Here is a 57,671-nt window from a genome sequence, read left to right as displayed (position 1 = left end):
GTCTGCCGGCGCCTGGTCACCGGATAGCAGGAAGTTTGCCTTTAGTATTTTCAGCCATGGGCGCAACCGGCTGCTGGTAGTAAGTGTGCCCGACGGCCGTGTACTGGATGACATTTCTATGGGGAAGGCCGAACAATTCAGTAACGTAACCTGGTCGCCCGATGGGTCTAATATCGTATTCCAGGGCCTGGCCGACGGGCAGGGCGATCTATATATGTATAATTTTGGTACCAAAAAGGTAACACAGCTTACCAACGATAAGTATTCGGATTATCAGCCATCCTATTCGCACGATGGGAAGAAAATAATATTTACCAGCGACCGCACCACTTACGACAAATCATTATCACAAACGATCACCTTTAACCTGGCAGAGCTCGATCTTGCAACCGGTAAAGTAACCGACATCATGGTATTTGACGGCGCCAACAACCTCGACCCACAATATTCAGCAGATGATAAGCAGGTTTATTTCCTGTCGAACAGGGATGGCTTCCGCAATATGTACCGGTATACTTTGGCTGACGGCAAAGTGGAACAAATGACCGACCTGTTTACCGGTATTTGTGGTATTACAGAATATTCGCCTGCGCTGAGCATATCCAACAGCGACGATATCGTTTACTCGTATTACAACAAGCAAAAATATTTCCTTTACAACGCAAAGGCTTCCGAGTTTACGCCGAAGGTGGTTAACGGCGAATCGACAAATTACGATGCCGCAATGCTTCCGCCAACACGTTCAGTTGGTGTCGATTTGATCAATTCCAACCTCAATAATTTCCTGGCTTACAAAAAAATTCCTGCCGATTCGATCAAATCAATGCCATACAAACCGCAATTCAAGTTGGATTATTTGGCAAGCAGTGGTGTAGGCGCCTCTGTCAGCCAGTTTGGCGCGGGTATTTCAAGTGGCGTGCAGGGCGTTTTCAGTGACATTTTGGGACGCAATCTGATCTATGCAGGGCTGGATGTAAACGGGCAGGTGTACGATTTTGGCGGGCAATTTATCTATATCAACCAGCAGGGGCGGTGGAACTGGGGTGGCGGTATATCGCATATCCCGTATCAGTTTGCCAACTATAGTATTATCTCGACCAATTACCAGGTTAACAGTACCACTTCGGTGCCTGCAATACAGGAACGTTATGACATCATCCGGATATTTTCCGACCAGGCAAATATTTTCACCTCCTACCCTTTCTCAAAACTGGCTCGTATCGAATTTGGGACCGGGCTGTCGCACTACTATTACCGTGTGGACAGATATAATAGCTTTTACCAGGTGGACAATGGCGGCAACATTACCGGTTACCTGGGCAGCGATCATCAGCATGTCCCCAATACCGAGTATAATGCCGACCCATCCAATGGTGCGCAACTGATACCATTCACCATATATAATGTAAGCACTGCGCTTATCGGCGATAATTCTTACTTTGGTGTGGCTTCGCCATTAAATGGTTTCCGTTACCGCGTACAGGCCGAATACGACTTTGGCACCTTCCATTTCTTCGCTCCTACTATCGACCTTCGGAAGTACATACGCGTCGCCCCCGTGACATTGGCGGGAAGGCTGTACGGTTATGGCCGCTTTGGAGGCCAGGATGGGTTATACCCTTTGTATCTTGGCTATCCGTTTTATATCCGCGGGTATGAGGCACAAACTTTTTACAACAGTAACAATAAAACGCCAACCAATAACTTTACTATCGATAACCTTTCCGGCGACCGGATAGCGCTGGCCAACTTCGAAGTTAGGTTGCCCTTTACAGGCCCCGAAAAGCTTTCAGCAATTAAATCGAAATTCTTCTTCAGCGAATTGAACTTTTTTGCGGATGCGGGCCTGGCCTGGAGCGCCGGCGACAAAATTGAGTTTAAAACCAACCCAACCCACTTGCGTGATGTGCCGGTACTTGACCGAAATGGCAACCCTGTTTTGGACAACACAACCGGTCAGCCGCTGACCAGCCCTGTTTATTCAAAGGTGCCTTCTTTAAGTTTTGGCGTTTCACTAAGGGTCAACCTGTTCGGTTACTTTATACTCGAACCTTACCTGGCATACCCGATAAATCGCACAGATATCAGCAAACCGGTATTCGGCTTAGGGTTTACACCTGGATGGTAAGCGTATGAAAAGTTTGTGGATCATTATAACGCTGCTTATTAATACTATTTTTGCGGTGGCCCAAAAGCCTGATTCAGCTGTTGCCAGGGCCGTAAAGACAAGGAATGTTGATGGCGTTGTAATGAGTTCTGCGAATGACCTGGTATCGAACATGATACTTTCACCCGAACTTTCAACGCTTTCAAATGCTATAAAGTCATCGGGGCTAACCGATACATTAAAATCGGGGACAATAACTTTCTTCGCTCCGGTTAATACTGCATTCGCAAAGCTTCAGGCAGGTATGCTTGATACACTACTGCTACCGGGCCATCAGGCGGAATTAATAAACCTGCTAAAAAATCATGCAGTATCCGGAAAGATATCCTCAAAGGATATTGAACGAGAAGTAAAAGCGGGTAATGGCAAAGCCAGTTTCACAACCTTATGTGGCGGAACAATAACCGCACGCATAAACGAAAACCGGAACATTGTGCTGACCGATGAGAACGGCAATCAAAGTATCGTAACCCGGCTTGATATTGAGCAAAGCAACGGCATGCTTTTTATAGTGAACGCCGTAATACTCCCGAAAGCTAAAGAATAAGACAAATCCATGGCAAACCATTGCCGCAACGCTTCCGTAATTTGTAGTATGAAAAGGATAGTATTATTGATTACTGTTTGCTGCACCATCATTACATTAGGTGCACAACATAGCAGCGCGCAATCAAAGAAAAGATCGGCGGCCGAATGGAAAAAAGTATTAACTCCGGATCAGTATGAAATACTGGTTGAAAAGGGAACGGAACCCGCTTATCACAACGCCTATTGGAACAATCACGAAAAAGGCGTTTATGTAAGCGCCGCTACAGGTGATGTTCTGTTCACTTCGGATGACAAGTATGACAGCCATACGGGCTGGCCAAGTTTTGTAAAATCCGTCGATCCATCTAAGATCGCTATCGTGCAGGACAACAGCTATGGCATGGTACGCGATGAAGTGATCGAGAAAAGCACCGGTTTGCACCTGGGCCATGTGTTTGACGACGGCCCGGCTAACCGGGGCGGTAAACGATATTGCATGAATTCAGGCGCATTAAAATTCATTAAAAAGTAACAAGCTTGCGCGCGGCACTGATAGATGGCCTTAACATTGGCCTGGTGCGGGCGCCGCTGTTCTCATAGTTCAATCCAATGGTCAGGTCAACCCAGTCAGGGTTTACAGACCTGATCATTTTCTCCTTCTGCGGGCGGGTAAATGTGCTCACAAATTTAAAACGCTCCATCGCCTGGTCTTCATTATTGATCTCCTCGAAATATACCAGCCTGTTTAGCTGTTGCGCGCTGTCGAAAAAAAGAGTAGGCATCTGGTGGTAAAATTGCAGGGTTTTTAGCAAGTCCGAGCACAATCCAACATGTAAATTATTCCGGTTTCTGTCAGTTATGATATAGATAAAACGTTTCATTTTTAAATAAAATTTGCTGGTTAAAAAACATTTACTAACTTTATGAGCATAAAATTACTAATAATTTTAGCAATTCCAAATTTTATGTCAATTATTTCATCAAATATTAAATTCCTGCGGAAACGAAAAGGCCTTACGCAACAGCAATTTGCTGACCAGATAGGCATTAAAAGATCATTGGTTGGCGCTTATGAAGAAGAGCGTGCCGAACCTAAATACGAATTGCTAAAAAACATAGCATCGTTTTTCGAGATCACCGTAGACGATTTTATTAATGAGACCATCAACGAGAAGTGGGCTCCAAAACCCAAAGGCGATCCTGCCAACTTGCGCATCCTTACCATTTCTGTCGACAAGGAGGACAACGAGAATATCGAAATGGTACCTTTAAAGGCCAGCGCAGGTTATTTGAATGGTTATGCTGATCCGGAATACGTATCGCAACTTCCCAAATTTTACCTGCCGATGTTTAAGAATGGCACCTTCCGCGCCTTCGAGATCAAAGGCGACTCGATGTTGCCCTTACCTTCCGGTTCTATTATTATAGGTGAATACCTGGAAAACTGGGGCGACCTGAAATCGGGCGATACCTATGTGGTGGTATCCAAAAGCGATGGTGTGGTGTACAAACGCGTAACCGGCAAATTTAAGGAGCAGAAAAAACTAAAATTAATATCGGATAACCCTGTTTATGAACCTTACGAAATAAGCGGTGAGGATATACTGGAGCTATGGAAAGCCAGGGGATATATTTCGACACAGTTACCGGAGCCGGCTCCTGAACCTACGATGGAAAGCCTGACAGCCATGATGGCGCAGATGCAGCGATCCATCTCCAAGTTGGGTCAAGGCAACAATTAAGTTACACGGATGCAATTAAACTAATAGGATTTAACTTTATCAAAAGATCAAAAACATCTAAAATTGAAAATGATGAAGAAATTTCTGTTAGTATGCTGTATCCTGCTTGGTATATCAGCAGTTAGCCGTGCACAAGGTGGCGGCGGAAGAATGAGCCCCGAGGACAGGGCAAAAAATTTGCAGACCCAGTTGAAGCTAAATGACGATCAGACAGCCAAAATAACAGCTATTTACAAGGCGCAGGCCGTAAAAAGGGATAGCATAAGGACGGCGGCTAATGGCGACAGGGATGCAATGAGGTCGGCGATGATGCCTTTGATGAAAGAGACAAATGACAAGGTTAAAGCTATTTTGACGCCAGAACAGCAAACTGCTTACCAAAAAATGATGGAAGAAATGCGCGCCCGTATGCAGGGTGGTGGTGGCGGTGGTAACTAAACCATCCGTAAAATTTGACATTAAAGAAAGCGGCTCTGCGCCGCTTTTTCTATTTTAGCAGAAATTTCATTACTTGAAGCCTGCTGAAAAATTCATTAAGGACAAACTTGACCAGCGAAGAACTGACGGTTCATACCGGATACTCAAGCCGGACAACAGCCTGGTGGATTTTTGTTCGAATGATTACCTGGGCTTCGCACGGTCGTCTGCTCTCAAAGCGCTGATTAATAGGGAACTGGAGGAGAATAATGACAAGTTTATCGGCTCAACAGGCTCAAGGCTGATCTCCGGAAATTCTTCCTATATCGAAGACATCGAACGACAAATAGCAAAATTCCATAACGCGGAGGCAGGATTGATCTATAATTCCGGTTACGACGCCAACCTGGGCTTGTTTTCTTCCCTGCCCCAAAAAGGTGATACCATTATTATGGATGAACTGGCTCATGCCTCCATCATTGACGGCGCAAGGCTGAGCTTCGCGAACCGCTATAGTTTTCGCCACAATGATCCTACCAGCCTTGAAGAGAAGTTAAAACATGCGAAAGGTAGCTGTTATGTGGTTGCCGAAAGTGTGTACTCGATGGATGGTGATACGCCGCCTTTAAAAGATATAGCAAACCTGATTGAAAAGTATAGTGCGCATTTGATTGTGGATGAGGCCCACGCCGTAGGCTTATACAAAAAGGGGCTGATCTGTGAACTTGGTTTGGAGGATAAAGTTTTTGCCAGAATTGTCACCTTCGGTAAGGCGTTGGGCTGCCATGGCGCAATTATATTGGGGGGTAATTTGCTGCGCGAATACCTTATCAATTTCTCACGGTCGTTCATATATACCACAGCGGCATCTTTCCACCAGTTCGCCGCGATAAAAATGGCATACCGTTTATTGGCCGGATCAACTGACGAGAGGGAAAGACTTAGAAATAATATTAGCTATTTCAGGGAATTGATGTTTGATAGCAAGTTAACATTAATTGATAGCGAAAGCGCAATACAATGCCTTATTGTGGGAAACAACGATAACACAAAAGCATTGGCAAATGCACTGCAAGCTTCGGCGCTTGATGTCCGGCCAATTCTAAGCCCAACGGTTCCGAAGGAATCAGAAAGGTTGCGCATTTGTCTTCATGCGTTTAATACCGCCGATGAAGTAACTTTACTGGCGAACACCATTAATAACTATACTTATGCCGGATAAAAACAGCTTTTTTGTAACAGGAATAGGGACCGAGATCGGTAAAACTGTTGTGTCTGCTGTATTGGTAGAAAAACTGAGGGCCGATTACTGGAAACCAGTTCAGTCGGGCGACCTGGATAATAGTGATTCGATCAAAGTAAAAAATCTTATTTCAAATACAGTTACAAAAATATTCCCTGAAGCATACCAGCTAACTCAACCATTTTCGCCGCATAAATCAGCCGACCTGGATGGAATTGTTATTGATCCTCATAAATTCATTTTGCCCGAAACCTGTAATGCGCTTATTGTCGAAGGCGCCGGAGGCTTGATGGTACCCTTGAATAACCAGTTCCTGATGATAGACCTGATCAAAGAACTTAACATCGAAGTTATTCTTGTTTCTAAAAACTACCTGGGCAGTATTAACCATACCCTGTTATCTATAAAAGCCTTAAAACAATACAATATCCCGATAAAGGGTATCATCTTTAATGGCCCGGAGGATAGTTACACCAAAGATTTTATTTTGCAATATACCGGCATCAATTTATTAGGCCATATCCCCGACTACCCGGTTTTAGACAAAAAAATGATAGTGAATGCCGGTGCTCATATCAGCCTATAATTATTTTGCGAAATAAAGAATTTGCCCCACCTTCGTGTATTCAGTTATTTAAACCATTTCATGAAGAATATTACAGTAATTGGCTCCGGCACAATGGGAAACGGCATAGCGCATACCTTTGCCCAATATGGATTTAAGGTATCATTAGTCGATATAAGCGAGGACGCATTAAAAAAAGCCTTACAAACCATTGCTAATAATCTCGACCGGCAAGTGAATAAAGGCACTATAGATGAAGCTGCAAAATCGGCCACGCTTGCCAACATTACTACTCATACCGATCTTGAAACCGGCGCCGCCAGTGCCGACCTGGTTGTTGAGGCCGCGACTGAGAATCGCGAGATCAAGCTGAAACTATTTAAAGACCTGAGCAGCATTTGCAAATCGGAAGCTATATTGGCATCCAATACTTCATCTATATCCATCACCCAAATCGCTGCGGTTACTAAAGACCCGTCGCGGGTTATAGGCATGCACTTTATGAACCCGGTACCGGTGATGAAACTGGTGGAAGTAATACGCGGCTACGCCACCAGCGATGAGGTTACCAACACAATTATGGAATTATCCCGCCAGTTAGGAAAGGCCCCGGTTGAGGTAAATGATTATCCCGGCTTTGTGGCTAACCGTATCCTGATGCCGATGATAAATGAAGCTGTTCATACTTTATTTGAAGGTGTGGCCGGCGTACACGAAATAGATACCGTGATGAAATTGGGAATGGCCCACCCCATGGGCCCACTGCAACTGGCCGACTTTATCGGCCTGGATGTTTGCCTGGCTGTTTTGCGGGTACTTTATGACGGTTTCGGCAATCAGAAGTATGCACCGTGCCCGCTGCTGGTAAATATGGTTACAGCCGGGCATTGGGGTGTAAAATCGGGCAGTGGTTTCTATAAATATACCCAGGGCAGTAAGGATATACTGGTTGCTGATAAGTTCAGGCATTAAGAAATATTAAACTTTTCAGGTTCTCATTTGTCAAAGTTCTAATACTTATAAAAACATAATACAAATGAAAACACTATCAAAACTGGGGGTGCTTGCGGCTTTAGGCGGCGCCCTTGCCCTGTCGTCATGTGCAGGGGAATATTACGTATCCGACCAACCGGCGGATGTTGTTTATGAAAGACCCGCCCCGCCTTATGCCGGGGCCGTATGGATAGAAGGCGATTGGGTGTATAGCGGCGGCCATTATGTGCACTCGCGGGGTCACTGGGCAAGGGCCCGTTCAGGGCGCACCTACGTAGCCGGTACTTGGGAACATACCAACCGTGGTTACAGGTGGCACCGCGGCCATTGGCATAGATAAATTATTGAATGTGCAGATTAAGAAAATGTGCGAATGTGCAGATGATTTGAATTTGAAATCTGCATATCCGCACATTTGCACGTTAAGACTACATTCTCTCCGGTACTTCTATCCCTAATAATCCCATTCCTTTTTTGATCACCTTGGCTGATGCCGCTGAAAGTTGCAAACGGAATTGTTTAGTCAATTGATCTTCAGCCTGCAATATTGATCGTTCGTGATAAAATTTGTTGAATGCTTTTGCTACTTCGTACACGTAATTAGCAATTGCAGCAGGGTTATGGCCCCTGGCGGCAGCCCCGATAATTTCTGGAAATTGATCCAGTATCAATATCAGCTCTCTTTCTTCCGTGAACAATGCATTGGCAGATTTTGCCGTACTCAGCTCTCCCGCCCTGCTCAACACAGAGCGTATCCTGGCATGGGTATATTGTATGAAAGGGCCTGTATGTCCCTGGAAATCAACAGACTCATTAGGATCGAACAAAAGGCGCTTTTTAGGGTCCACTTTCAGCAGGAAATATTTTAAGGCGCCTATACCGATGGTATGATAAAGTTCCGATTTTTCGGCTTCGCCGAAACCCTCCACTTTACCTAATGCCTCGGTTTGCTCTTTAGCGGTAGTTTCCATCTCATCAATCAGGTCATCTGCATCAACCACCGTCCCTTCGCGCGATTTCATTTTCCCCGAAGGCAGGTCGACCATACCATAGGACAAATGGTATAACCCTTTGGCCCAGCTTTTACCTAATTTTTCGAGAATGAGGAACAGGACTTTAAAATGATAATCTTGCTCATTACCAACAACATAGATGGATTCATCCATACCGAAATCATCGTATTTAAGCTGTGCGGTCCCCAGATCCTGTGTCATATAAACCGACGTGCCGTCCGAACGCAATAGCAGCTTTTGATCGAGCCCATCAGCGGTCAGGTCTATCCAGACCGAACCGTCTTCCTTTTTAAATAATACGCCTTTGGCTAACCCTTCGTCAACTATATCTTTCCCTAATAAATAGGTGTTGGATTCGTAATAGAATTTGTCGAACTCCACCCCAAGCCGTTTATAGGTTTCGCCAAAGCCGGCGTACACCCAGTTGTTCATGGTTTTCCAAAGACTGATGACTTCTGTATCCCCTGCCTCCCATTGTTGAAGCATTTGCTGGGCTTCCTTTATTATTGGGGCATTCTTTTTGGCATCTTCTTCGGTTTGCCCGGTAGTTTTTAGCTCGTCAATTTGTTTTTTGTATTCTTTGTCGAACAACACATAGTATTTACCCACCAGGTGGTCGCCCTTCAATCCGGACGATTCCGGCGTTTCGCCATTCCCATATTTTTGCCATGCCAGCATGGATTTGCAGATATGGATACCCCTGTCGTTAACCAGGTTGGCCTTGATCACCTCGTAACCGGCGGCTTCCAATATTTTTGCAACCGAATAACCCAGCAAATTATTACGCACATGGCCCAAATGCAATGGCTTATTGGTGTTGGGGGAAGAGTATTCCACCATTACCTTTTGGCCGTTAGGTTTGAAACTGGCAAAATCGTCGGTCAGTATTTCGGTATAAAATTTATTGAGCCAAAAAGAGTCCGCCAAAGAAATATTCAGAAACCCTTTGATAACGTTAAAGGCTGATATTTCAGAAACTTCGCTTTTGAGAAACTCCCCTATTTCCATCCCGGTTTGCTCGGGCGATTTACGCGACACTTTGGTAAATGGAAAAGTAACTAAGGTAACCTGCCCTTCAAACTCCTTCCGGGTTTCCTGCAGGTTTATTTCAGCAGGGTTTACATCAGTTTGGTAGAGTGTTTTTACAGCTTTAACAACGGCTTCGGTAATAAAATTCATCGCGCAAAATTAGTTAATTGAATCAAGAGTCAAGAAACAAGAGTTAAGTAAACAAAAAAAGTCGGTTTAAATCGTTTAAACCCATTTCAGGTTCATCTTGGCCCCTGATTCTTTGCTCTTGACACTAAATAAGGTAGCTTTGTAGCCGATTATTACCTTTATGACCAAAAGCAAAAACGAATTTAAGATCGATGTAACATCCGAAATTGGCGATCTGCGCTGCCTGCTGATCCATAGCCCCGACAGCGGCCTGGGAAAAGTTGTACCCTCTAAAGCCCAGGACTGGCTGTTTGAAGATATTGTACACCTGGATACCATGCGCCGCAACGAATATGATTATTATGTGAAGCTGCTGATGTATTTTCTCGACCCGGAAAAGATAAAAGGTAAGCTTTCTCAAATTAATTCGAAGGAAAGCGACCGCTCTTTTTTCAAACCTGACAATGCGGATTTTCACGCCTCAAATAAAGTAGTCGAGATACAGTCATTGCTTGCTGATATTTTAAAGGAAGATGATATCCGTAAAAAATTGGTTGCATCCGTGTGCGCTATCGAGGCCTGTACCTACCGTTTGCAGTTAAAACTGATCGATACCGATCCGGTTGAATTAGCCAAAATATTTATATCCGGCTCGTTAGGAAACGACGAAATGATCTTTGCCCCCATCCCTAACCTGATCTTTTCGCGAGACATCGGCATCGCCATTAATAACTTTATGCTGCTGAATAAACCTGCTAAAAAGGCTCGTTCACGGGAGACTTTGCTGGCCCGGTATATTTTCTTTAATCATCCGCTGTTTGCAAACTATCGTAATAATATATTGGAGATACCAGAGACCGTGCACCATTTCCTGCGCCCTGGCGAGGAGCAGGATGAAAAAACAACGCTGGAAGGAGGCGACGTAATGATGGTTAGCCCAAATCATGTGATCATCGGCTGCAGTGAGCGTACCTCGTTCAGCGGGGCAAATGAGGCGATGAAGTTGTTGTTTGAAAATGACGTAGTGAAGAAAGTGACCATCGTCAAGATACCGCATAAGCGCGATTACATGCATATCGATACCATTTTCACCCAGGTAAAACGGAATGTGTGGGTAATGCTGGGCTCGCTTTCCGCGCTGGAGGGCGAAGAACCGGAAGCCGATGTAGTGAAATGGTTTGCCGAAAAGAAATCAAAGGATAAAACCGAGATAGCCCAATTTGAAAAAGGCAAAACCAAACCCAGGGTATTTAAAACGCTTGAGGCGTTGTTAAGCGACATCAGCGAAAACGACCTGCAAAGTGGCAAAAAAACAAAGTTCATCTATTCGGGTAATGATAAGTTCCCGTTCGATGCGCGCGAGCAATGGACTGATTCCTGCAACCTGCTGGCGTTAAAAGAAGGCGTGGTTTTAGGATACGACCGCAATGACAAAACCGTAGAGGCTTTTAAAAAGAAAGGCTTTGAAGCGATAAAGGTTACCGACCTGTTGCAAAAATTTGAGAACGGCGAGCTTGAGCCAAAAGATATGAAGGATACCCTGATACTGATGCCTTCGGCAGAATTGTCACGCGCACGCGGCGGTTTTCATTGTATGAGCATGCCGCTTTTGAGAGACAAAGTATTATAGGCATTGGACATTGGGTCATTGAAATATACCTGATGAATTAAAAGTGCCGAATGATCAATGCCAAATAGCCAATGACCTGATGACAAATGACCAATGACTAACAAACAAACCATTTCCACCATATTAATGATCCGCCCGGTGAATTTCGGCTTTAACGAGCAAACTGCCGGTAGTAATGCTTTTCAGAGCCGTAACGCCGAGCAGCAACAGGTACAGGATAAAGCATTAAAGGAATTTGATGCTTTTGTTAGTATTCTTTGCGAGAATGGCGTGAATGTTACCGTAGTTGACGATACGCACGAACCCCATACACCGGATTCTATCTTTCCCAATAATTGGGTTTCTTTCCATAGCGACGGCAATGTGTTCCTGTACCCCATGATGGCCGAAAACCGCCGGCTGGAGCGCCGGGAAGATATTATTATGCGGCTGGAAGATAAATTTACAGTAAAGCATGTGCTAGACCTGAGCCGCTTTGAGCATGAACATAAATTTTTAGAAGGCACCGGCAGCATGGTGCTCGACCGTGAGCATAAGATCGCCTATGCCTGCCTGTCGCCGCGTACCGATAAGGAAGTACTGGACCTGTTTTGTAAGGAAAGCGGCTACAAACCAGTCCTCTTTCACGCTGTTGATGAGAATGGCATGGACATTTACCATACCAACGTGCTGATGTGTGTTGGCAGCAGCTATGCGGTGATTTGCATGGATAGCATTAAAGATGCAACTGAAAAAGCTACTGTTTTAGATTCATTCAGATCAACCCAAAAACAGGTTATTACTATCACTTTTGACCAGATGAACCACTTTGCAGGCAACATGCTGGAGGTGGAAAACAAAGCTGGAGAAAGCTTGATAGTGATGTCAAAAAGCGCCTGGGACTCATTGAACTATGAGCAGCGGGCCATCCTAAGTTCCTTCAGTAAACCTGTTTATGCCGACATCAGCACTATCGAAAGCAATGGCGGCGGCAGCGCAAGATGCATGATGGCTGAGGTGCATTTACCCAAAATCTTATAGTAATTAATTCATTGTTCATAGTGAATATTCTATAGCCGCTATATCTCCACAAACAAATTACATTACAGAGATAAAAATTGTATCATTGGCCTCACTTATTTTCCATTAAAAAATTACATTTTTGCCACAAATTTTAACGAATGCAGAGTTACCAGGAATTTCTTGATCTGAGTGTTGGTTTTCCACAGGACGGGTTCGAGATCATTGACGATGAATTGTACTTCAACGACCTCAATTTGATGGAAATGATAGAAACCTACGGTACGCCGCTGCGTTTCACTTATTTGCCTATGGTGTCGAAAAAGATACAGCAGGCAAAATTGCTTTTTCAGCAGGCTATAGTAAAGAACAATTATCGCGGCAGCTACAAATATTGTTATTGCACCAAAAGTTCTCATTTTAAGCATATTGTTGAGGAAGCCTTAAAAAACGACATTCACCTGGAAACGTCCTCGGCTTTCGATATGCCAATGATCGACGCACTGGAAAAGAAGGGCGTGTTGAAAAAAGACATGACCGTTATATGCAACGGTTTTAAAACTTTTCAATACAAAACCTACATTATCGACATGTTGCACGATGGTTTCAAAAACATCATCCCGGTACTGGATAATAAAGAAGAGTTTAATATTTATGATGACGAGGTTGAAATGGACACGCCTTGCAACCTGGGCATACGCATAGCGGCGGAAGAGCAGCCAAATTCACAGTTCTACACCTCGCGTTTGGGAGTCCGTCTTGAGGATATCATCGATTTTTATCACAATAAGATAGAGGACAACCCCAACTTTAAGGTTAAGCTGCTCCATTTCTTTATAAATTCGGGTATCTCCGATACCCCCTACTATTGGAACGAGTTAGAGAAATACGTTACGCTTTATTGCAAATTCAAAAAGATCAACCCCGATCTGGATACGCTTGATATCGGCGGCGGTATGCCTTTCAAGGATTCGCTTGTATTTGATTTCGATTATGAATACATGATCAACGAGATCGTTAGCCGGATCAAAGAAATATGCGCGGAAAATGACACCGAAGAACCCGATATCATAACCGAATTTGGTAAATATACCGTAGCAGAGGCATCCGGCATATTATACAAAGTGCTGGGTCGCAAGCAGCAAAACGACCGCGAACGCTGGCTGATGCTGGATGGTTCGTTCATTACAAACCTACCCGATGTGTGGGCGCTGAACCAAAAATATATCTTATTACCGGTAAACAACTGGGATTCGGAATATGAGCGCGTTAACCTTGGCGGTATTACCTGCGACGGGCAGGATTATTATAACCAGGAAGCGCATATGAACAGCGTATTTATGCCCAAAACACGGAAGGTGCAATACTTGGGTTTTTTCAACACAGGGGCTTACCAGGAAGTACTAAGCGGCTATGGCGGCATACACCACTGCCTGTTGCCATCACCCAAGCACGTACTGATCCGCCGGAACCGGGATGAGACTTTTAATTTTGAAGTATTTGGCGAGGAACAGAACAGCAAACAGGTGCTAAAAATACTGGGCTACTAATGCCCTAAAAAAATAAACTTATTAAGCCGGTCGGTGTTAAGCAATTATGTTTATTCGTCCGGCTTTTTTATTGCTCCTGAATTTTGTGCTGGTGCCAACACCACGGCAGGACAGCGTTTACACGCACAAAACCCCGTCGGACGGTGGAACAGGCAAGGTTTATTTCAGCCGCGAAATAGCGCGGATCATGGATTTCAAGGGATCGGCCTGGCTCGAGCGGAATTCGCGGCAGACGGAAGAAAATTCCAATCTTACCATTGAAAAGCTACCCATCGACAAAAACAGCATAGTAGCCGACATTGGCGCGGGAACAGGTTATTATACTTTCAAAATAGCCCCCAAAGTGCCTCAAGGGCGCGTGTATGCTGTCGAAATACAGGATGATGCAGTTACTTATCTTAAAAACAAAGTCGGGCAACTGGACATCAAAAACGTGACTGTTGTAAAAGGCAGCGAACAGTCGCCTGAATTACCTGGGAACAGTATAGACCTGGCCATTATGGTAGATGTTTACCATGAATTAATATACCCCCATGAAATGCTGCAAAGTATATGCAAAGCTTTAAAACCCGGCGGCAAATTATTACTGATAGAATACAGGGCCGAGGATCCAAAAGTCGAGATCAGGGCACCGCATAAAATGAGTGTGGGACAGGTTAAAAAGGAGCTTGAGGCAAATGGTTTCAGGTTATCCGTGGACGGAGAATTTCTACCGATCCAGCATTTTCTTTTATTCGAAAAAAGCAAGTGAACATTTCTAAATTTGTGCATGAAACACGCGCAAAACTACCTGGAAAGCGTTCTGCATCAGTTTAATTACTACAGATCGGTTGCTGAAAAAACGTTTGCTCAATTGACTGATGAACAGCTTTTTTGGCAATATAACGCCGAAAGCAACAGCGTAGCGATGATCGTTCAGCACGTCAGCGGCAATATGCTTTCGCGGTGGACAGATTTTCTGACATCCGATGGAGAAAAAGAATGGCGCAACCGGGAAGCGGAATTTGATACTGTTATCAGAGATCGCCAGGAAATGATAGCTGAATGGGATAAAGGCTGGAAATGTTTGTTAAATGCCATCGCAGCCTTAACAGAAGCCGACCTTAGCAAAATCATTTATATCAGGGCCGAGGCACATTCTGTTGCCGAAGCTATCAATCGCCAAATGGCGCATTACCCTTATCATATCGGGCAGATCGTTTTCATCGGGAAGATGCTGACCGATGATCGTTGGAAATCAATGACCATACCGCGGGGAACATCCCAGGCCTTTAATGATAAAATGTTTGGGCGCTAAGCATCAAACTTTTCCAGCAGTTTCAGCAACGTCTCGAAATCCTTCGGGTATGGGGCATGAATGGTGATATCTTTTCCATCCATCAGCTTAAAAGTAACCTCGTAAGCGTGCAGGGCAAAGCGTTTCATGATGGGCTGCTCTTCCTGGTCCTTACCTAAATGATACTTGCGTTTGATCTCTGACAGGAACACGGGCTTGCCTTTATACATCTCATCCCCTGCAATAGACGCCCTTTGCGTGGCCAGGTGGATGCGTATCTGGTGCATACGCCCTGTAACCGGGCGGCACTCAACCAAAGTATAATGTTTGAAATACCGCAGCGACTGAAACCAGGTTTCGGCCAGCTTGCCATCCTGCCGGCTGATGGACACATTACCCTTGCCACTATTCAGGATAGGCAGGTCAACTTTCAAATCTTCAAAAACATGCGTACCCTCTATAATAGCATGATAAACCTTCTTCACTTTACGCTTTTCAAACTGCATAGATACATTGCGGTAAGCTTCGGGATTTTTGGCTATAATAAGCGCACCGGAGGTCTCCTTATCCAGGCGGTGGCATATCTGCGCATCGTCCCAATAAGCTTTTGCCAGGCGCAGCAAATTAACTTCACCGCCTTCCCTTTCGTCCAGCGAACTAAGGAAAGGCGGTTTATTTACTACTATCACATCATCATCTTCAAACAGTACCAGGTCGGCAAACTTCGGAAACTTCATAGCCGGCAAAGATACGGTTTATCAGCACAACGTTACCCGCCTATTGAAAAGGGATAGTGGTTGGTGTTGGATCCCATGTGGGGTCGACTGTAATGGTGAAATTACCACTATTGACAGTGCCATTCCCTCCAAATAGTTTACCGCTTACTATGGTCTGATGATTAGGCTGCACCGTTACGTTAGGCACAGTCGCTTCGGCTATCAGATCGCCCACAACACCTGTTCCGTTAAACTGATTAGCTGTTTGCAGCGTATTTGATGCCAATATATGAACCGTATATGGTCTCGCTGTATTCAACACCATTATAGCAAGTCTCGCATTTTTGACACCTGTCGTAACGGGGGTTGCAAACGGGGTGTTGGTATATAAAAACCCATCGTCGCCTATTGCTGCGTTTGTAGAGACCTTAAATTGGGGAATACCGCCGCCGGTGTTATCAGTTGCACTAAACGACCAGAATTTCACATTTGGCGGAATCGCATCTTCAATATTGACGATGATTTGCGATACAACCCTGGACAATGTCGCAGTCTGACTAAATCCGCTCGATCCGACGGTTACGTTCATTTTGCTATAAAAAGCATCCTGGAACCGGGTATCCGGTGGTGACACCTGGGTACTGTAGAAAAACACATCACTGCTTAACTGTCCGCCTGAAGCCGGGCTTGCGATAAGTCCGGTTTTTCCGGCCATGAAAGCAACTGTATAATTTCCTTGCGGAAGATTGATAGTGATCTTCCCAAAAACGGTGTCGGTAGACAATTGTTTAATTGTAAAAAAGCGCGTTCCGTCTGACTGATAAATTAGCGCATACAATACATCTGCATTGGCTTTAAGAGTTGAGTCGACCGCATTTACTGCAAGGCTATTGACATTGAGCTTACCTTGTTTTGCAACATCGAAGCCGCCGGATGATTGCTGATAACTAACGTTAAATGTTACAGGAGTGAGTTTTCCGCCTGTATTGACGGACTCTTTTTTGCAGGCGGAAAGGGCGATTAAAAACGCCGCTATCATATATATAAATTTTTTCATCTTCGTTTTCCTAAATTAGAGTGTGACTGTTAATAGTGTACGGTAATCGGCGCGCCCCAATTTGGGTCAAGTGAGACTGAGAAACCATTGTTATTATTATTAACTCCCTGGTTAGAAAAATTACCTGATAAAATAGTACGCTTGTTTACCTGGCAGCTAACGTTTGGTATCTCGTGAGTAGCTAAAAGATGATGAGCCGCGTCATAAGCTCTTAAAGTCACATTAAATTGTGTTGCAGTGTTCAAGACCAGTTGTGAGAAAGTATAGTTTGACGTTCCCTTTACTGAGTCAGGCACTGAAAAATGGGTTGTTATCGTATCTGCTATTATCGGCGATGCTGTACCGAGAGCGTATTGAAAGTTCTCTTTGCTCAAAAACAAATCAACTGACGCGGCATTTGACGGTATAACATCGTTGAAATCAACCTCGAGTTTGCTTACGATCCTGCTCAAATTGACCGTTTGATTTACCGGCCCGTTTGTAACCGTAAACTGAAATTTATTAAAAAATGTGTCGTTCCATGTCCCTTCAAAGTACCTGGTTGTAACGCCAACATTGGTTGCAGTAGGATCAAGGTAATAAAGAACTCCATCACTTAATGTAGTAAAACTTGGCTTTCCGCCGTTTGGCGAGCCGGCGTTCGATTTAAGTGCGCTCTGGCCGGCAGCAATTATTACTGTATATGTACCCGCCGCCAGCGAATCGGCAATTACCCCGTAATTCGGCACTGTGGACACCTGCTCAAGTCGCCGAACCATATTTCCGCTGGAGTTGTAAATTATCAGATACAATACCTTGGTGTAAGCAGCAATATTTGCTGTTGCTGCATCTGCCTTCAGGTTATTAACCTGTTGTTTGCCGCTAACGCTCGAAATTGTCTGTGTAAAGTCTGTCATGTTAAACGTAACCGGGTACTTTTTTTGAGCTGCGGAGCCCGGTGTGGAATGGTCCTTCTTACATCCAAAAAGGAATACGGCCGCCATGGCGGACAGTAGTAGGGTTTTTTTCATAAGATCAAATTATAGTTAATTACAGAAACAATGGTTTGCTGTAACAACAACGGGTAGCCATTAATTGTTACAACATAGTTATTGATTGTTAGTCAACAGAATAAACGGAGCAGTCGGGAATCAGAAAAGGGATACTCCTGTCTTTTTATACAACAATTTTTGTACCCATAATTTCTATGTAACCTATCTGTTACGATTAGGAATCAATTTTAGCTTTAATACATAATAAAATAATTATCAACACACTACAAGGTTTATCTATATACATTTCACATCCAAAGGGAATGTAGAATTGTGAGCAAATTGAACCACGAACAATATTTAATGCACATTAATAACAGCCTGGAGGAATTTGGCGGTCACAAAACAATCTTGAGCATTAATGAGTTATAGACGTTGAAAAACAACTAAAATATAACTATCAAAAACATGAATACAGACTCAACCAAACCTGAAGAAAAAGGATTTTTCGAGAAGGTAAAAGAAACGATCGAGCATCTTTGGGATGGCACCAAAGAAACAGCCGAAGAAGTAAAGGATAAGGCAGCCGATACAATAGACGATATAAAAGATAAGATCACATCAGAGAAAAAAGTTGTGACCAAAAAGGCCGTAACCGCTAAAAAAAGCGTTGCTGCAAAAACTACAAAAGCAGTAGCAGATGTGAAAGCTAAGGCTGAAACTAAGATCAAGGCCGTAAAAGCAAAAGCTGCTTCGACAGAATCAAAAGCTGAAAAGTCTGTAGCCAGGGCAAAAACAAAAGCTGCTGCTACTGTAAAAAATGAAAAAGCAAAAGCTCAAAAAACGGTAGCTGCCGTAAAAGCCAAATCTGATGATAAGATTAAAGCTGTAAAGGCAAAGGCCAAAACAGCGCCGGCAAAAACCGCGGCTAAAAAACCGGCCACTGCAAAATAAAACAAGGCCCCGGTGCCGGGGCCTTTACTTATGCTTCAAATTTGTATCCGACACCTTTGACGGTGGCAACAATATCATCGCCTAATTTCTCGCGCAATTTGCGGATGTGAACGTCAATGGTACGGTTGGTAACCACTACCGAATCTTCCCATATATTTTTAAGGATCACCTCGCGGGTGTATACCTTGCCGGGTTTAGAGGCCAGCAGGTAAAGCAACTCGAACTCTTTCTTCGCTAACACCACTTTCTCCCCTTTCTGAAAAACGAGATAAGCTTCGCGGTCTATCACCAATCCGCCAATTTCCAGTTTGTTGTCAGTTACTTCTTCAGCAGGCGCATTCCTGCGCAGGATGGCGTTAATGCGGCTTACCAGCGCCCTTGGCTTTATCGGCTTGGCAATGTAGTCGTCGGCACCCACGTTGAAACCCGCTATTTCGGAATATTCTTCGCTCCTGGCTGTCAGGAACACCATAAAAGTATTCTTGAACTCGGGCATGGTACGCATAATGCGGCAGGCCTCGATGCCGTCCATTTTTGGCATCATGATATCGAGGACGATCAGATCAGGCAATACCTTTTTTGCTTCAGAAACGGCCTCCTGGCCATTCCGGGCTGTATAAACCTGGTAACCTTCTTTTTTTAAATTGTACTCAATCAGCTCTAATATATCCGGCTCGTCATCAACAATCAAAATTTTTTGTTTAGCAGATGTGCTCATGGTTGAAATTTTGCATAAATGTATGAGCTTAAGAAAAGCAAATGGTTACCTAAATATTAACAAATTGTTAAGTGTTACCTTTTCTTAACTTACAATTGAGCCTTATTAAACGTTTTGTTTAAAAATTCTTCAAGATCTGCACCTGTAATGTTTTTTGCAATGATAGTTCCCTGCGGATCTATCATAAAGTTTGATGGAATAGCTTCGATATGGTACAACACTTCTGTAGGACCATTAAAATTCTTTAGGTCCGAAGCATGATTCCAGATCAATCCGTCTTTTTTGATAGCCTGTTCCCACTGTTTTTTGTCAACGTCGAGCGATATGCCCAGTATATTAAGCCCTTTTGACTTGTAGATATTATATTGCTTTACCACGTTAGGGTTTTCCTGGCGGCAAGGGGCGCACCACGAGGCCCAAAAATCAACAAGCACATATTTACCTTTGTAATCCGACAACTTAACAGGCTTTCCGTCCAGCCCGCTTGTTGTAAACTCGGGCGCCTTATGACCCACAGAAAGAGGCGCTATGTCTTTCATGTGGCGTAAAAAACGCTGCACGTCAGGGTTATCTTTAAAGTTGTCTTTTATTTTATCGGCGTAGGCCACCATCTGCTGTTCGTAGCGGATAGGTTCCAGGCCGGTCAGTGCGTAAAACCCAACGAGAGAATTCACATTTGCTTCCGCAAATTTCAGCACCTCTTCGCTTTGCTCGCCCACTTCTTTCATGATCATCGGCCGGTAAACATTTACAAGTGAATCTGATGCGCGCCCAAGTTTTTCCGATTTGCCGCGGTATTCGTTTACCAGCTTGCTGATGCGCTTATTGTAAACGTTGTTAATACGGTTGAACTCTTTCATTTTTTCTGCATCTTCCGAGCCCGCCGCATTATAAGTATGTGTGCTGTCCTGCAGGTTGGTAGAAAACTCGATGTCGTTCCCATTTTTTGCGATGAAGTCGAAGATGTTCTCACCAACCTTAATGTCATAAAGATTAGCATAAGGGGTTTGACGTTTAAACGTAAATTTCCCGTTTTCGCTCAAATTGGTTGAATCCACCATAGAAAGCCCCCCGCCTGCTGCGCCGGAACTATCGGCCTGGTACAGGTATACTTTTTTCAGGCTGCCCGGGTTTGTGATAGTCCCCGATATAGTAAAACTTTTGTTGTCCTTGCACGAGCTGATGATTACCACCGCCAGGGCAATAAAACAATTAATAACAATACTTTTCTTCATTTATTTAGATTCTAATTCTTTGATCAATAATTGGTTGGTCTTTTGAGGATCGATCTTGCCTCTCGACTGTTTCATGATCTCGCCCATGAACAAACCCAAAACGCCTTTTTTCCCTTTCTGGTATTCTTTTACCTTATCGGGGAATTTAGCAATAGCCTGGCTGATGAATTGCTGCACATCGTCTTCGCCCGCGGTTATCAGCAAATTCAATCCTTTCGCCAGTTCCTCCGCAGATTGCGATCGTTCCGTTATCATCGCCGGGAACAGCTTTTGGGCAGCGATAGAATTGTTAACCTTGCCGCTATCCACCAGACTAATAAGCGCAGCTAAATTAGCCGCTTCAATACCGAATTCAGTAATCTGTCTGCCATTTTCGTTCAAATACGATTTGACTGGGCCCATGAGCCAGTTTGCTGCAGATTTGTAATTATCCGTATGCGTTATCAATTCTTCAAAATACAGGGCTATTTCTCTATCAGCCGTAATTACTGTAGCATCGTACGCAGGCAGGCCCAATTCAACGGTGTATTTTTCGTAAAGCTCGTTCGGTAAAGCCGGGAGGCCTTTTTTTATGTTATTAACATATTCATTGGAGAGGAATAGGGGCTGCAGGTCCGGTTCGGGGAAATAGCGGTAATCGTTGGCCATTTCCTTGGAGCGTAATACAGATGTTTCGCCGGTATCAGCATCAAAATTCAGCGTATTTTGCTCGATATAGCCACCTTCTTCTAATACAGTCACCTGCCTTTCAAACTCGTGTTCTATTGCACGCTGCACATTACGTATCGAGTTCATGTTCTTTACCTCGCAACGGTTACCATACGCTGTATTGCCTTTTATCCGTACCGAAATATTGGCATCGCACCTCATACTGCCTTCTTCCATGTTCCCGTCACATATCTCCAGGTAGCGTAACAATTTGCGTACTTCGGTCAGGTATTGACCGGCCTCCTCCGCACTGCGTATGTCCGGTTCAGAAACGATCTCTATCAGGGGCACCCCCGCGCGGTTCAGGTCAATCAGCGAATCGGCATGGTGCTGGTCGTGCATACTTTTACCGGCATCTTCCTCCATATGCATGTGATGGATGGCTATATCCTTTTGCGAACCATCAGATAGCCTTACGCGTACAAATCCGCCCAAACAAATTGGTGCCTGGTCTTGGGTAGTCTGATATCCTTTGGGCAGGTCGGCATAAAAATAATTTTTGCGGGCAAATGTATTATTAAGGTTGATGGTAGAATTACAGGCCAAACCCATTTTTACGGCATATTCTACCATCGTTTTATTGATCATAGGTAAAGTTCCGGGATGCCCGAGCGAAACGACGCTGACATGCTGGTTTGGTGCGCCTCCAAACGCCGCTGAATCTGAAGAAAATGCCTTACTTAAAGTAGATAACTGAGCATGCACCTCCAAACCCACAACAAGCTCGTACTTATCTTTCATCATTTGCTGATAGAATTGTAATATCAAATATGCTCATAAGCAGGTGCCAAATATAAGCTAAAACTCATAAATACACAGGCTTTAAGCAGTTATGTTACAATTTAACCCAGATAATTACGTTTAAAAGCAACAATTACCCCGATTGTATTTTATTAACCTTTTTCACACAATTCAATCATGATTTATTTGATTTCGACAACCAATTACAAATCGACTAATATATTAGTTGATAATCTACCCTGCATTGTATAATTTCGAATAACTAAAAACTTAATTATAGCCCGCATGCAAACGATACAATACATCATATTCGCCAATGTATATATTGCCGTATTTCTTGGTTTTTATATGCTGTTTTTAAGGAAAGAGACCTTCTTTCAGATAAACAGGGCATATCTTATCGGCTCAATTTTCCTTTCATTTGTTCTCCCTGCTATCCAAACCAGTTGGGCGCAGCAGATGAGCCTGGCACACCAATTAAAGATCATCTATCTGAAACCGGTAACTGTACTGGCACAGCCCGTCTCAGCAACGCAGCATTGGACACTGATGGGGGTGATCTCATTTCTTTATATCGCCGGAATTTTGATCCTGTCAGCTCGACTGATAGCCAAACTCTTTATAGTCAGAAGAATTATAAACCAGGCAGATACATCAGCGCCATGGTCATTTTTCAGGAGGATAAACCTTGGCGGCTCATCCAACCCGTTGATCTGTGAGCACGAAAACATACATGCAGCGCAGTGGCACACGGTTGATGTATTGCTGATGGAGATCGTCGTTATTATTAACTGGTTTAACCCGGCAGTGTATTTTTTGCGGAAAGAGGTAAAAAACATACATGAGTTTATTGCAGATGAAGGGGCGTTGCGCAGGGCAAGCAGCAAAAAAGAATACGCCATGCTTCTATTCAGTCAAACATTTGAAACACCGCTTAATAACCTGGTTAATACATTTTTCAATCAGAACTTATTGAAGCAACGTATTATGATGATCCAAAGAAATAAGTCGCAAAAAAAGGCTCTTTTTAAATACGGTTTTTCGGCACCGCTGGTCGGTCTAATGTTGCTATTGTCATCGGCCGGCACAGGGCCTGTCGCAGAAACATTACGTGATAATAAATCTGCCTATTTGAAAGAACAGCAGTACGAGGAACCATTATTTACTGTGGTAGAACAACCGCCGACCTATCCGGGCGGACTTGATAAGTTTTATGACTTCCTGAGCAAGACAATCAAGTACCCGGCGCAAATGAAAGAGAAAAACGTACAGGGCAAAGTATTTGTGTCTTTTATAGTAGAGAAGGACGGTAAACTGAGTAATATCAAAGTGCTACGTGAGCCCGGTTACGGGTCTGGCAAAGAAGCCGCAAGGGCTATCTCACTTTGCCCGAAATGGAACTCGGGCGTTCAGAACGGGCGCAAAGTACGCGTAAAATATAACGTACCGATCAGCTTTACCTTAGAAAAGATTAAGGGGTAAAGGTTGAAAAATCATGTCATTTCGAACGAGGAACGAGGAGAAATCTTCCCGAAGATGCAAAACGGATAGACAGGGTTTGAGATTTCCCTCTATCGTTCGAAATGACATTGGATTTGGTTGTTATTCGATAAAACTCTTTGCTTTTTCCAGCGCCTTATCCAGACCGTTAACATCCTTACCACCAGCCGTAGCATAAAACGGCTGGCCGCCGCCGCCACCCTGTATCTCTTTAGCCAGTTCGCGAATGATATTACCTGCGTTAAGTCCTTTATCTTTTACCAGGTTTTCGGAGATCATCACTGTCAGGTTTGGTTTTCCCTCAATATCAGCGCCCAAAACCAGGAACAGGTTCGGAACGATATCCTTTAGCTGGTAAGCCAGGTTTTTTACCGCATCGGCGTTAGGCAGGGTTACCTTTTCGGCTATAAAGCTTATACCATTAATATCCTGAACTTTTTTAGCCAACTCGTTCTTTAAGCCGGATGATTTTTCCAATACCGATCTTTCTATCTCTTTCTTCAGCTTGCTGTTCTCCTCCAACAGGGTCTCGATACTTTTACCAATATCCTTCGGATTTTTAAGCAGTTCTTTTAACTGGTGCACCAGCTTACTTTGTTTGTTGATGTAGTTCTCGGCACCAATACCTGTTATGGCTTCGATGCGTCGAACACCGGCGGCTACAGCGCTTTCAGATACGATCTTGAAATAGCCTATTTGCCCGGTAGCCTTTACATGTGTACCACCGCAAAGCTCTTTAGAAAAAGCATCGTCGAAAGTTATGACCCGCACATACTCGCCATATTTTTCGCCGAACAAGGCGGTTACGCCGCTGGTGATAGCAACCTGATAAGCCACATTGCGTTCTTCCTTCAGCGGGATATTCTCGCGCACTTTTTCGTTAACGATAGCCTCTATTCTTGCCAGCTCCTCCTCGGTTACTTTGGCAAAGTGCGAAAAGTCGAACCGCAGGTACTCATCATTTACCAAGGAGCCTTTCTGATTCACATGGTTGCCCAAGACCTGTTTCAGTGCGGCATGCAGCAAATGCGTGGTGGAGTGGTTGCCTTGTATGCTGTTCCGTCTTTCCGGGTCGACAATCGCAGTCAGCGCATCGTTAATCGCTTTTTCAGATGGCATGTTGTCCACAAAATGGACGATAAGGGCATTTTCCTTTTTGGTATCCGTCACCTGTATGATCTCCCCATCCGGGAAAACCAACTGGCCGGTATCCCCTACCTGCCCGCCGCTTTCAGCATAGAAAGGTGTTTTATCCAGCACAATCTGATACTGCTCTTTACCTTTAGCCGTCACCTTGCGGTATTTTACTATATGGGCAATGGTCTCCGTTTCATCATAACCGGTAAACTCGACAGTGTCATCTTCTTTCAGGATGATCCAATCTCCGGTATCAATGGCAGTGGCGGCACGGGAGCGGGATTTTTGTTCGGCAAGGGCCTTATTGAAACCATCCATGTCAACACTTAATCCTCTTTCACGAGCCATTAATTCGGTTAGGTCTATTGGAAATCCATAAGTGTCTTGCAATTTGAACGCTATCTCTCCATTAAATAAATCTGGCTTTACCGACGGGTCATAAGGCTTATCTCCAAATTGGTAGGTCGCAAGCCGATACTCGCTTTCAAATAATGATATTCCTTTCTCTAAGGTTCTCAAGAAAGCCGTCTCTTCCTCCAAAACCACCTTTTGCACAAAGTCCTTTTGGTTATACAATTCATCAAATACTCCTTTAAATTGTTCAGCTAAAATTGGCACGAGCGTATTCAGGAAAGGTTCTTTAAATTCCAGGTATTGATATTGATATCTAACCGCCCTGCGCAGGATACGGCGTATCACATAGCCAGCCTTATTGTTAGACGGTAGCTGCCCGTCGGCAATAGTGAAGCTTACGGCACGTACATGGTCGGCCAGCACCCGCATGGCTACGGTCGTGTTCCAGTCGGCATCGCCGGGTTTGGCTGCGCTGTCGTATTCTTTTTTACTTTTTGCAGAGATATTTTGAATTAATTCCTGGAAAACATCCGTATCGTAATTGGAACTTTTCTCCTGCAGCACCCTTACCAACCGCTCAAAACCCATCCCGGTATCCACATGCTTAGCCGGCAGGGGTTGTAGTGAGCCATCCTTCAGCCTATTAAACTGCATAAACACATTGTTCCATATTTCTATCACCTGCGGGTCGTCCCGGTTAACAAGGCTTTCACCTTTCACCTTTAACCTTTCACCTTCTTCCCGGTTATCATAATGGATCTCAGAGCACGGTCCGCAGGGGCCGGTCTCGCCCATTTCCCAAAAGTTATCCTTTTTGTTGCCTAACAGGATATGGTCTTCGGGCACATATTGTTTCCAATAGTCAAACGCTTCCTGATCCTTTGGCAGACCTTCTTTTTCATCTCCTTCAAAAATGGTCACGTACAGGCGGTCCTTATCTATCTTATATACTTCGGTCAGCAGTTCCCAGCTCCATTCAATGGCTTCTTTTTTAAAGTAGTCGCCAAAGCTCCAGTTACCCAGCATCTCGAACATGGTATGATGGTAGGTATCTATACCCACTTCCTCCAGGTCGTTATGCTTGCCCGATACCCGCAGACAACGCTGCGTATCCACTACCCGCTTGTATTTTGCCGGCGCTTCGCCTAAAAAAATATCCTTAAACTGGTTCATACCGGCATTGGTGAACATCAGCGTGGGGTCGTTTTTAACAACAATAGGCGCAGAAGGCACGATCTGGTGCCCTTTGGAAGCAAAAAAATCAAGAAAAGCTTTGCGTATTTGGGAAGCGGTCATCATAGGGTGCAAAGATAGAATTATTGTCCGAACCGGAATTAATGACTAAATTTGTTATTGATGGAAACATTGAAAATTGACATTCAGAATGACCAGGAAAAAAAGGTGCTTTTGGCATTCCTGGATAGTTTAAGTTATCAATACCGTACAGAAAACGATGATTACACATTGTCAGATGCCGATGTGCAGGAAATGATAAAACGTAAAGGCGACTTTCTCAGCGGTAAAACAACATCACGCCCCTGGAGCCAAATAAAACAAGACTATAACGGTGTTTGAGGTTGAATTACTCGCCCAGGCCGAAGATGAATTGTCCGAAGCGTATGATTGGTATAACGAAAAGCAAGATGGGCTTGGTGATAAGTTATTCGACGAAGTCAATTACTATTTAACCCTAATTGAGACCAGCCCTTTTCATTTCCCTGCCAGGTATGACCAGGAGTTGCGGACAACAGCTTTAAAAATTTTCCCATACCTTATAATTTATTGGATTGATGAACCGAACAATAAAGTATTTGTGACATCTATTTTCCACACCAGTCGCAATCCGCTAAATCGCTGACAATTACCTGTCACAACAAGTTTTCCACATTTTAGTAATTTGCAGAACTTTAGGAACGTTACCTCGTATAAACGCGAAAGATAATTACATTTGAGACATGCCGTATAAAGAACACGAGATCAGCAAGATGTACTATACCATGGGTGAAGTTGCTGCGATTTTTGATGTAAATCAGTCGCTGATCAGGTTTTATGAGAAGGAATTTGATGTACTTCAGCCTAAGAAGAACAAAAAGGGAAACCGTTATTTTACCCCGGAAGATATTGAGCACCTGCGTATCATTTTTCATTTGATAAAGGAAAAAGGATATACTTTGAATGGCGCTAAGGACCATTTGAAAAAAAATATGGGTGATGCCAAAGAAAATCAGCGCGTAATTGACGCTTTGGAAAACATCAAAAAATTCCTGCTCGAAGTCCGCGAACAGCTATAACACGATTTCAGGATTTTGCAGATACTACAGATCCTGTTGTTACAAGTTTTCAAAGCTTCATCTTAAGCTATATCACAACCTGAAAAATCATATCTTTAACCGGTATGATAGCCGCTCATAAAGGCGAAATTCCGTTTGTCGTATTCCTTATCCCTTTTATTGCCGGCATTGCCTGCGGGCTAAACCTTTGCCCAAATCCTAATATATTATTTCCGGCCATCGCGTTTACCGTTGCCGCTCTCCTGTTTATTTGTTTAAATTTTTTGTTCCGGCCCCTCAATCTTTATAAATACAGGTGGTTGGGCGGGTTGTTGTTCCATATCGTGCTTTTTTTTGCCGGATGGATATGCTTTATCAACTATAACGAGCTCAATAAGAAAGACCATTTTTCAAAAAAACAGGCTGACCGGCTCATTATAAAGATCAGCAACGAGCCAAAAGTAAACAACGGCACTGCCAGGTTTACGGCCGTTGTTCAAAAAAGCGTAACCAAGGGCAGGCAGTCCGGTGCAAGCGGGAACCTGCTGATCTCGATCAAAGACAGTTTAGCCGGTACGCTGTACTATGGCGATGAGCTTATAATTCCGGCTGCATGCCGCGCGGTGGAGCCGCCTTTAAACCCTGCCGAGTTTAATTATCAAAAGTACCTTTCCAATCAGAATATCCATTACCAGGAATACTTATTCCCAGGGCAATATCGGGTACTCAAAAGGAACAGGGGTAACGCGGTCATCGCATTTTCTTTACGCCAGCGACGGCATTTGATCGAAAAATTCCGCCTGAATATGCACGACCCTGAAGCCGTCGCGGTAGCCTCTACCCTGATATTGGGATACAAAGCCGATCTGAGCAACGACGTTTTGCAAGCTTATTCCAAAACCGGCACCATCCATGTACTTTCTGTTTCGGGGGCACATGTTGCGTTACTATTTATTATGCTCGAATTCGTATTTGGTTTCTTAAACCGGTTTAAGTACGGCAGAGCGGTAAAAGCAACGCTGATCATCCTTATTATTTGGTATTATTCCATGCTCACCGGTTTTTCGCCGGCGGTGTGCCGCGCCGCCGTAATGATCTCGATGGTGATAATCGGTAAGACATATAGCCGAAATATTAATACCCTTAATATTTTGGCAGTATCTGCGTTTTTCCTGTTACTGTACGATCCGTTATTCATAGTGGACGTCGGTTTCCAGCTATCTTATCTTGCCGTGTTTGGGCTGGTCGTTCTTCAACCTATCGTTTACAAATGGTTTGATTTCAGTAATACGTGGGGAGATAAGTTATGGGGACTGTGTTCTATTTCGATAGCCGCGCAAGTGATCACATTCCCGTTAAGCGCGTTTTATTTTCACCAGTTCCCGGTTTACTTCCTTGTCAGCAACCTGTTCATTGTTATCCCGGTTGCTATAATTATGTATACGGGGTTCGCTTATATGATATTGGGCGCGGTTCCGTTTTTAGGAGGAGTTTTAGGTTTCGCGCTTGAAAAGTCGATCCTGATCATGGATAAAGGGCTCGCCTTAATTGAACACGCACCTTTCGCCACCGTCAACCGGATTTGGATAACACCATTGGAATATCTCGCGCTGTACATCATTATCGTCTCGCTATTCTATTATCTATATGACCGTAAAGTGTGGCTTTTAAAGCTGACATTAATATCGTTGTTAATTCTATCTGTCAGCAGTAGTTTGAAAAGATGGAAAAATGCTGCAACAAATGAGATCACATTTCTTGCGCTGCGAAAACACACCGGTATCGTTTTTAAAAAAGGCAATAATGCGCTTATTTTAACCGACCTTTCGGACACCGATAAAATTTACCGTTATTCAATTCAACCCTATTTGGATAGTTGCCAGGTTAGCGGCCGAAAAATAATGAACCCTGATTCTGATATCATAGTTCCGTTTCTGCGAAAGCGGGATAACTATGTTCAATTTGGAAACAGGCGCCTTATGATTTATAGTAAGCAATTTCAATATTCGCAACAGGCCGAAAAATTAAAGATCGACTACCTGTATTTGAAGGGCAACCCGTCAGCAGATGTTGCGTTGCTCAATAAAATTTTCGATTATAAAATATTGATCGTCGACGGCAGCAATTCTAACCAACTGACCAACAGGCTTGAGAATGAAGCCAAACTTATAAATAAAAATTACGCCACACCGGGCCGTAACAAATCAGTTACCTTCGTATCTAATTAGCGTGTTAAACAAACAGCAAAAAATATTTGCACCCTACTTATTAAAATGTCTAAATTGTAACAAACAAAATATAAACCAATGAAACTATCATGTGCTGCAAAAATTCACACTCGCTCATGGTTGTTTCATAATCATTTAAAAAACAGATAAAACCGATGAAAATTAAACTTTTTAGTGCCGCCCTTGGCATTGTCCTGTCAGCAACAGTTATTAGCGCCAGCGCACAAAAGAATTATACAGAAGGAACCGTTACCTACAGCACCGACATGAGGGGCCAACCGGTAACTATCACTGAGTATTTCAGGCCCGATTCCCAGGCAACCACTTTTGAAGCAGGCCCTGCGAAGATCAAATTGCTTGCCGATGCGGGTTACAAATACCTTGCGGTGGTAGTCGATGTATCTGCATTTAATGTAAAAAAGGCGGCCATTTATACGCCTGATGAAATAGACCAGTTAATGAGCGGCATGCCAACTTTTACGTTTGCACCAGCGGCCGACACTAAACAGATCTCGGGCTTTAACTGCAAAAAAGTTGTAGCTACTGATACCAAGAGCAAAAAGACCTACGATATTTGGGTAACTAACGATGTTACCATACCGGCATCCGCTATTCCTAAATATTATAACGCTATTGGCGGCACACCAATCCAGTATACAGCTTTCCAGCAGGGCCAGGAAGCATCTGTAACAGTTACTGCAATTACTGATGCAAAAGCGCCAAAAGGCACATTTGGTATCGATCCGTCATTTGACAAGATATCAAAAGACGACCTGGAAGCGATGTCCCGCGGTGGTCAATAATCAAATACTCTCTGAAATAACAGCAAGGCCCTGAAAAATTCAGGGCCTTGCTGTTTTAATTAAGTTCGGCTGCAAGCTGGCCGATCCATTGATTGAACAGCTTACTCTCCATTTCAACAGCTTTATCTGCATGAAACTGCCAGTCGGGCGAGAAAGTTTTCAGTTGATTTATCATTTCTTCCAAATGCCCCTCTTCTTCGAGGATAATGGATTTAACGTTTATTTTGCTTGACGCTTTTTCTAATGCTTCCTGGTAAACGGGGTAAAGTTCATCAGCGCGAACCTCGATGGCATAGGTTACCAGCAGGTAAGCCGCAAAACGCAATTCCTTCCCTTTCAGGTCAAGTTCTTTTTTAAGATAACGGCAAACATCCACGTCTAATTGATTCAGGTAGTGCCTGCTGCTGGCCGGGGCCAACAAATAACCAGGCGAATAAGTGGGGCAAACGGCGCCGGTTTTTTCTATTTGTTTTTTCAAATAAAAGGCATGCCGATGCTCCTCGGCGGCGTGTTTAAGAATAATATAGGTAACTGTGTCCGGGTCCTCGCAGGCCGATATTTTGCGGGCGCCTGTATTTTCCATCAGCGAAAGGGTATTTAGCCAGCGCGCGTGGATGGTATTATCATTTATAATTTTTGGCAGTAAGTGATCAAATTCCATACTCATAGTTCTTCAAGGGCGCTTTCGATTTTGCTGTAAATATAGCTGAGCTGATCGTCGGTGATGCAATATGGAGGTAAAATATACAGGATATTCCCCAGCGGCCGCAATATAATGCCGGCATCCAGGAAATAGTTGTACAGCTTATCGCGCAGTGTATTGAAATAGGAAGTATCTGCACCCGTCGCCCACTCCATTGCCAATATAGTACCGGTTTGCCGTGTAGCTTGTATTTTAGGATGGTCTTTGATGTTTAATGCAAACCGCCGGTGGCTATTTTCAATCCGGCGGATGTTCTCCTTTGTCGATTCGGCTACAAACAGGTCCATGCTTGCACGCGCAGCCGAACAAGTTACCGGGTTAGCGGTATAAGAATGCCCGTGAAAGAGTGTTTTCAGCTTATCATCCGACAGAAAAGCATCGTATATCTGCTGTGCACAGGTGGTTAAACCCATTGCCATGGTACCACCCGTAAGGCCTTTGGAAAAGCACATGATGTCGGGCTGCGCACTCAAATGATCACAGGCAAAAGGTTTTCCGGTGCGGCCAAAACCTGTGAATACTTCGTCCGCTATCATCAGCACGCCTTCGTCACCGCAATGGGCCATTAGCTGATCCAAATATTCCGCTTCGTACATCAGCATCCCGCCCGCCCCTTGTACCAATGGCTCGAAGATAAAACAAGCAAGTTCAGATTTGAGATTTGAGACTTGAGATTTGAGCTCAGCTATGTTCGACGCGTTTGGCAAGTCGATGAATTCAACCTCAAACAACAAGCTATCAAACGCCGCAGTAAACGCGCTGCGGCCGCTTACCGCCATCGCGCCGAAAGTATCACCATGATAAGCGTTTTTTAAGGCCAATATCTTAGTACGCTGAATGCCCTTGTTGTGCCAGTATTGCAGGCACATTTTGATGGCCACCTCAACAGCTGTCGAACCGTTATCCGAATAAAATACTTTGGTTTGATTATCCGGGAGTATTTTAAGCAAGCGCTCGGCCAGCTCTACGGCCGGCTCATGCGTAAAGCCTGCAAATATCACATGCTCCAGCTTATTTAACTGTTCGGCTACTTTTTGGGCGATGTAAGGGTGTGCATGGCCATGTATATTAACCCACCAGGAGGATACCGCATCGATATAACACTTACCATTTTCGTCATATAAACAAGCGCCTTCGCCCCGCATAATAGGTATTGGCGGCGCGGCAGTTTTCATTTGCGTATAAGGATGCCAAACTACACTCAGATCTCTCTCAACCAGGTTCATAAGTTATTTATAAGAAGTTTTACAACATATTTATCTGTCGGGAAAGTTACGTCCTCTTCCGACAGTTTATCCAGGCCGATCCAGCGGAACGACTGCAATATCTCGCCTTCCCCGTCAAAATCGAAACGGACATTTTTAAACATTAAATTTAACGGCGACAGGTTTTTTACCAAATAATATACACTAATGATCTGTGAATCGTTAAAGGCCGATTTGACAAAAAAATCGGTTGTATAGAAATGGCTGATTACATCTACTTCCACATTGCATTCTTCAACAAATTCTCGTTTTAACCCGTCAATAAGCCCCTCGCCAAATTCAAGCCCGCCACCCGGAAACTTGGTAAATTGCATCCCGTATTCCTGCTCATCGCTGATGAGTACCTGGTTTTGGTCATTCACCAGCAAGCCATATACACGTACATTGAATTGGTACATTATTCGAAATGTTTTTTATTGCGGGTAATATTTTCCATTGTCCAGGTGATATCCGTTGTTTTTGCCTCGAACCGGATGGGGCAGTTTGGCATGTTGCAATAATAACAGCATTGGGGCACACACGGATCGGTATGAATAAAGAACTCCGTTTTTACACTTGCTTCTTTATTAATCAGTATGTCTACCAGCGATACCTCTTCGTGTACCTTATTCAGGTCGAAGTAATTAGGTAAAGTAAGATGACAGTCGATGTGCAGTTCGTTCCCATATTTCTGGGCCCTAAAATTGTGGAAATCGATCCATTCGGGCCTGCGTTTGTCGTTCAGAATAGCAAGCACTTCCTTTACGATCTCAAAATCTGCTTCATCCATTAAGCCGGAAACGGACTTTCTGATCAGCTTGTAACCCGTGTACAGGATATAAAGTGCTACCAGGATGGATAAAATGCTATCAAGGATATCAATCTTAGTAAAGTAGATAAGCAGCAAACCTACTACCAGGCCAATGCTGGTAACCATATCGGTTATCAGGTGCCGACCGTCGGCTTCGATGGTAAGCGAACGGAAGTGCTTACCTTTCTTTATCATATAAAATCCAAGCGCGCCGTTCACAATACCGGTGGCGCCGATAATATACACGCCCGTCAGCAGGTCGTGCACCTGGTAATGATAAAAGATATTGTAAGTCGACTTGATCAGGATACCTATCCCCGCTATACTTATCAATGCACCCTCGATAAATGCCGAAAAGAATTCGACTTTCCCATGGCCATAAGGATGGTTTTCATCCCGCGGAAGCGATGCAAGGTAAATACTGTAAAAGGCAAAAGAACTGGCCAAAACATTGACGATACTTTCTACAGCATCTGTAAGCACAAAGTTAGACGATGTAAGCAGGTAGGCACCGAATTTGGCTATCATCAGCACGAGACCGGTAACCAGCGCCAATAGTATTATCCGTTTTTGCTGTAGCAAAGTTTTTAGCGATTAGCCGCCAAATTTATGAATAACATTTAGAAGTCGGCAGGCGATAATTGAAAGTGGACGGGAAACCGGTTTTAAAGCAGGGTCTCCATGGCACCATTCAGCATCTGCTTTAAACAATAAACCGGGTTAACATGGTTAACACTATTTATCGTTATTTTACATTAATATATTGATTATCAATTAATTACTTAAAACTCGCCTTAAAACGTGTTAACCATAAAATAGTATCTCTCTGTTTGAATACAATAAAAAACTCTGAAAACGGTCCGGTGTGGCCTTGTGTTGACTGATGTGATATCAATTGCAATTTTTTTGCTCCAACTGTCAGCTATAACCGGAAAATTGAAAAATCAGCAAAAGCGCGGCCTCTTTGGCGACCTTGATTATAAAAATTACAAAAATAGGGAAATGCCCGTTGATCACAGGCTTATGAGTAAAGACTTTTCTATATTTGCGCCCGGAAGAAAAAATCAATTATGACCGCATTAAGTAACAGAATCAACAACCTTGCAGAGTCGGCAACTATCAAAATGGCCAAATTGGGCCGCGAACTTGCCGCAAAAGGTGTTGATGTGATCAGCCTTAGTTTTGGCGAACCCGATTTTCATACACCTGATTACGTGAAGGAAGCAGCTAAAAAGGCAATGGATGAAAATTTTACCTACTACACCCCTGTTTCCGGCTATCCTGAATTGCGAAAGGCAATTGCAGCGAAACTGAAGAACGAGAATGGTTTGGATTATGACTTCAGCCAGATCGTAGTGTCGACAGGTGCCAAGCAGGCCATAGCTAACGCTGTTCTTTGTTTGGTTAACCCAGGCGAAGAGGTTATAATCCCTACGCCGTATTGGGTATCGTATTCGGAAGTAGTGAAATTGGCAGAAGGCAAAAGCGTATTTGTTGACGCGACTGTTGAACAGGATTTCAAAATTACGCCGGAACAGTTAGAAGCCGCCATAACGCCGAAGTCCAAACTTTTCATGTTCTCGTCGCCATGTAACCCCACCGGTAGCGTTTACAGCAAAAGCGAACTGGAAGGCCTGGCAAAAGTATTTGAGAAACACCCGGAGATCTACATTATTTCCGATGAGATATATGAGCACATCAATTTTGTGGACAAACACGAATCCATCGCTCAATTCGACAGCATAAAGGACCGCGTGATTATTATCAATGGCTTTTCAAAAGCGTTTGCCATGACCGGCTGGCGCATAGGTTATACGGCATCGAACAAGGAAATAGCTGCAGCTTGCGACAAAATGCAGGGACAGATAACTTCGGGCACTTGCTCCATAACCCAAAAAGCGGGGGTAGCCGCAAGCGAAGGCGGGTTGGAAAGCGTGCTGAAAATGCGCGATCAATTCAGAAAACGCCGCGACCTGGTTTACGGACTTTTGAAGGACATCCCCGGAATAAAAACCAATCTGCCTGATGGTGCATTCTATTTCTTCCCGAATGTGACATCGTTCTTCGGCAAAAGCTATAATGGCCGTACCATCAACGATGCTGATGAGTTGAGCCTGTACCTGCTGGAAGAAGGACACGTTGCAACTGTAGGCGGCGATTCATTCGGCGATCCGAAATCCATCCGTATGTCTTACGCTGCGGCGGAGGATAAATTGGTTGAAGCTTTGAAACGCATTAAAGAAGCGCTTGGAAAACTGAGTTAATACTCAATTTTACGGCATAAAAAAACCTCCGCAATAACTGCGGAGGTTTTTTTGTTTCAGAGGCCTGCTGTTATTTAATAGGGAAGCCATAAGCTAAACGCAATGCCACGGTACCGTAGTTATTGCTTTGGCCCGAAAAGTTTTCATACCTCACACCTACGTCCCAGGTGCTGTTTGCCCAGCCAATAGCCGGTGACAGGATCAGCTTAGTGTCTTTCTCGCCACCATCTACTATTGAATGCACTTCAAATCCTGCACCCACTTCGCCGCCTATATAAAGGTTATCGGTGAAGAAGCCTTTTACGCCCGCTTTAACAGGTATCATACCAAGTGAACGCCCTTTTACAGAAATAGTAGTTGTCGATGAGGCATCGGTAAACGTGGTAGTATAGGTTTTACCGAAAAAGTTATAATAACCCGATGTTAGTGTCAGCGCAAGGTTCTTGCTTAAACCGTATTGCAGGCGGGCGGTACCGCCTAATTCGAAATTCGAAATGTCATGAGCATTACCTGTTGGTATACCACCTTCAATTCCTACACCAAAACGCCATACGCTCGGCGGGGTTGTCTGAGCCTTAACATTGCTTGCGAAGAAAATAGTTACGGCAGTTGCAGCTATAGCTATTAGTTTGATTCTGTTTTTCATTGTTGTTAGTTCTATTTGTTAGTAAATAAGATATTATGTACGCCTACTAAACAAATATTTTGCCATCATGCCAATTTGTAAGACATTTTTTATCACTCAAGTTTATTTTATTAATTAAAGTAACATTCCGCGTTGTTGTTAAATTATTGTTAATCAATTCATTCGGATGCGCGTGGTCAGTCCCCGGTTATTTGATCTCCGGCGGGCTGCAAAAGTTCAACTCCAAATGCGTCCCAAACTAACTTTTGTAGCATTTAGCAGGAATTTTTGCCCTATTTGCAAGGCATTTTTTTCAATAACCAAAGGGTGAGCCAATGTTTATGGACAAAATGTCAAATAAAAAAGCCCCTTTCGGGGCTATGTTTTATGCGTGAGGATCTTCCGCGGGATCTGGCTTATAGTTTTTCTGTAATTCAGCCAGCTTTTCCTTGCCGTAGGCAAACCGCGTTATCAGGTAGAACAACACCGGCACTATAAATATTGCGAGAGAAGTAGCGGTTACCATCCCTCCAAAAACAGTCCAGCCTATGGTTTTACGGGCAATGGCGCCTGCGCCTGATGCAACGAGCAAAGGCCCCACGCCCAATATGAAGGCCAGCGAGGTCATGATAATGGGCCGAAGGCGGAGCCTGACCGCTTCAAGTGTTGCCTGCTCCAATTCGACACCCCTATCCACGCGTTCCTTGGCAAACTCGACGATCAGGATCGCATTTTTGGCTGCAAGGCCTATGAGCGTTATCAAACCGATCTGCGCGTAGATATTATTGTTAAGGTCGGTAAAAATAAACGAGGTATTAAGCGTAAGTGCTGCAATGGCGCCAAATGCCCCCAGTGGAACCGCCAGCAGCACAGAAAATGGCACCGACCAGCTTTCGTAAAGCGCCGCCAGGAACAGGAAGACAAATCCGACGGAAAGCATAAAGATGTAAACCGTCTTTGAGCCCGATAATATCTCTTCGCGGCTCAAGCCCGAAAACTCATAACCGAATCCTTGCGGCAGCGTTTGGGCCGCAACTTCCTGCAGGGCTTTTATGGCGTCGCCGCTGCTATAGCCCGGGTTGGTACTGCCATCGATCTCGGCAGAACGGAACAGGTTAAAGTGCGATATCAGCGGTGCATTCTCAATCGTCTGGTATGATGTAAGGGTACTCAAGGGCACCATCTGCCCGGCTGAATTTTTTACATAGTATTGTTCAAGGTCTTTGATATCCGTCCGGTAATTGGTATCGGCCTGCGCGACAACGTGAAAATTACGCCCGTAAATGGTAAAGTCGTTCACAAACGCGCTACCCATATAGGTTTGCAGTGTTGAATTGATATCTGCAATAGAAACCCCCATACGTTTCGCTTTTTCGCGGTCGACCACCAATTTGATCGCAGGCGTGCGGGCAGTGAAAAAGGTGAAGGCCCTGGCTATCTCAGGCCGCTGGTTAACAGCAGCGACAAATTTTTGCAGTACCCCCTCAAAACTTTTGATATCCCCGCCAGCCTGCCTTTGTTCCAATATAAAGGAGAAACCCGCAGTAGTACCCAGGCCGGGTATAGCCGGCGGCGGTATTACCACCACACTGGCCTCTTTATACTGCGCCATCTTTTTTTGTATCACCTGCACCAGCTCCTTCGAAGTTCTTTTGCGCTGGTCCCATGGTTTAAGCTGAATAAATATGGTGCCGCTATTCGATTTACTGGAGAAGCTAACGACGTTCAAACCGCCTAATGCGGCATAATGGCCAACCTCGGGTATGCTGTCCAGGGTATGCATCATCTGGTTCAGCCGCCCCACGCTGCGCTGTGTCGATGAAGCCTCCGGCAGGTCGTAAGTCATATAAATACGTCCTTCGTCCTCGGTTGGTATAAAACCCGTCGGCTCGTGTAAAAACAGCATCACTGTGCCCACAATGATACAGAGTAGTATGATGACGACAAATGCCGGGTTCTTCACCCCACGATGCACTCCATTCTTATATCTGCCGGTAACTCTTTCAAACCAGCAATTGAATTTGAAGAAAAATTTATCCAGTCCTTTTGACTGGTCATCGAGCTTGCGTGGCTTAAGTATCAGCGTACAAAGCGCAGGCGTTAATGACAAGGCTACAAAAGCCGATATCAACACCGAAATAGCGATAGTGATGGCAAATTGCTGGTATAACCTGCCCACTATGCCCGGCACAAAGCCTACCGGCACAAACACCGCCGCCAAAATGAGCGCTATGGCAATAACAGGCGCTGAAATATCCTTCATGGCATGTTGCGTCGCCTCTTTTGGCGACATGCCTTTTTCGTCCATATAGTGTTGGACGGCCTCGACTACCACGATAGCATCATCTACCACGATACCGATAGCCAGCACAAATCCGAACAGCGTAAGGGTATTGATGGTGAACCCTAAAGGCGTAAAGAAGATGAACGTACCTATAATGGAAACCGGTATAGCCAACACAGGAATTAAGGTAGTTCGCCAGCTTTGAAGGAACAGGAACACTACCAGGATAACCAACGTCAATGCGATAAGCAGCGTTACAACAACTTCATGCACTGAAACCTTAACAACCGTTACCGCCTCGAAGGGAACTACATAATCGACGCCGGTTGGGAAGGTCTTTTTAAGCTCGGCCATAGTTTTGTAAACATTGTCGGCAGTTTCCAATGCATTGCTGTTTGGAGCCTGGTAAACCAGCAGGTAAGAAGCCCTTCTTCCATCAACAAAGGAGTTACCCGAGTAATTGAATTTACCTAATTCTACACGGGCTATATCTTTCAGGTGCACCAGTGCGCCATTATTCGGCTGTGTCCGAACGATCACATTTTCAAAATCCTTTACTGACACCAGGCGCCCCTGCGAAATGATGCTTAATTCATACGTTTGGGTATGCTCCTGTGGCGGGGCACCTACCGAACCGGCGGACACCTGTGCGTTTTGCTCCTGCAATGCAGCGGTTACATCGCCTGCCGTTATACCCAGCGCTGCCATTTTATCCGGCTTTAACCAGATGCGCATGCTAAAATCATCCGCACGGGTAAATACGTCGCCCACACCTTTGGCACGTAACAAGGCATCGCGGACAAATACATTGGTGTAGTTATCAAGGAACGTTACATTATGGCTTCCGTTGGGCGAATAGATAGCAACCAGCATCAGGATGCTGGGATTACGTTTACGTGTAGTAATACCCAGGCGCTGAACCTCCTGCGGTAAGGTTGGCGTAGCTATTCCCACGCGGTTTTGTACATCCAGTGCGGCAATATTAATATCCGTACCAACCTCAAAGTTTACGGTCATGCTCATTTGCCCGTTGCTGGTACTGTTGCTTTGCAGGTAGGTCATACCCGGTGTGCCGTTCACCTGCGTTTCTATAGGCGTCGCTACGGTTTGCTCAACGGTAACGGCATCCGCACCGATATAGTTGGTTGAGATGTTAACCGTAGGCGGCGTAATTTCCGGGTACTGCCCTACCGCCAGGTTGAGTATGGATAGAATGCCGACAATTACGATTACCAACGAGATAACAATAGCTGTAACCGGCCTGCGTATAAAGGTTTCTGCAATCATTCTTTACAATCTATTAGATCAAATCAATTATTTCCCGCCCTGCTTTTGCTGCCCTGGTTGTTGTGCCGAAGGATCCCCGAGGGTGATCTTGCCATGATCGCGCAGGCGCTGGAAGCCGTCGGTTATTACCTTATCGCCCTCTTTCAAACCATTAAGTACGATTATATCCGCGCCGATCTTCTGGCCTACGGATATTTTGTGTTGCACTGCAATTGTATCCTGGCTCACAAATACAAAATACTCACCCATCTGCTCGGTCACCGCCTTATTCGGGATGATCAGCTGTTCACCCGATTGGTCATTCAGCACCTTCATAACGCAACTCATGCCATCCCTTAATTCATCATTGGGATTAGGAAATTGCACCCGTACTTTTACGGTGCCGGTTTGGTTATTAACTCCCCTGTCTATCGCTAATATCTTCCCTGATTTTGTATAGGTAGATGTTCCATCGGACAGCTGGAGCCTGAATGTGGAGTCGGTGCTTTTCTTTTGAAGTTTATAAAAATGGCTTATATCCTGTTCACTGATCACAAAGTCGACCCCAATAGGGTTCTCGCTCGAAATGGTATTAAGCAAAGTAGTACCCGGACTTACCTGCGCCCCAAGTTTCACCTGGGAAATGCCGATACGGCCCGTGAACGGAGCGGTGATTATTGAGTAGGAAAGATCTGTTTTGGCAGAAGCTACCTGCGCTTTGGCCGACTCGACCGCACTTTTGCTGGTTTCAAAAGCTGCCGTTGCCTGGTCGACAGTTTGCTTGGCCACAGCATCATTTTTTTCAAGATAAGTATAGCGATCAACATCCTTCTGTGCCTTTACCAGGTTTGCCTGTGCACTCGACAGGCTAGCCTGCGCCTGGTTGTAAGCGGCTATATATTTGCGGCGGTCTATTTCGTACAACTCCTTGCCTTGTTGTACCACCTCGCCTTCTTTAAAAAATATCCCAGTAATAAATCCCGAAACCTGGCTGCGTAACTCCACACTATTTAGCGCTACCACCGTTGCCTGGTACTGATCGTAGTAAACCGCATCAGCTTTTTTTACGGTAGCAACATTTACCGGCGTGGGCGGCATAGCAGCATTTTGTTGACTTTTTTTACCGCACGATACAATGGCTGAAAGCGCTATCGGGGTTAATAAATAGAGGTATGATCTTTTCATGTGTGTGATATTCGTTTTTATTGTACAGCCAATGTGCCCAATGCCTTTTCAAGGTCGATCTTGCTCGATAGCAACTGGAATAACGCGTTATAGTAGTTAAGCTCCGCCGTACGCAGATCCGATTGCGCGACAATTACATCGAGATAGGTTTTGATACCCTCGCGGTATTGCAGGCTAACTATGTTGTAAACATCTTTTGCAAGATTCACATTTTGCTTAAGTACATCGTAGTTTGCATAATTGCTTTTATAGCTTGCAAGGGCCTGCACATATTCGGTATTGATGGTATTTTTTGCATTAACTATATCCAGGTCAGCCCGGTCAACTTCCAGGCGCGCCTTACTCAGATTTTTAAGGCGCTTGCCGCCCTGGAATATCGGCAGGTCGAGCGTTAACCCGACGTAACCGTTGGGGAAGGCATTATTATATAAATTGGAAAAGCCGTGGCTCAGGTAAACCAGGTTATATGCACCTGTAGCCGAAAGCGATGGTAAAAACCCATACTTATAATAGCTTACATTAACATTTTGCAGATTCTTTTGCGTCTGCAGTTGCTGATATTCGATACGCTTATTAATGTCCAGTTGCTGGTTAGTATCGATGATAGCCTCCGCTTCGTACCTGGTACTGTCGTACGATAAACTAAAACCCTGCTGCGCATCAAGCCCCATGATCTGTTTGAGGTAGGCCATTTTACTTTTGATAGCTTCTTCGGTCTGTTTTCGGCTCGCGAGCGAATTATTAAGCGCTATAGTTGCCTGCTTATAGTCGGTTTTATCGACAACGCCAGCCTGGTAACGCGTATAAGCATCCTTAAGGCTGCGCTGCAGGCGCACAATATCTTCCTTCAATATGTCCAGTTGCTTTTCCGACAGCAGTACGTCGAAAAAAGCTTTACTCACATCCGATACCACATTGATCTGGCTGCTGGTTGTATTCTGTTTATAATATAACCGCGAATATTTGGCAGCCTTTGCAGCCTGCAAAACATCATTATTATATATCACCTGGTTAGCCTGCAGGCCCAACGTCGATAAATTATTAATGTTCGACGGAGTAGTTGTTGTCGATGCCCCGCCATTTGATGTAACCGGGCTGCCTTTAAAATAATAGTTATATAATCCCGAAGAAGTAACTTGGGGAAGCCAGTCGGAAAGGCTTATACTGATATTCTTCTCGTTAATAGCTTCGTCAATGGCTGCCTGGCGTACAACAGGCTGGTTTTTCAAAGCATATTCTACACATTGCCTTAGTGTTAATACCTTTCCTGAAGTGTCGGCAGACACCTGGGCGCGCAACCCGGCGGGAACCAGTAAAATAGCGGCGACAAATAGTAGGAAGGGGTAATATGTGCTTTTCATAGATAGTTTTGGACCGTTATTTCGGTGTGCAAAATAATGGGATTCATTTAGTTATTTTCTAACGTTTACGACAGAATCCGCGAATTATGGCATAAATATGATTAAAAGAAGTGAAGCAACAATATTTTTACTTAAACACCACGAAATCAAAGATAATAAAGGTGTTTTTAGCTCCTGTTTTAAAAAAATGAAAAATTGTAACGTGAATTAAAAGAAAATTTTAATTAATTTGCCTTGTGAGAATTTACATTGCCGGGTAAAGTGTAATGTAAACAGTATCAGCTAGCTAACGATAAGTTATAAACTTGTTTACAAAAAATTAAAGCAGGGTTAATACATGGGTAAAAAACTTCATGATAGAATTGCGTTGTTTAAAGACGCAGAAATGGCAAGGGAAAGAGGCGTTTATCCCTTCTTCAGGCCCATTGAATCCGCACAGGACACCGAGGTAATTATTGATGGCAAGCGCGTGCTGATGTTTGGATCTAACTCTTATTTAGGACTTACCAACCACCCGAAAATTAAGGAAGCTTCAAAAAAAGCGATCGATAAATACGGCACTGGCTGCGCCGGATCCAGATTTCTGAACGGGACACTTGATATTCATATCGAGTTGGAGAACCGCCTTGCCGAATATGTAGGCAAAGAGGCATCGGTACTGTTCAGCACTGGCTTCCAGGTTAACCTGGGCGTATTATCGAGCATAGTTGCCAGCCGCAGCGATTATTTAATATTGGACGAATACGACCATGCATCGTTAATAGACGGTAGCCGCCTTTCATTCTCGAGGGTAATTAAATACGCCCATAATGACATGGAGGACCTGCGCCGCAAACTGACCATTTTGCCCGAGGAAGGTGTAAAGCTGATCGTGGTGGATGGTATTTTCAGTATGGAAGGCGACATCGTAAAACTGCCTGAAATAGTACAACTTGCGGAGGAATTCGGCGCGAACATCATGGTCGACGACGCCCATAGCCTTGGCGTAATTGGCGAAAAAGGCGCTGGCACCGCATCACATTTCGGCTTAACCAATGATGTTGATCTTATAATGGGTACGTTCAGCAAATCGCTGGCTTCGCTTGGCGGGTTTATAGCTGCAGACTTTGCGACAATTGACTACTTGAAACACCGGGCACGCTCGTTAATGTTTAGCGCCAGTATGCCACCGGGTTCAGTTGCAAGCGTAATTGCTGCCTTAGATATTATTATATCAGAACCTGAACGCATCCAAAAACTTTGGGACAATACCAACTACGCTAAAAAGCTTTTATTGGATGAGGGTTTTGACCTTGGGCCGACCGAGAGCCCTATTCTGCCGATTTATGTGCGCGATAACGAAAAAACATTTATTGTTACCAAATATTTACAGGATAACGGAGTATTTGTTAATCCGGTTGTCTCGCCTGCAGTTCCTTCCGATTCCTCTTTGCTGCGGTTCTCATTAATGGCAACCCACACGTTCGACCAGATAGATGAAGCTATCGATAAGATATCAAAAGCGTTTAAGATCGTTGGCGTAAGCATGGTGAAAGAAGATATATAAATGCCTATCAATTAAACAACTACCTTATAATGAAAAAAGTAATTCCGGTTAGCAGTAAAAAGGAACTGGCTAATTTTATTGATTTTCCGCATGAACTTCATAAAAATGACCCTAACTACGTACCGGAATTATTTATTGCGCAAAGAGATATCTTAACCACCCACCCCTTTCACAAACATTCGTCACTACAAACATTCCTTGCGTATGACGGCGATAAAATTGTCGGGCGGATATGTGCTATATTAAACAATAACCATAATAAATTTAACGATACCAACGACGGATTTTTCGGGTTCTTTGATTGCATCAACGACCAGGAAACTGCCAACTTGCTCATCAACACTGCTATTGATTGGCTTAAAGAAAAAAAAGCCGTCAAGATCATCGGCCCGGTAAACCCATCAACGAACGAGACCTGTGGCTTATTGGTCAAGGGCTTTGACAGTCCGCCGATGGTGATGATGACCTATAATCCGCCTTATTACGTCGAACTGCTTGAAAAAGCAGGGTTTAAGAAACAGGTGGACCTGCTGGCATGGCATTGGGATAAAACCAGCTATAACGACAAATCGGTTCAGTTACTTGATAAATTACAGGACAGGCTTAAACGCAGCGACGTTACCATCCGCAAGGTAAACCTGAAAAAGTTTAAGGAAGAAGCTGCCGCCCTGCGGGAAGTTTACAATACCGCATGGGATAAAAACATGGGTTTTTTCCCGATGACCAACGAAGAGTTTGATTACACCGCCAAGGACCTGAAAATGATCCTCGACCCCGATTTTTGCCTTTTGGCCGAACAGCATGGCAAGATAGTAGGTTTTGGTGTAGCCATTCCTGATATTAACCAGGTGCTTATCAAGATCAAAAAAGGCAGATTATTGCCAACGGGCCTCTTTAAGCTTTTGTTTGGGAAAAGCAAGATCAAAGGTATCCGTATTATGTTGCTGGGTGTGATAGACGGATATCGGAAAATGGGTATCGAGGCCGTGTTATATGGCAATATTATAAAAGAATACCGGAGAAAAGGGCTGGAATATGCAGAAGCATCGTGGACGCTTGAAAACAACGACATGGTGAACCGGGCCATTGAAGCTATAGGCGGCAATCAATACAAAACATACCGCTTGTACGAAAAGGCAATTTAACTGATCTAAAACACCACACGGTAGCATACTCCCTGCCGTGTGGCTAATTGCTGCCGCTGACATTGTAACTCCTGTAGTGCAGCCGTTAAATCTCATTTAACGGTCAACTTTGTAAATTAAATAATGACGTTTTGCTGAAAAAATCGGTAATTTGAACATTTCAGTAATAAAGTCAAACCAACATTAAATAGAAAACACAATAATATGAAAAGCAACATTCAGCCAGCCGAAGGAAAATTGGGAATTTTGATACCGGGTTTAGGCGCGGTAGCTACTACCATGATCGCCGGCGTTGAAGCCGTAAAGAAAGGCCTGTCTCAGCCTATAGGTTCATTAACCCAAATGGGACATATCCGCCTGGGTAAAAGAACCGACAACCGCTACCCAAAGATAAAAGATTTTGTGCCGATAGCAGATTTTAAAGATATTGTGTTTGGCGGCTGGGACGTTTACGAGGATAACGTATACGAAGCTGCAATGAAAGCAAAAGTTTTGGAACCAGGTTTATTGAATGCCATAAAATCGGAACTGGAAGTGGTTGTGCCCATGAAGGCAGCTTTCGACCAAAATTATGCAAAAAACCTTACTGCTACCAATGTCAAAGCCGGTACAAGATATGAGCTGGCCCAGGCGGTAATGCAGGATATCAAAGACTTTAAACAAAAAAATAACTGCAGCAGGATAGTTTTAGTATGGTGCGGATCGACAGAGATCTATTACGAAGCGTCAGAAATACATCAAACACTGGCAGCCTTTGAACAGGCTTTGGTGGACGACGACAAGCGCATTTCGCCAAGTATGATCTACGCTTACTCGGCTTTGAAAATGGGTATCCCTTTCGCAAACGGTGCGCCTAATTTAACTGTGGACATACCTGCCATGGTTGAACTGGCTAAATTGACGGAAACACCGATAGCAGGTAAAGATTTTAAAACAGGCCAAACCCTGATGAAGACCATCCTTGCTCCGGGCTTAGCGGCACGTTCGTTGGGTGTTAAAGGCTGGTTCTCCACCAACATCCTGGGTAACCGCGATGGACTAGTACTTGATGATCCGGATAATTTTAAAACCAAGGAAGTATCAAAACTAGGCGTGCTGGAAGATATATTCAAGCCCGAAGAAAACGCAGAATTATACGGCGATCTGTACCACAAAATACGTATCGATTATTATCCACCGCATGGCGATAACAAGGAAAGCTGGGATAACATCGACATTTTTGGCTGGCTGGGCTACAAAATGCAGATCAAAATCAACTTCCTTTGCCGTGATTCGATATTAGCCGCACCGATAGCTTTAGACCTGGCTTTGTTCAGCGATTTAGCTAAGAGGGCACAAATGAGCGGCATACAGGAGTGGTTATCGTTCTACCTTAAATCGCCGCAAACCGCACCGGGCCTCGCCCCTGAAAATGATATTTTCAAACAATTAATGAAATTACAAAATACGCTGCGCCACATGATGGGCGAAGACCTGATAACACACCTTGGCCTGGATTATTACCAGGACCTGGTTGAGGCTATGTAATGCAATTTCATAAACTCGTTTCCACCTGCCTGGGTATAGGCTATATCGGCAAGGGTGCCGGCACAGTTGCTGCCATAGCCACCTGTATATGCTGGTATTTTGCCTGGGCAGGTGGTTATCATTCCACCCTTTCAGTAATCATCACTGTCGCCGTCACCTTCCTGGGTGTATGGTCATCTGGTATTGTCGCCACTATTTGGGGTAAAGACCCTTCCCGCGTTGTGGTAGATGAAGCTGCGGGCATGTGTATAAGCCTTTTATTTCTTCCTCCAAATTTGAAATACATCGGTGCCGGATTAGTATTATTCCGCTTTTTTGATATTGTAAAACCATTATTTATCAACAAAATGGAAAAGCTTCCGGGCGGCTGGGGTATTATGTTTGATGACGTGCTGGCCGGCGTGTACGCAAACATCATACTACAAGCTGTATTGTGGTTCAAACTATTTTAAACCCCGATTATCAGAAATTAATCAATTGATTAATTTTGACTTTTTGACCACAATAGTCTGTCTGAAATTTTCCTACTTTTGCGCTCGAATACAAAGGTGTGACCCGATGGGACGAAACATTCGACCGTGCCGCAAGGTTAACAAATAGTGGCAAGTGAATTAAGTAACCGGTGCTAAATCCCGCATCCGGGGAACATAAAATGGTTCCGTTAAAAATTACACTATACGACTATTCTGAGCAACCGGTTTGTATTTGAATAATTGCATTGGCTACATGAATTTTAGAGATATATATTTAAAATTATTCGTTTTAACGTCTTTTCTTCTTTCATCTTTTGTTTCTTTCGCCCAGGTAACAAAGGTAAGCGGGGTGGTAACTGATGCAAAAACAAAACAAACTGTTCCGTTTGCCACCATCTCATCTATTGATAGCACCGTAAACGTAGGAGCTGATGCCGATGGCAAGTATATTTTGCAAACGGTGAGACCTATCAGCAGGATCAAAGTGACTTATGTGGGTTATAAAACAGCAATTTTGAACGTTGCCCAGGGGCAGGAACAGGTGATCAATGTGCGACTGGTGCCGATAGCGCAACAATTAAGTGAGGTTGTTATCCGTGCCGGGAAGAAAACAAAATATCGTAATAAAGATAACCCGGCGGTGGAATTGATACGCCAGGTTATAGCGCATAAAGATCAGAACAGGCCCGAAAGCTACTCATACGTTCAGTACAAACAGTATGATAAAATGATGTTCTCGGTGGTCAATGTGTCGCCCACCATAACCGAACGAAAGTTTTTCAGGAAATATAAATTTTTATTGGATAACCGGGATACAACCACTGTACCGGGTAAGAATTTATTACCGATATACCTGGACGAAAAACTTAGTCAGTATTATTATAAAAAGGACCCCAAAAAGGAAAAGACCATTTTATTGGCGCAAAAAGGCGTAAACTTTGGGAGCTATATAGATAACGAAGGACTGGGTCAGTATTTCAAGCATATGTATTATGATATTAATATTTATGACAACAATATATTCCTGGTCACTAATCAATTCCTGAGCCCTATATGCGACGCTGCGCCAACTTTTTATAAATTTTTTATAACCGACACCGTGGTCGTGAATAACACCAAACTGGTGCGGCTAAGTTTTACACCGCGGAACGGCGCCGATATGCTTTTTGAAGGGGATATATTTATTACACTCGATGGCCACTATGCTGTGCAGCAAGCTAATCTGACGGTCAATAAAAATATCAATCTCAATTTTGTTAAGGGTTTAACGGTGGATCTTGAATTCGAGCAAAACCCGGATAACCGGTACCATTTAAGCAAGAACACCACATTGGTTGATTTTGGCCTTACCAAAAAATCAAATGGAGGATTACTGGGCATAAGAACGGTAGTTTATAAAGATTACGAGGTTAATAAGGCGTTGGCCGATACCGCATACGTTGGACCGGCCCAGGTAACCCTTGAAAACGCAAAAGATCATACCAAAGATTTTTGGGCAAAAAACAGGTTTGATACGTTAACAACAGCTGAATCAAAAGTTTATCATAACATTGATACATTGATAACCATCCCCTCGTACCGGCGAACAATGGACGTTATTACGCTGGTGCTTGCCGGCTATAAGTCTTTTGGCCCATTTGAGTTGGGGCCGGCCAACACTTTTTACAGCTTTAACCCTGTCGAAGGCTTCAGGCTTAGGGTTGGCGGGCGTACTACGCCGGAACTGAGCAAGCGATATTACTTTGAGACTTACGCAGCCTACGGTTTTAAGGATGAACGCTGGAAGTACTTTTTGAGCGCCACTTACTCCCTTAACGCTAAATCGATCTATAAATTTCCGCAGGATTATATAAGGGCAAGCTTTCAGCGCGATACCAAAATACCGGGTGCAACGCTGCAATTTGTTCAGGAGGATAACTTCCTGTTGTCCTTTAAACGCGGAGAAAATAATAAGTTCCTGTACAACGATTTTTACAAACTGGATTATGTGCATGAATATGAAAGCCATTTCTCTTACAATCTCGGTTTCAGGAAATGGACCCAGGCTCCTGCGGGCACGCTTAGTTTCATAAGCAACGCCAATGGCATACCAAACATCGTAAACAGCGTTACTACAACCGAACTTTCGTTAGGTTTGCGGTATGCTCCTAACGAGCAATTTTACCAGGGCAAAATCTATCGTATCCCCATTCCGAATAAATACCCGGCATTTGCGGTTGATTATACCGTCGGCATTAAGGGTTTCTTCAACGGCGAATACAACTATTCTAACTTACACTTCCGGTTCGATAAACGTTTTTACCTGTCGCAATTGGGATATGCCGATGTAACTGCGGAGGCAAGGAAAATATTCGGGCAGGTGCCCTACCCTTTGCTGAACATTCCAAGGGCCAACCAGACCTATGCATATGATCTGTTTAGCTACAACCTGATGAACTTCCTGGAGTTTGTGAACGATCATAACGAAAGCATTAACATCGACCAGCATTTTAACGGATTCTTCTTTAATAAAATACCGTTGCTGAAAAAACTAAAATGGCGCGAAACACTATCATTCAAAGCGTTATGGGCTGGTTTAAGTAATCAGAACAACCCATCGATACACCCGGACCTGTTCCAGTTGCCTACCGAAGAAAACGGGCAGCCAGTAACCTTCATACCCGGTAAAACACCATATATTGAAGGCAGTGTGGGTATAGAGAACGTATTCAAATTTGTAAGGATAGACCTGGTGAAAAGGTTTACTTACCTCGATCATCCGGATGTATCGCAATGGGGCATACGTACCAGGGTGATCTTTAATTTTTAAAAACACAAACTGTATATTTGCATTAAATTAACAATGGCACAACAAACATCTTTACGAACCAGCTTACAATTAGGCATCTATAAGGTGATAGATCCTGTAGTGAAGGTTTTGATAAAGCTTGGATTAACGCCAAACGCGGTTACAACCATCGGATTTATGTTAAACCTGGGTGTTGCCGTGATATTTATTATAGGGGCAGAAGAAGGTAACCGGGGCGACCTTACCTATGTGGGTTGGGCCGGAGGGTTGATTCTTTTTGCCGGTTTGTTTGATATGCTTGATGGCCAGGTGGCAAGGTTGGGCAATATGAAATCAACATTCGGCGCACTTTACGATTCGGTGCTCGACCGTTACAGCGAACTGGTGATGTTCCTGGGCATTTGTTATTACCTTGTAGCCCACCATTATTTCCTGAGTTCTATTTTCGCTTTTGTGGCATTAATTGGCTCGATGATGGTAAGCTATGTGAGAGCCAGGGCCGAGGGCTTAGGTGTAGAAATAAAAGGCGGCCTGATGCAGCGCCCCGAGCGGGTGATAACGATCGGATTGTTTGCCATGCTATGCGGCGTGATCTCGTTATATATCGGCGGCGACTATAAGTTATATGTACCGGGCGTTAAGTTCCATGTATTTGAGACAATGTCCATTTTTACATTTCCTATTGTCGCACTGGCCATTTTAACTAATGTAACCGCCATCCGGCGCCTGGTTGATGCAAAAAAGGCGCTTGAACAAAAGAATAAATGATCAATACCCCTATCTGTCAATGCGCATATCCAAATTTTTAGTCGTTCTGCTCCTTGCGGTCCCCGCGATAAGCTTTGGCACCCCGGCAGGCAAGCACGATGATTCGCTTAAAGCTCCGGTAAACTATCCAAAGCCGCCTGTTACCGAAAGCAGGTTGTTTTATGTACAGCGCACACCGAACACCAACACCATTGTGTACGACGTTAACCTGGCTGCCAACGGCATGCCCGATTCCGAAAACCCGGTAAAAGCTTATTGGATAAGATACGCGGATAAGGGGCAAAAAGAGGACCTTAATTATATCCAGCGAAAATTTGCTTACGGTTTAACAGCCAAGCCTTTAAATAACGGAAATTTTGATATCAGATTTGTGTCATACAAAAAATTTCCGCTCACTTTGATGAAAGCATCTGACGGAAAATATCATATATTCGCATTTATTTCGCAAAAGCAAATTATTCTTAACAGTGTTTTTGTGAAGATCGAAGGTGGTTCATTCTGGTTCCCCAATGTGTTGTATGTTGAAGTAACCGGCACCGACCCCCAAACAGGCAAAGAAATGGTTGAACGTTTTAAGCCCTGATGTTATGAAAAAGAAGTATGTTTCGAATTCACAGGAATCTGTGAGAATGTTTAAGAGCAACCTGCTCGAGGCCCTTTCAAAGGTCCATTACCTGGTGCCGGTATTTATTTTTATGCCGGTCATCCTGTTCTGTGCTTATAAATCATTTTTTGATGTTCATATTCCCGCGCTTACTTTCCTCGGGTATTTTGCGCTGGGGTTGTTCATCTGGACATTTACCGAATATATAATGCACCGTTTCGTATTCCATTATGCCCCGCCAGACAAGCCATGGGCACAAAGAATGCACTTTATATTCCACGGGGTCCATCATGATTACCCAAGCGACGCTAAAAGGCTTGTCCTGCCCCCATCGGTAAGCATACCGCTGGCCACAGGTTTTTATTTCCTGTTCAACGCCATTTTACCAGATAACTATATTTTTGCCTTTTTCCCTGGTTTTATTTTAGGCTACCTTTTTTATGACATGACGCATTATGCTATCCATCATTTCAATTTTAAAGGGAACATCTGGAAAAAGATCAAACAACATCACATGCTGCACCACTACCAGGACGCTGACAAAGGCTATGGGGTTAGTTCGCCGTTGTGGGACAAAGTATTCCGTTCAGATTTTATAAAAAAATAGCATGGGCAATAATGTCAGTCATGACATTACAGTTAATCCCCGCTCTGTAATTGTTATTTCTACCTTTTCGATAGTTTATTTAGTACTGTCATATTTTCTTGTTGGTTTTAAAGGCGACCAGATCGTTTTGCTATTGCTCGCAAACGGTTTGTTTTATGCTTCAAAAGTTACCCGCAAGTTCTTTATCGCATACCTCACTTTCCTGGTTTACTGGATCATCTTCGATTATATGAAGGCCTTCCCCAATTACCGTTACAACACGGTGCACATGGCCGACCTGTATAATTTTGAAAAACACCTGTTCGGTATTCATTTCAACGGCATCCTGCTAACTCCAAACGAATATCTCAAATTAAACAGCAGCTCGTTCCTCGATGTAACCTCGGGGATATTCTATTTATGCTGGATACCTGTGCCCTTTGGATTCGGTATCTATTTGTTCATCACCAACCGCCGGCAATGCCTGGAGTTCCTTATTGCATTTGTTGTGGTTAACCTGGTCGGCTTCGTAATTTATTATGCCTATCCCGCAGCACCGCCCTGGTATATACAGGATCATGGCTATACCCTGATTACCAACACCGGCGAAAATGTGGCTGGTTTGATACGGTTCGACAACTATTTCCATGCGCGGATATTCCAATCCATTTATACCAAAGGTTCCAACGTTTTTGCAGCTATGCCTTCGCTGCACTCGGCTTACCCCATCGTAGTATTTTATTATGCAGCGAAGAACAGGCTATATAAGGCCAGCGTTGTATTTGGGATCGTAATGATAGGAATATGGTTTGGCGCTGTTTACACCAGCCATCATTATATACTGGATGTGCTTGCCGGTATTGCTTGCGCCGTTGCTGGTATCTCCTTATTTAATGTCCTGAAAAACAGGTGGGGATGGTTCGGGCGATTCGTCGACAAGTATGAGAGCCTGATAAAAAAGTAGATGATTGGGGAATTGTTTGTACTAAATTCTATACTGTCCCGGCTCCGGTACAAATAGTTTAACTCGGTTTTATCAATAGCAATTCCCGCTTAACACCATCTAAACAGCAATTTTCGTTCAAAAATCCCCTGTAATTAACAGCAATTGACTGTGGGGCATAGCATTTGATATTACCCAAATATCAATCTTATGACAACGATGCCTGCTTCATATACAAAAAAGTTAATACTGCTAATTACGCTTGCTGCCTGCAGCCAGCTTATTTTCGCTGCCGAAAAAACGGATAGCCTAAAAAAAGCAGAGATCAATTTGGACAGCTTAAAGAAACAGGTACAGTTGTCTGTTAATGATTCGCTGAAGGGGGAACTGTACACGCAGATAGCGGGGCAGTATATGGGCTATGATACCATAAGTAATAAAAAGGGCCGGATCGAATACCAGGAGGCTGCCATTGCCAACACCTTAAAAGCCATCCATTACTTTTCGAAATACAACGACACCATAGGGTTACGCATGAGTTTTAACAACCTGGCAAAGGTTTACCACGCTCAAAAGAAATACCCGCAAACCAAATGGTTCATCCTGCAATCAAATTCCCTGTCACGCGAGCTTAATGATAATCCGAACATTATTACATCGCTCATCGAACTTGCAGCCCTGAAAACGGAGATAAAAGATTATACCCTTGCCATGCGTGACCTGAATGAAGCGCTGGCTTTATCGTCCAAAAATCATTATGTCCGGCAGGAATCGCTGGTGCAGCTGAATTATGCGATGTTATACAGCAGCCTGAAAAATCCGTCTAAGTCCGCTAAGGCGATGAAGAGGCACTTAGCTATTGATGACAGCATCCGAAAAGCGGAAGAAGCTGTATTGGCAGCCAGGATAAGAATGGCCGACTCGCTGGCCATGGCCAAAAAAAAAGCTTATTTGAACAGCAACAAAGGGCCCTACGCATTCAACTCCTCCAAAAGATCAAATTCACTACCATACTTATCATTATCATTGTTCTGATATCTGTTGCATTATTTATTTTGTACAGGCGAAAACGAACAGGATTCTGGCACTCGCGCATCAAAAGGAGACATTAGGTATCATATCCGTAACATAAATTCGTTTTAAACTTATTTCCCGTTAAACCGTCGAACAGTTGATATGAAATTATTTACTGCAAGCATTGTTGCGCTAGCCGTTTTTTTGTCTTGTATAAGCAATGGTCCGACACATCCGCCAAAGAGTTTCAAAAAGGAATTCCTGGAGCGGATAAATGAAGTCAGGCGTAAGGGCTGTAATTGCGGCACCGAATATATGCCGCCTGCCCCACCGCTTGTTTGGAACGATGACCTTGAAACCGCCGCACAGAAACACGCCGAAGACATGTCTGGCAGGCACTATTTCAGCCATACCAGCAGGGACGGAAGGACTATGTCTGACCGGGTAATAGCCGCCGGGTACACGTATAAAGGCTTTAAAAGCTTTGCCGTAGGCGAAAACATAGCCGAGGGGCAGATGAGCATTGCCGAAGTAATGGACGGATGGCTTAAAAGCCCGGGGCATTGTAAAAACCTGATGAATCCATCGTTTAAGGAAGTTGGGGTGGCTCAGTTCCGCCTGTACTGGGTGCAGGATTTCGGCGGAAGGGAAGCCTTTACCAGGGAGGAGCAAAGGCTTATCAAAAGCGGCAAGGTTAAATTGATACAGCACTCGTCCGCAAAGGAATGATCATGCCCATTGCATCAGTCGCATAACCTGTTCAAATTCGGGTTGCAGCGGCGCACTTATAGTTACCTGCTGCCCCGTTACAGGATGTGCAAATTCGATAGAATGTGCATGAAGCAGCATGGTTTCCATTTCCCATTTATCTTTAAACAACTTGTTTTGTTTGTTGCAGCCATGCGTACGGTCGCCGATGATGGGGTGAAAAATATGGGCGAAATGCTTCCGTAGCTGATGCATACGGCCTGTTGCCGGAGTTGCCTCTACTAAAGAATATCTTGAGGTAGCGTGTTTACCAAATGGCACATCCAACTCGGCGCGCTTAAGCGTCCGGTAGGCTGTATACGCATCCTGAAGGGTACCATTCTCTTTTCGCAAAGGATAGTCTACACCACCCTGATCATCGGTATGCCCGCGCACGATAGCCAGGTATGTTTTAGCTACGCGGTTTTCGGCAAACTGCTTTTGCATCGCTATTTCTATTTCCTTATTAAAAGCAAACAGTAACACGCCACCTGTTTTCCGGTCAATTCGATGTGCGGGGAATACCTTTTGCCCTACCTGGTCGCGTAGCAACTGCAAGGCAAACACTTCCACATCAGCTGCTATTTTCGACTTATGCACCAGTAAGCCATGCGGTTTGTTTATGGCGATCAGGTACTCATCCCTGAACAGAATATCTAACATCGTATGCTTTTGCAGGCAAAGTTAGATTTTTAGATGACCGGCAGGTGTACCGCAGCAATATTATCTTAATCCTTTGCTTTTCAAAAACTTCACCAGGTCGGCCGGATGATCGGTTTGCAGGCCTGTAAACCCTTTTGTCAATGCCTCGTCCCAATTCTGCGCTTCATTCTGGCTCTGAATGTCGGGCCATACAGTCAATCCCATAGCTTTGGCCGAGGCTACCATTGCAGGGGTATATTCTTTCCACCCTCCGTCTAAAATGTCTGGCTTTACTTTGTCAATAAAGGCTTTTATACCATCCACATCCTTTACATTACCGGGCAGGCTTACCATCAATGGCATACCGGGCGCAACCTTTCTCCAGTCAATAAACTGCTGCGGATTGTTGATGTAAACCAGCACTTGCTTTTCCATTCCGTATTCTTTCAACATGGCATAAGCAACACTTACATCAGCATTTTTGTAATCGATATAGATGTATATTTTATCCTTGCAAAGCGCGAGTATCTGCTTAAAAGTAGGCACACGATAAACGGCTCTATCCAGGCTATCCCTGCTCCTGACATGAAGCTGCTCTATCTCTGCCAGGGTTAGGTCTTTCACATTACCAGTGCCTTCCGTCATACGATTTACGGTACCATCGTGCATACTCACCAACTCGCCGTCTTTTGTTGTTCGAATGTCGATCTCTACATAGTCTGCTTCATTTTTTATAGCTTCAGCGTATCCCTCCAGCGTATTTTCAGGATATTTTACATGGTCGCCGCGGTGAGCTATTACGGTAAACGAATGCCGTGCGCGGGGCGGGGGATTGACCTGCGCGTGCGAGGCCTGCAGCGATGCCATATAAACTATGGCGAATATTATCAATCTTTTCATTTGGTTATTTGCCGAGGCTGGTTTTTTCTTTCGTCATCATGGCTTCAATGGCATCGCCAACTTCGTGATCGGCATTCTTTTTAAAATCAAACCCCAACAGCCTGGCTATGCTTTGTGCCAACTGCTTGTGGTAGGTGGTTGTTTTTGTTTTGATGATGCCGTCGTTCGGGGTGTCCGGACCGATAACGGCGAACCAGGTTTGTTCTGAATTTTTTATTCCGGCGCCATGGCTCCTCCATGCCTCGGGCGAGGCATCGCCCCGGCCATGGTCGCAGGTTATAATCAGCGTTGTTTTGTCTTTATACTGCGGATCGTTTTGGATGTATTGCCAAAGTTCCTGCAAATAGGCATCCTCCTGGTGTGCCTGGCCCAGGTACATTTTGTAATTGCCGGCATGGGCCATGTCATCCGTTTCGTCAAATGCCAGGTATAAAACGCGCGGTTTATATTCCTTCAAGTATTCCATTCCCAGTTCATAGGTCATAAAGTCGATACGGGTATCCCCCAGGTAATGAGGGGCCTTATGCTGCATCTCGTTCAGAAAGTCCAACCGCCTGTCAGTTTTCGGGCCGTCAAAATCGGTATAACCAGCATTTACTGTCAAACCCGAACGGCCAACATTAAATATTGCCGGGAAGGCCTCCCAGGACGCAAAAACGGCTATCTTATTCTCAAACCCTCTTTGCTTGCTCAAGTACTCAAAAACACTGGTATTAGGATTAGGGACGGGATTGTTGCTATTCACGCGGACATCAGGAAAACCAGTGAAAATCTCGTTATAGCCAGGATAGGAAAAATGATAGTTGTTGGCTACCTCATCGCAATTGCCGGCATCCCGGTCACCATACAACTGGCCCTGCGACGCGATCGTCGACCAAAAGAAGGGCATCAGCATTTTCCGGCGCTCATCAGGCGTGGCGGCCCAATATTTTTTCCTGACGTCTGCCTTGCTTTCCGTGAATTTGGAATTGATAATTGTTGAGTCGGCTCCCCTGAAAAGCTCCTGCCAGCGGAAACCATCCAGCGTAACAACGATGACATTTTGTGTTTTATGGTTTTGCGCAGAAACCGAGATCGCAAAACAGAAAGCTAAAAGCAGCAACGTTAGTTTTTTCATAGCTAAATCTTACTGCCCCCAAAAGTACGGAGGCCATATTAAGCCTGTTTTTCCTGAAATTTAATTTACCGGTTGTTGGTAAATCGGCTATTGTGAGTAAATAAGTCCATTTCAGCATAAAAACTGCCAAAATAGCCCGTAAAACGGCTGAAAAGTTATGCGAAAGAGCGATTTCAAGTTTAATATTTACTCTATTTTAAGCCAGTATTTAGTCACCGTAAAATGTTTAACGCTCGCTTAACATTTGTTTAACCAAAGGCTCCGTACTTTTGTACAAAGTTGGATGATTAATGAAACTACTTTATGCCATACAAGGAACAGGGAACGGTCATTTAAGCCGCTCGCTCGAGATAGTGCCGCTGCTGCAGCAAATGGCTGATGTAGATATCCTGATCAGCGGCACACAGGTAGACCTGCAATTGCCCTTCCCCGTTAAATACCGGTTTAACGGCTTT

At 44.2% G+C, this 57,671-nt stretch carries 53 protein-coding genes (1 of these 53 running past the window's edge); 33 read left to right on the top strand and 20 right to left on the bottom strand.

Annotated elements, in window-relative coordinates; all coding sequences use genetic code 11:
* The 3 genes in view from VL525_RS20385 to msrB are tightly spaced (at most 48 nt apart) and all read left to right on the top strand, a layout consistent with a single transcriptional unit that may run on beyond the window.
* Positions 1-2,128, top strand: the 3' portion of a protein-coding gene (locus VL525_RS20385; protein WP_325389139.1) for a tolB protein precursor. The gene continues 1,079 nt to the left of window position 1, outside the view; the window shows 2,128 of its 3,207 coding nt (coding positions 1,080-3,207); the start codon falls outside the window, past its left edge; the stop codon is at positions 2,126-2,128.
* Between the two features lie 4 nt (positions 2,129-2,132).
* Positions 2,133-2,714 (top strand): fasciclin domain-containing protein, encoded by a 582-nt coding sequence (locus tag VL525_RS20380; protein WP_325389137.1) that lies wholly within the window; start codon positions 2,133-2,135, stop codon positions 2,712-2,714.
* A 48-nt stretch (positions 2,715-2,762) separates the two neighbouring features.
* The gene (gene msrB / locus VL525_RS20375) at positions 2,763-3,227 is read left to right on the top strand and encodes a peptide-methionine (R)-S-oxide reductase MsrB (RefSeq protein WP_325389135.1); all 465 of its coding nucleotides are present in this window, start codon (positions 2,763-2,765) and stop codon (positions 3,225-3,227) included.
* On the opposite strand, the gene VL525_RS20370 is transcribed toward msrB, so the two are convergent.
* Positions 3,217-3,576, bottom strand: coding sequence for a GIY-YIG nuclease family protein (locus VL525_RS20370; RefSeq protein WP_325389133.1), 360 nt, complete (start codon positions 3,574-3,576; stop codon positions 3,217-3,219). The genes msrB and VL525_RS20370 overlap by 11 nt on opposite strands.
* A gap of 84 nt (positions 3,577-3,660) precedes the next feature.
* Here VL525_RS20370 and VL525_RS20365 point away from each other — a divergent pair, with 84 nt between their 5' ends.
* The 6 genes from VL525_RS20365 (at position 3,661) to VL525_RS20340 (ending at position 7,995) form a co-directional block, all read left to right on the top strand.
* Positions 3,661-4,437, top strand: coding sequence for an XRE family transcriptional regulator (locus VL525_RS20365; RefSeq protein WP_325389131.1), 777 nt, complete (start codon positions 3,661-3,663; stop codon positions 4,435-4,437).
* Positions 4,438-4,506: 69 nt separating this feature from the next.
* Entirely contained in the window at positions 4,507-4,875 is a 369-nt protein-coding gene (locus VL525_RS20360; protein WP_325389129.1) for a hypothetical protein, read from the top strand.
* A gap of 73 nt (positions 4,876-4,948) precedes the next feature.
* A complete protein-coding gene (locus VL525_RS20355) occupies positions 4,949-6,076 on the top strand; it encodes an 8-amino-7-oxononanoate synthase (RefSeq protein WP_325389127.1) in 1,128 nt (375 codons plus the stop codon).
* Positions 6,066-6,683, top strand: a complete 618-nt coding sequence (gene bioD / locus VL525_RS20350; RefSeq protein ID WP_325389125.1) for a dethiobiotin synthase — start codon at positions 6,066-6,068, stop codon at positions 6,681-6,683. The genes VL525_RS20355 and bioD overlap by 11 nt, the downstream gene beginning before the upstream one ends.
* A gap of 60 nt (positions 6,684-6,743) precedes the next feature.
* The gene (locus VL525_RS20345) at positions 6,744-7,634 is read left to right on the top strand and encodes a 3-hydroxybutyryl-CoA dehydrogenase (RefSeq protein ID WP_325389123.1); all 891 of its coding nucleotides are present in this window, start codon (positions 6,744-6,746) and stop codon (positions 7,632-7,634) included.
* A 64-nt stretch (positions 7,635-7,698) separates the two neighbouring features.
* A complete protein-coding gene (locus VL525_RS20340; RefSeq protein WP_325389121.1) occupies positions 7,699-7,995 on the top strand; it encodes a hypothetical protein in 297 nt (98 codons plus the stop codon).
* An 88-nt stretch (positions 7,996-8,083) separates the two neighbouring features.
* Here VL525_RS20340 and argS read toward each other — a convergent pair whose 3' ends face one another.
* The gene (gene argS / locus VL525_RS20335) at positions 8,084-9,847 is read right to left on the bottom strand and encodes an arginine--tRNA ligase (protein ID WP_325389119.1); all 1,764 of its coding nucleotides are present in this window, start codon (positions 9,845-9,847) and stop codon (positions 8,084-8,086) included.
* Positions 9,848-10,007: 160 nt separating this feature from the next.
* On the opposite strand from argS, the gene VL525_RS20330 reads away from it, so the two are divergent.
* The 5 genes from VL525_RS20330 (at position 10,008) to VL525_RS20310 (ending at position 15,302) form a co-directional block, all read left to right on the top strand.
* Entirely contained in the window at positions 10,008-11,456 is a 1,449-nt protein-coding gene (locus VL525_RS20330) for an arginine deiminase family protein (protein ID WP_325389117.1), read from the top strand.
* A 93-nt stretch (positions 11,457-11,549) separates the two neighbouring features.
* The gene (gene ctlX, locus VL525_RS20325) at positions 11,550-12,476 is read left to right on the top strand and encodes a citrulline utilization hydrolase CtlX (protein WP_325389115.1); all 927 of its coding nucleotides are present in this window, start codon (positions 11,550-11,552) and stop codon (positions 12,474-12,476) included.
* 140 nt (positions 12,477-12,616) lie between these two features.
* Complete coding sequence (locus VL525_RS20320) at positions 12,617-14,005, top strand: arginine decarboxylase (protein WP_325389113.1); 1,389 nt, start codon at positions 12,617-12,619, stop codon at positions 14,003-14,005.
* Positions 14,006-14,075: 70 nt separating this feature from the next.
* Positions 14,076-14,756, top strand: a complete 681-nt coding sequence (locus VL525_RS20315; RefSeq protein ID WP_325389111.1) for a class I SAM-dependent methyltransferase — start codon at positions 14,076-14,078, stop codon at positions 14,754-14,756.
* 18 nt (positions 14,757-14,774) lie between these two features.
* Complete coding sequence (locus VL525_RS20310; protein WP_325389109.1) at positions 14,775-15,302, top strand: DUF1572 family protein; 528 nt, start codon at positions 14,775-14,777, stop codon at positions 15,300-15,302.
* Here the strand turns inward: VL525_RS20310 and VL525_RS20305 are convergent.
* The 3 genes from VL525_RS20305 to VL525_RS20295 are packed head-to-tail and all read right to left on the bottom strand — an operon-like array spanning position 15,299 to position 18,064.
* Entirely contained in the window at positions 15,299-16,018 is a 720-nt protein-coding gene (locus VL525_RS20305; RefSeq protein WP_325389107.1) for an RluA family pseudouridine synthase, read from the bottom strand. The two genes, VL525_RS20310 and VL525_RS20305, sit on opposite strands and share 4 nt — an antisense overlap.
* 40 nt (positions 16,019-16,058) lie before the next feature.
* Complete coding sequence (locus tag VL525_RS20300; RefSeq protein ID WP_325389105.1) at positions 16,059-17,054, bottom strand: hypothetical protein; 996 nt, start codon at positions 17,052-17,054, stop codon at positions 16,059-16,061.
* A 29-nt stretch (positions 17,055-17,083) separates the two neighbouring features.
* Entirely contained in the window at positions 17,084-18,064 is a 981-nt protein-coding gene (locus VL525_RS20295) for a hypothetical protein (RefSeq protein ID WP_325389103.1), read from the bottom strand.
* A gap of 429 nt (positions 18,065-18,493) precedes the next feature.
* On the opposite strand from VL525_RS20295, the gene VL525_RS20290 reads away from it, so the two are divergent.
* On the top strand, positions 18,494-18,979 hold the full coding sequence (locus VL525_RS20290) for a hypothetical protein (RefSeq protein WP_325389101.1): 486 nt from the start codon (positions 18,494-18,496) through the stop codon (positions 18,977-18,979).
* A 28-nt stretch (positions 18,980-19,007) separates the two neighbouring features.
* On the opposite strand, the gene VL525_RS20285 is transcribed toward VL525_RS20290, so the two are convergent.
* The 3 genes from VL525_RS20285 to gatB form a co-directional block, all read right to left on the bottom strand.
* Positions 19,008-19,697, bottom strand: coding sequence for a response regulator transcription factor (locus VL525_RS20285; protein ID WP_325389099.1), 690 nt, complete (start codon positions 19,695-19,697; stop codon positions 19,008-19,010).
* 89 nt (positions 19,698-19,786) lie between these two features.
* Positions 19,787-20,932, bottom strand: coding sequence for a TlpA disulfide reductase family protein (locus tag VL525_RS20280; protein ID WP_325389097.1), 1,146 nt, complete (start codon positions 20,930-20,932; stop codon positions 19,787-19,789).
* Positions 20,933-22,384 (bottom strand): Asp-tRNA(Asn)/Glu-tRNA(Gln) amidotransferase subunit GatB, encoded by a 1,452-nt coding sequence (gatB, locus tag VL525_RS20275; RefSeq protein WP_325389095.1) that lies wholly within the window; start codon positions 22,382-22,384, stop codon positions 20,933-20,935.
* A gap of 282 nt (positions 22,385-22,666) precedes the next feature.
* Here gatB and VL525_RS20270 point away from each other — a divergent pair, with 282 nt between their 5' ends.
* On the top strand, positions 22,667-23,863 hold the full coding sequence (locus tag VL525_RS20270; protein ID WP_325389093.1) for a M56 family metallopeptidase: 1,197 nt from the start codon (positions 22,667-22,669) through the stop codon (positions 23,861-23,863).
* Between the two features lie 120 nt (positions 23,864-23,983).
* Here the strand turns inward: VL525_RS20270 and alaS are convergent, their stop codons facing one another.
* Positions 23,984-26,668: an alanine--tRNA ligase gene (gene alaS, locus VL525_RS20265; RefSeq protein WP_325390079.1), complete on the bottom strand. Its 2,685-nt coding sequence runs from the start codon at positions 26,666-26,668 to the stop codon at positions 23,984-23,986.
* A gap of 60 nt (positions 26,669-26,728) precedes the next feature.
* Between alaS and VL525_RS20260 the strand changes: the two genes are divergently transcribed.
* The 5 genes from VL525_RS20260 (at position 26,729) to VL525_RS20240 (ending at position 30,673) form a co-directional block, all read left to right on the top strand.
* Positions 26,729-26,947, top strand: a complete 219-nt coding sequence (locus VL525_RS20260) for a hypothetical protein (protein WP_325389091.1) — start codon at positions 26,729-26,731, stop codon at positions 26,945-26,947.
* The gene (locus VL525_RS20255) at positions 26,940-27,230 is read left to right on the top strand and encodes a type II toxin-antitoxin system RelE/ParE family toxin (protein WP_325389089.1); all 291 of its coding nucleotides are present in this window, start codon (positions 26,940-26,942) and stop codon (positions 27,228-27,230) included. The genes VL525_RS20260 and VL525_RS20255 overlap by 8 nt, the downstream gene beginning before the upstream one ends.
* 97 nt (positions 27,231-27,327) lie before the next feature.
* On the top strand, positions 27,328-27,663 hold the full coding sequence (locus VL525_RS20250) for a MerR family transcriptional regulator (RefSeq protein ID WP_147033410.1): 336 nt from the start codon (positions 27,328-27,330) through the stop codon (positions 27,661-27,663).
* Between the two features lie 104 nt (positions 27,664-27,767).
* Positions 27,768-29,870 carry a ComEC/Rec2 family competence protein gene (locus VL525_RS20245; RefSeq protein WP_325389086.1) on the top strand — a complete coding sequence of 701 codons (2,103 nt, stop codon included), beginning with the start codon at positions 27,768-27,770 and terminating at the stop codon, positions 29,868-29,870.
* A gap of 155 nt (positions 29,871-30,025) precedes the next feature.
* Positions 30,026-30,673 (top strand): hypothetical protein, encoded by a 648-nt coding sequence (locus VL525_RS20240; protein ID WP_325389084.1) that lies wholly within the window; start codon positions 30,026-30,028, stop codon positions 30,671-30,673.
* Positions 30,674-30,728: 55 nt separating this feature from the next.
* On the opposite strand, the gene VL525_RS20235 is transcribed toward VL525_RS20240, so the two are convergent.
* Genes VL525_RS20235 through VL525_RS20220 form a run of 4 tightly spaced genes read right to left on the bottom strand, consistent with a single transcriptional unit; the run spans position 30,729 to position 34,013 of the window.
* Positions 30,729-31,340 (bottom strand): hypothetical protein, encoded by a 612-nt coding sequence (locus VL525_RS20235; protein WP_325389082.1) that lies wholly within the window; start codon positions 31,338-31,340, stop codon positions 30,729-30,731.
* A complete protein-coding gene (gene bioA / locus VL525_RS20230; RefSeq protein WP_325389080.1) occupies positions 31,337-32,602 on the bottom strand; it encodes an adenosylmethionine--8-amino-7-oxononanoate transaminase in 1,266 nt (421 codons plus the stop codon). Before bioA ends, VL525_RS20235 begins: the two co-directional genes overlap by 4 nt.
* Positions 32,599-33,039 (bottom strand): NUDIX domain-containing protein, encoded by a 441-nt coding sequence (locus VL525_RS20225; protein ID WP_325389078.1) that lies wholly within the window; start codon positions 33,037-33,039, stop codon positions 32,599-32,601. Before VL525_RS20225 ends, bioA begins: the two co-directional genes overlap by 4 nt.
* A complete protein-coding gene (locus tag VL525_RS20220) occupies positions 33,039-34,013 on the bottom strand; it encodes a cation diffusion facilitator family transporter (protein WP_325389076.1) in 975 nt (324 codons plus the stop codon). The genes VL525_RS20225 and VL525_RS20220 overlap by 1 nt, the downstream gene beginning before the upstream one ends.
* A gap of 488 nt (positions 34,014-34,501) precedes the next feature.
* Here VL525_RS20220 and VL525_RS20215 point away from each other — a divergent pair, with 488 nt between their 5' ends.
* Positions 34,502-35,695 (top strand): pyridoxal phosphate-dependent aminotransferase, encoded by a 1,194-nt coding sequence (locus tag VL525_RS20215; protein ID WP_325389074.1) that lies wholly within the window; start codon positions 34,502-34,504, stop codon positions 35,693-35,695.
* A 70-nt stretch (positions 35,696-35,765) separates the two neighbouring features.
* On the opposite strand, the gene VL525_RS20210 is transcribed toward VL525_RS20215, so the two are convergent.
* The 4 genes from VL525_RS20210 to VL525_RS20195 all read right to left on the bottom strand — a co-directional run bounded on the left by VL525_RS20210 (position 35,766) and on the right by VL525_RS20195 (position 42,416).
* Positions 35,766-36,341, bottom strand: a complete 576-nt coding sequence (locus VL525_RS20210) for a hypothetical protein (protein ID WP_325389072.1) — start codon at positions 36,339-36,341, stop codon at positions 35,766-35,768.
* Positions 36,342-36,705: 364 nt separating this feature from the next.
* Complete coding sequence (locus tag VL525_RS20205; protein WP_325389070.1) at positions 36,706-39,891, bottom strand: multidrug efflux RND transporter permease subunit; 3,186 nt, start codon at positions 39,889-39,891, stop codon at positions 36,706-36,708.
* Between the two features lie 27 nt (positions 39,892-39,918).
* Complete coding sequence (locus VL525_RS20200; RefSeq protein ID WP_325389068.1) at positions 39,919-41,055, bottom strand: efflux RND transporter periplasmic adaptor subunit; 1,137 nt, start codon at positions 41,053-41,055, stop codon at positions 39,919-39,921.
* Between the two features lie 17 nt (positions 41,056-41,072).
* Complete coding sequence (locus tag VL525_RS20195; RefSeq protein WP_325389066.1) at positions 41,073-42,416, bottom strand: TolC family protein; 1,344 nt, start codon at positions 42,414-42,416, stop codon at positions 41,073-41,075.
* A 337-nt stretch (positions 42,417-42,753) separates the two neighbouring features.
* Here VL525_RS20195 and spt point away from each other — a divergent pair, with 337 nt between their 5' ends.
* The 11 genes from spt (at position 42,754) to VL525_RS20140 (ending at position 54,539) form a co-directional block, all read left to right on the top strand.
* Positions 42,754-43,962: a serine palmitoyltransferase gene (gene spt / locus VL525_RS20190; protein WP_325389064.1), complete on the top strand. Its 1,209-nt coding sequence runs from the start codon at positions 42,754-42,756 to the stop codon at positions 43,960-43,962.
* 29 nt (positions 43,963-43,991) lie between these two features.
* Positions 43,992-45,107, top strand: a complete 1,116-nt coding sequence (locus VL525_RS20185) for a hypothetical protein (RefSeq protein ID WP_325389062.1) — start codon at positions 43,992-43,994, stop codon at positions 45,105-45,107.
* Between the two features lie 204 nt (positions 45,108-45,311).
* Positions 45,312-46,634, top strand: a complete 1,323-nt coding sequence (locus VL525_RS20180) for an inositol-3-phosphate synthase (protein ID WP_325389060.1) — start codon at positions 45,312-45,314, stop codon at positions 46,632-46,634.
* Positions 46,634-47,086 carry a phosphatidylglycerophosphatase A gene (locus VL525_RS20175; RefSeq protein WP_325389058.1) on the top strand — a complete coding sequence of 151 codons (453 nt, stop codon included), beginning with the start codon at positions 46,634-46,636 and terminating at the stop codon, positions 47,084-47,086. Before VL525_RS20180 ends, VL525_RS20175 begins: the two co-directional genes overlap by 1 nt.
* 274 nt (positions 47,087-47,360) lie before the next feature.
* The gene (locus VL525_RS20170; protein ID WP_325389056.1) at positions 47,361-49,916 is read left to right on the top strand and encodes a DUF5686 and carboxypeptidase-like regulatory domain-containing protein; all 2,556 of its coding nucleotides are present in this window, start codon (positions 47,361-47,363) and stop codon (positions 49,914-49,916) included.
* Between the two features lie 33 nt (positions 49,917-49,949).
* Complete coding sequence (locus VL525_RS20165) at positions 49,950-50,663, top strand: CDP-alcohol phosphatidyltransferase family protein (RefSeq protein ID WP_325389054.1); 714 nt, start codon at positions 49,950-49,952, stop codon at positions 50,661-50,663.
* Positions 50,664-50,682: 19 nt separating this feature from the next.
* The gene (locus tag VL525_RS20160) at positions 50,683-51,246 is read left to right on the top strand and encodes a DUF4833 domain-containing protein (RefSeq protein ID WP_325389053.1); all 564 of its coding nucleotides are present in this window, start codon (positions 50,683-50,685) and stop codon (positions 51,244-51,246) included.
* Positions 51,247-51,250: 4 nt separating this feature from the next.
* Positions 51,251-51,874 carry a sterol desaturase family protein gene (locus VL525_RS20155; RefSeq protein ID WP_325389051.1) on the top strand — a complete coding sequence of 208 codons (624 nt, stop codon included), beginning with the start codon at positions 51,251-51,253 and terminating at the stop codon, positions 51,872-51,874.
* A gap of 1 nt (position 51,875) precedes the next feature.
* On the top strand, positions 51,876-52,817 hold the full coding sequence (locus tag VL525_RS20150) for a phosphatase PAP2 family protein (RefSeq protein ID WP_325389049.1): 942 nt from the start codon (positions 51,876-51,878) through the stop codon (positions 52,815-52,817).
* Between the two features lie 189 nt (positions 52,818-53,006).
* The gene (locus VL525_RS20145) at positions 53,007-53,831 is read left to right on the top strand and encodes a hypothetical protein (RefSeq protein WP_325389047.1); all 825 of its coding nucleotides are present in this window, start codon (positions 53,007-53,009) and stop codon (positions 53,829-53,831) included.
* Between the two features lie 141 nt (positions 53,832-53,972).
* Positions 53,973-54,539, top strand: coding sequence for a CAP domain-containing protein (locus tag VL525_RS20140; protein WP_325389045.1), 567 nt, complete (start codon positions 53,973-53,975; stop codon positions 54,537-54,539).
* Here the strand turns inward: VL525_RS20140 and VL525_RS20135 are convergent, their stop codons facing one another.
* From VL525_RS20135 to VL525_RS20125, 3 genes are read right to left on the bottom strand one after another with little or no spacing between them, the layout of a single operon-like run.
* Entirely contained in the window at positions 54,540-55,220 is a 681-nt protein-coding gene (locus VL525_RS20135; protein ID WP_325389043.1) for a pseudouridine synthase, read from the bottom strand.
* Positions 55,221-55,280: 60 nt separating this feature from the next.
* The gene (locus VL525_RS20130) at positions 55,281-56,099 is read right to left on the bottom strand and encodes a glycerophosphodiester phosphodiesterase family protein (RefSeq protein ID WP_325389041.1); all 819 of its coding nucleotides are present in this window, start codon (positions 56,097-56,099) and stop codon (positions 55,281-55,283) included.
* Between the two features lie 4 nt (positions 56,100-56,103).
* Positions 56,104-57,216 (bottom strand): alkaline phosphatase family protein, encoded by a 1,113-nt coding sequence (locus VL525_RS20125; protein ID WP_325389039.1) that lies wholly within the window; start codon positions 57,214-57,216, stop codon positions 56,104-56,106.
* Positions 57,217-57,671 lie beyond the last annotated feature (455 nt).

The sequence above is a fragment of the Mucilaginibacter sp. genome (assembly GCF_035492695.1).
Lineage (GTDB): Bacteria > Bacteroidota > Bacteroidia > Sphingobacteriales > Sphingobacteriaceae > Mucilaginibacter.
The sequence above is the reverse complement of the archived record's forward strand: the minus strand, read 5'-3'. Positions and strand labels throughout refer to the sequence as shown.

Coding starts and splice junctions, on each gene's coding strand:
- VL525_RS20210 (WP_325389072.1), bottom strand. CDS start 36,341: ATGAAAAACAGAATCAAACTAATAGCTATAGCTGCAACTGCCGTAACT.
- VL525_RS20360 (WP_325389129.1), top strand. CDS start 4,507: ATGATGAAGAAATTTCTGTTAGTATGCTGTATCCTGCTTGGTATATCA.
- VL525_RS20250 (WP_147033410.1), top strand. CDS start 27,328: ATGCCGTATAAAGAACACGAGATCAGCAAGATGTACTATACCATGGGT.
- VL525_RS20380 (WP_325389137.1), top strand. CDS start 2,133: ATGAAAAGTTTGTGGATCATTATAACGCTGCTTATTAATACTATTTTT.
- msrB (WP_325389135.1), top strand. CDS start 2,763: ATGAAAAGGATAGTATTATTGATTACTGTTTGCTGCACCATCATTACA.
- VL525_RS20305 (WP_325389107.1), bottom strand. CDS start 16,018: ATGAAGTTTCCGAAGTTTGCCGACCTGGTACTGTTTGAAGATGATGAT.
- bioA (WP_325389080.1), bottom strand. CDS start 32,602: ATGAACCTGGTTGAGAGAGATCTGAGTGTAGTTTGGCATCCTTATACG.
- VL525_RS20225 (WP_325389078.1), bottom strand. CDS start 33,039: ATGTACCAATTCAATGTACGTGTATATGGCTTGCTGGTGAATGACCAA.
- VL525_RS20165 (WP_325389054.1), top strand. CDS start 49,950: ATGGCACAACAAACATCTTTACGAACCAGCTTACAATTAGGCATCTAT.
- VL525_RS20310 (WP_325389109.1), top strand. CDS start 14,775: ATGAAACACGCGCAAAACTACCTGGAAAGCGTTCTGCATCAGTTTAAT.
- VL525_RS20235 (WP_325389082.1), bottom strand. CDS start 31,340: ATGAGTATGGAATTTGATCACTTACTGCCAAAAATTATAAATGATAAT.
- VL525_RS20145 (WP_325389047.1), top strand. CDS start 53,007: ATGACAACGATGCCTGCTTCATATACAAAAAAGTTAATACTGCTAATT.
- VL525_RS20290 (WP_325389101.1), top strand. CDS start 18,494: ATGAATACAGACTCAACCAAACCTGAAGAAAAAGGATTTTTCGAGAAG.
- VL525_RS20215 (WP_325389074.1), top strand. CDS start 34,502: ATGACCGCATTAAGTAACAGAATCAACAACCTTGCAGAGTCGGCAACT.
- VL525_RS20125 (WP_325389039.1), bottom strand. CDS start 57,216: ATGAAAAAACTAACGTTGCTGCTTTTAGCTTTCTGTTTTGCGATCTCG.
- bioD (WP_325389125.1), top strand. CDS start 6,066: ATGCCGGATAAAAACAGCTTTTTTGTAACAGGAATAGGGACCGAGATC.
- VL525_RS20180 (WP_325389060.1), top strand. CDS start 45,312: ATGAAAAGCAACATTCAGCCAGCCGAAGGAAAATTGGGAATTTTGATA.
- VL525_RS20170 (WP_325389056.1), top strand. CDS start 47,361: ATGAATTTTAGAGATATATATTTAAAATTATTCGTTTTAACGTCTTTT.
- VL525_RS20280 (WP_325389097.1), bottom strand. CDS start 20,932: ATGAAGAAAAGTATTGTTATTAATTGTTTTATTGCCCTGGCGGTGGTA.
- VL525_RS20240 (WP_325389084.1), top strand. CDS start 30,026: ATGAAAATTAAACTTTTTAGTGCCGCCCTTGGCATTGTCCTGTCAGCA.
- VL525_RS20295 (WP_325389103.1), bottom strand. CDS start 18,064: ATGAAAAAAACCCTACTACTGTCCGCCATGGCGGCCGTATTCCTTTTT.
- VL525_RS20300 (WP_325389105.1), bottom strand. CDS start 17,054: ATGAAAAAATTTATATATATGATAGCGGCGTTTTTAATCGCCCTTTCC.
- VL525_RS20150 (WP_325389049.1), top strand. CDS start 51,876: ATGGGCAATAATGTCAGTCATGACATTACAGTTAATCCCCGCTCTGTA.
- VL525_RS20205 (WP_325389070.1), bottom strand. CDS start 39,891: ATGATTGCAGAAACCTTTATACGCAGGCCGGTTACAGCTATTGTTATC.
- VL525_RS20245 (WP_325389086.1), top strand. CDS start 27,768: ATGATAGCCGCTCATAAAGGCGAAATTCCGTTTGTCGTATTCCTTATC.
- VL525_RS20320 (WP_325389113.1), top strand. CDS start 12,617: ATGCAGAGTTACCAGGAATTTCTTGATCTGAGTGTTGGTTTTCCACAG.
- VL525_RS20285 (WP_325389099.1), bottom strand. CDS start 19,697: ATGAGCACATCTGCTAAACAAAAAATTTTGATTGTTGATGACGAGCCG.
- VL525_RS20135 (WP_325389043.1), bottom strand. CDS start 55,220: ATGTTAGATATTCTGTTCAGGGATGAGTACCTGATCGCCATAAACAAA.
- alaS (WP_325390079.1), bottom strand. CDS start 26,668: ATGACCGCTTCCCAAATACGCAAAGCTTTTCTTGATTTTTTTGCTTCC.
- VL525_RS20270 (WP_325389093.1), top strand. CDS start 22,667: ATGCAAACGATACAATACATCATATTCGCCAATGTATATATTGCCGTA.
- VL525_RS20260 (WP_325389091.1), top strand. CDS start 26,729: ATGGAAACATTGAAAATTGACATTCAGAATGACCAGGAAAAAAAGGTG.
- VL525_RS20340 (WP_325389121.1), top strand. CDS start 7,699: ATGAAAACACTATCAAAACTGGGGGTGCTTGCGGCTTTAGGCGGCGCC.
- VL525_RS20200 (WP_325389068.1), bottom strand. CDS start 41,055: ATGAAAAGATCATACCTCTATTTATTAACCCCGATAGCGCTTTCAGCC.
- VL525_RS20175 (WP_325389058.1), top strand. CDS start 46,634: ATGCAATTTCATAAACTCGTTTCCACCTGCCTGGGTATAGGCTATATC.
- gatB (WP_325389095.1), bottom strand. CDS start 22,384: ATGATGAAAGATAAGTACGAGCTTGTTGTGGGTTTGGAGGTGCATGCT.
- VL525_RS20195 (WP_325389066.1), bottom strand. CDS start 42,416: ATGAAAAGCACATATTACCCCTTCCTACTATTTGTCGCCGCTATTTTA.
- VL525_RS20160 (WP_325389053.1), top strand. CDS start 50,683: ATGCGCATATCCAAATTTTTAGTCGTTCTGCTCCTTGCGGTCCCCGCG.
- VL525_RS20155 (WP_325389051.1), top strand. CDS start 51,251: ATGAAAAAGAAGTATGTTTCGAATTCACAGGAATCTGTGAGAATGTTT.
- VL525_RS20130 (WP_325389041.1), bottom strand. CDS start 56,099: ATGAAAAGATTGATAATATTCGCCATAGTTTATATGGCATCGCTGCAG.
- VL525_RS20140 (WP_325389045.1), top strand. CDS start 53,973: ATGAAATTATTTACTGCAAGCATTGTTGCGCTAGCCGTTTTTTTGTCT.
- argS (WP_325389119.1), bottom strand. CDS start 9,847: ATGAATTTTATTACCGAAGCCGTTGTTAAAGCTGTAAAAACACTCTAC.
- VL525_RS20345 (WP_325389123.1), top strand. CDS start 6,744: ATGAAGAATATTACAGTAATTGGCTCCGGCACAATGGGAAACGGCATA.
- VL525_RS20185 (WP_325389062.1), top strand. CDS start 43,992: ATGAAAAAAGTAATTCCGGTTAGCAGTAAAAAGGAACTGGCTAATTTT.
- VL525_RS20330 (WP_325389117.1), top strand. CDS start 10,008: ATGACCAAAAGCAAAAACGAATTTAAGATCGATGTAACATCCGAAATT.
- spt (WP_325389064.1), top strand. CDS start 42,754: ATGGGTAAAAAACTTCATGATAGAATTGCGTTGTTTAAAGACGCAGAA.
- VL525_RS20365 (WP_325389131.1), top strand. CDS start 3,661: ATGTCAATTATTTCATCAAATATTAAATTCCTGCGGAAACGAAAAGGC.
- VL525_RS20370 (WP_325389133.1), bottom strand. CDS start 3,576: ATGAAACGTTTTATCTATATCATAACTGACAGAAACCGGAATAATTTA.
- ctlX (WP_325389115.1), top strand. CDS start 11,550: ATGACTAACAAACAAACCATTTCCACCATATTAATGATCCGCCCGGTG.